Below are 57,671 nucleotides of genomic sequence, written 5' to 3' on the forward strand. Positions count from 1 at the left end.
AAGCCGGTCAGGCGCGAGAAGGCCGGGTTCGCGGCCACCAGGTGCAGAGTGTGGTCGGCGACGAAGATGGCGTCGAGGCTGGATTCGAAGACGCTGGCAGCCAGCTTCAGTCGCGCCTCGTCGGCCAGCCGCTGGGTGATGTCGCGGAACGAGAAGACCCGCCCGATCGGCCTTCCCCGCGCGTACTGCGGCAGGGTCACCCGCTCCAGGACCCGCCCGCTGCGCAGCAGCAGCATGTCCTCGGCTTCCAGCAGTGGAGAGCGGCGGATGTGGGAAAAGCGCTCCGAGTAGCCCTCCGGATCGACCACATGCTGACTGAGCCAAGCCAGCACCGCGGCATCGTCGCGCCGTGTCAGCAGCACATCGGGCAGGTCCCACAGCTCGGCGAAGCGGTGGTTGTAACCGCGGATCCCGCCCTCCATGTCGAGCACGAGAATGCCGTCTGCGGTGCTCTCAAGGGTTGCCCGCAGCTCGGCGATGATGGTTTCCAGCTCCTGCTCGACCTGACGCTGCGCGGAGCGGTCGATCATTGCCACCACGAGCATGGGCTCGCTGCCGTCGACGCAAAGCCGGCTGACCCGACGGTCGACCTGGACGACGCTGAGGTCGGGCCGGGTGACCAGGGTTTCGGAGTAGATGGAGTCGCCACGCCCGGCGGCGACGTCCTCCCAGAAAAACAGGTCCTGCGAGGTGGCAGCAAAGTTCACCACCGGCTGGCCGATAAGTCGCTCGCGGGGCAGTCCGAGCAGGGTCTCCGCGGCGCGATTCACCGCGAGGATCCGCTGCTCCTCCGCATCGACCAGCCAGACGGCCTCCAGCACGCTCTCGATCAGCGCCTGGAGGGAGCCAAGGCTCATGCCGCCGCGGAGCCTTCCTGTGGCTCGCGCGAGCGCTCGAAGAAGTAGCACATGCGCTTGCGCGGTGAGAGGTAGTCGAACACGGCGCGTGGCAGCTGCAGCGGCTTGAGCGCGCGCTGCACGCCCAGCGTCGGGCTGTCTTCGAGGTCGAGGATCAGGGCCTCCTCGGTCGGCACCTCGGGATCGTAGACCACGACCCGCGGCTTCAGGGGGCGCATCGGATTGACCGCCACCGACAGCGCGAAGCGCTCGTCGTTGAGCTGCACCACCGAGCCGGGCGGATACACGCCCATCATGCGGATGAACACCGCCATGGTGGTCGCGTCGTAGCGCCCGCGTTGACGGGCGAACATGATCGCCAACGCGTCGTGCGGGGTGAGGGCCTGGGCGGGATTGGCGGGATTGCAGAGATTGTCGTACTGGTTGACCAGCGAGACCACGCGGGCCCCGAGGCCGATGGACTCGCCGAACAGACCGGCGGGATAACCACTTCCGTCGGCGTGTTCGTGATGCTGCAGGATGATTTCTTCAGCGATCGGCGGCAGGCCGAGCGGCCGCACCAGGCGTACGCCGTGCTCGACGTGCTGCTGGAACAGGCGCCGCTCCGCCGGGCCGCCGGCCGTGCCCTCGTCCGCCCAGCGCAGCCGGTCGGGCAGCTCCAGCTTCCCGATATCGTGCAGCAAGGCCCCGAGACCGATCTGCCGCAGGGATTCGGTGTCGTAACCGCAGGCGCGGCCCAGCAGCACGGAGAGGACGGTCACGTTCAGCGCGTGCAGCGCGGACTCCTCGCCGGCCTTCTCCGACAGCAGACGGATGGCGACCTCGCGTTCGCCGGTCATCTCCTCGACCATCGAGGCGATGAGGGTGGAGGCCTCGCCGACCGCCTGCTCGGGCTGAGCGCGCAGCATCTGTACGAGGCCGCGGTAGCTGCGCGAGGCATCACCGAACTGGCGCTCGCAGCGCTCAAGGTTGGCCTGCTGGGCCAGAAGCAGCTCGCGCTTGCCACGACGCCCGTTGCTCACGTCGCCGCTCTCGCCGACGCTCTTCGCAGCTGCGGATTGCGCGGTGGGCTGATCGGCCTGGCCGGCGTCATCGCCCGCCGCGGGCTCGGCCAGCGCCTCGGGCAGCGGTTGCACATCGCTGCGTTCAGGCGAATAGCGCACGCGCTGCAGCCCCAGGTCGCGCAGCGCCTGGATCTGCTCCAGACTGCGCAGCTTGAAGCTGTTGAAGGGAAAAGGATGCTCGGTCCACCCGAGGTCCAGATGGATGAACACTCCGATCCGCAGCCGGTCGATCTCGACCAGGCTTGTCTGGCTATCCTTCATCCTGACCCCGTCGCAGACACGTCTGCACGATCCACTCGATCCTGAGCGCCCGTCTAGGGTAGTCGAAACGCCGAGCGAAGTGCATGGCCACAGCTCGCGCTGGCAGGGACGCTGGGCAGGCGCGATTCTTTGCTTGCCGAGGGCAGCGGCTTGGGGGCAGGCTTGGACACGGGAGAGTCAGGGGATGGACAGGATGGCCCGCGCGACGACAAGCCTCGACGAGTGGGTGCACCAGCTGACCAGCCGGCAGCTGCCGGCGTTTGCCCGCACCGCACAGCGCATCGCCGGCAAGGCGCAGGATGCCGACAGCTCGGCCGGTGAACTGGCGGCGCTGATCCTGCAGGATGTGTCGATGACCACCCGCCTGCTGCGGATGGCCAACAGCATCCTCTTCAATCCTTCGGGTGGACGGATCAGCACCATCAGCCGCGCGATCATCGTGCTCGGCTTCGATGCGGTGCGCGATCTGTGCCTGTCGATCGCGATCATCGACGGGCTTCTCAAGGGGCCCAACCGCGAACTGGTTGCCCGCGGCATGGGCACCGCCCTCCACGCCGCGCTACAGGCACGCAACCTGGCCCGGATCGCCCGGCTGCCCGAGGCCGAGGAGGTCTTCGTCGCGACCCTGCTCTCGCACCTCGGCGAGCTGGCCCTGATGTGCTTTGCGGGCGAGGCCCAGCCCGACCTGCCGGCGAGGCTTGCGGCGATCCGTCGGCTGCCGGCCGCGAAACGCGAAGCCGCCGAAACCGAACTGCTGGGGTTTCAGCTGCGCGAGCTGACCGCCTCGCTCAACCGGGAGTGGCGACTCAGCGGCCTGCTGTCGCGCACGCTCGACCGTCGGAGCCCACCCGACGCCCGGGTGCGGGCGGTGCAATACGGCGACGCCCTGGCCGAATGCCTGGCGCGCGGCGACCAGGGCGCCGCGCTGGACGCCCTGATCGTGGAGGCCTGCGACACCCTGCGGCTGGCCGCCGAGCCCTTGCGCGAAAGCGTGCTCTCGACCTGGCGCGATGCCTCCGAGGCCGGCCACGCGCTCGGCGCGGACCTGGCCCGGGAACAGCGGCCTGCCCCCGTCTCCGAGCCGCCGCGCTGGAACACGGGCGATGCCGGCCTGCAGATGGCCGTACTGCGCGAGATCTCCCAGCTGCTTATCGAGCAGCAGCCCAGCGTCGGCGCGCTGATGGAGCTGGTGCTGGAGGGGCTGTTCCGCGGCGTTGGCCTCGACCGCGTGGTCTTCGCCCTGCTCAGCCCCGACCGCCGGTTGTTGCGGCAGAAGACCGCACTCAGCATCGATCCGGTCGGCCTGGAAACCGGATTCGAGTTCGCCGCGCGACCGGCCGAGGCCAATCCGCTGGCCTGGTGCCTGGGCCATGACCAGCCGCTCTGGCTGGGCGGCCCCGGCGCCGGTCAGGTCCCCGGCGACCGGAAGCTCGAGGCGCTTTGCGGCGGGCAGTGCCTGATCCTGCCGCTCGCGGTCGGCGCGACGCCCATCGGCTGCCTCTACGCCGACCGCGCGGCCAGCGGCCGCGAGCTGAGCGATGAGCTCTACACGCAGTTCCGCCTGTTCGGCCACCAGGCGCGGCTCGGGCTGGCCTTCATCAAGTCACGCTGAAGCGTTCCATCAGCGCACCGCCACCGTGGCCCGGACATGCTTGAGATTCACGACGAGTGTGAAGCTCATCAGCACCAGCAGCGACCAGGAGCCCCACTTCGCCACGTGCACCTTCGACCACGCTCCCATCTGGTGCGGGTAGGTCCACAGACCGAACAGGGTGCCGGCGTTCTCGGCGATCCAGATGAAGAAGGCGATCAGCAGCATGGCCAGGGGCAGCGGCATGCGCCGTTCATGATGCAGCGGGCGAAAGCGCACCGTGGTCCGGGCATAGAGCCCGAGCGCCAGCGCCGCCAGGATGGCCCGGTGGTCGCCGATGAAATGCTGGGTGAAGAAGTTGAGGTACAGCGCGCCCGCCATCAGACCGGCCATCCAGTATGGCGGGTGCCGTTCGACGCGCAGGTCGAACAGGCGCCAGGCCTGGATGATGTAGCTGCCGACGGCCGCATACATGAAGCCCGAGAACAGCGGCACGCCGAAGAGCTTGCTCCAGGCCGGGTCGGCGTACTGCCACGACCCGATCGCCGGAGAGGTCTTGAACACCTCGAGGGCGAAGCCGAGCAGATGGAACAGGCAGATCGCGCGCAGCTCGTCGCGGCTCTCGAGGCCCAGTGCCAGCATGCCGGCCTGGATCGCCAGCGCCCAGACCAGCAGGAGATCGTAGCGGGGAATGCCGGCCAGGCCCTCGCGCGGCATCAGCAGCACGGCGAGGAAGAACAGCCCGGCGAACAGGCAGGCCCGGGCCTCCTTCAGGCCAAAGACCAGGAGCTCCTGCATCGATGCGGGCAGGGGCTCCAGCCAGGACTGCAAGCGCGGATCGAGGTCGAGGGAATGGGCGCGAACGGTCATGCCATCCAGTCCAACCGGAGAACATGGCGGTCTGCGGGCAGATTGCGGCGTGGATCTGGCTCGGGCAGCGGCTCGGATCAGGGCGCGTACGCGCGGTTGATGCACTGCTGGTAGCGACTCTGGACCCGGTTGGCGAACCAGGCGGTGGTGAGCCGCCGGCTGATCTTCGGGCCCTCGAGAACGATCTGCGGCAGCACCGCGCGCGGCAGCGGCTTGCCGGCCCGGGCGTCGGCGGCGGCAAACACGGCGCGCCAGGTTTCGCTCTGCTCGAACTCGAAGCGGTTCTCCAGGGCGAGGTCGCGACGGACGCGCCATTCCGGCAGGCCAAGCTGGGGGGCGAGCGAGATCGCCACCTGCTCGGTCCGAGCGGTGCGCGAGTCGAACAGTCCCTGGTCGGGCAGTCGCAGGTCGCCGTCCGGCGCCAGCGCCTGCCCCGAAAGCAGTGAGAGGGCCTTCTGGAAGGCTGCGTTGCGGCTGGCATACCAGCCGGCATTGAAGTCGGCGTAGCGATAGATGTGGCGGTCGTAGCTGTTCGGGTACTGCAGCAGGTGGGCGATACCGAAATACACGCCGCCGCGCCGGGTAAAGACCTCGTCGCGAATCGAAAGCCCGGCGCCATAGGGGTAGCCATGCTCGGCAGCGTGCCGCGCGGCGAACTCGATCGAGACCTGCATCGAGCCGCCGGTGCGCACCGGGTTGGCCGAAGCGAACAGCGCCTGGCCCAGTGGCACGCGGCCGATCAGCTCCTCGAACAGGTCGCTCATGTCCTTCTCGGTGCGCAACGCAGCAACGCGCTGCTCGAAGCGCTGGCCATTTCCCGAGGGCAGCTCGAGCACCGCAGCCACCGCGACCGGCGGAATCTTCAGCCGCGCCGCGCGGCGCTCGATCTCCTGTCTTGCGATGCGCGGCAGGCCGGGCACCTCGGGGTTCGCGCGGTAGCCTGTCTCCTGCTCGATCACCGCCAGCGCAGCGCAGAGATTGTCGGTGCTAGGCAGCAGGGCGAGGTGGCGGAAGGCAGCTTCGATGTCGGTGGCCCAGCCTTCGCGGTCGACACCCTTGGCCGGCAGCAGTCCGATCAGCTGCTCGCGGACCTCCGCGGGCGTGCGCTCGGGCCAGCGTCGCTCGGGCGGCGTGCTGCAGGCGGCAAGGCCAAGCAGGACGGCGCAGGCGACGAGGAATCGACAGGGACGGCGCATGCGAAGGGTCCGATGCCCGCGCCGTCAGGGATCGGCGACGTAGCGCAGGGCGTCAAAGCCGCTGGAGAACAGGGTCGGCAGCACCGGCATCTCGCGCAGGGACTCGCAGTATTCGACCCCGGGCGGAACGAAGCTGCAGCCGACCAGGTCGACACGGCGGATCGGCGTATCGATCAAGCCCAGAGGGACCAGGGTGTAGCCGGAACCGCGCACCGCGCAGGCATCGCGCAGATGCACCTCGACCCGGCGGGTATCGCCCACGTCGTGCAGGCTCCACGGCAGGTTGCCATCGGCGCAGTCGGTCTCCTCGATCAGCAGCTGGGCGACCTCTCCGGGCCGCAGGGGCGACGGGAAGATAGTGACCTCCAGCTGGGCAGCCACAGCCGGTGCCGCGACCAGAAGGGTCGCCGCACCGCCCACAGCCAGCCATGTCAGAAGCGATCTGTGCGCCATCCAGCCCGGGATTCCTTCAGCCAGTCCGCAGCGGATTCTAGCGGCCCCGGGTTGACCTGCGCTGACTCGCAGCCGACCGTTGCGGAAGAGCGGCGGTGGAGCCGCGGCTGCGCGATGTCCGGGCCAGCCCGCTCACGGCACCGGCATACGCGCGCGCAGCTTGGCAAGCAGAAGATCGGCATCGACCGGTTTGGCGAGGTAATCGTCACAGCCGGCTTCGATGAACTTGCGGGCCGCGCCATCGATCGCATGCGCGGTCAGTGCGATCACATGGTGACCGGCCAGCGCCGGATCGGCGCGGATCGCCCGGATCGTCTCGCGGCCATCCATGACCGGCATCTCCATGTCGAGCAGGATCACGTCGTAGCGCGTGACGGCGAGGCGGTCCAGGGCTTCGCGGCCGTTCCCGGCGATATCACAGCGAATCAGATGGCGGGCGAGCAGCTTCTCCATGTATTGCTGGTTCATCGGATTGTCCTCCACCACCAGCACCTCCAGCTTGGCGGCGCCGACCGGTTGCCCGGCGCTGGCCACGACACCGCCCAGATAGCGTCGCGAGATCAGGTCGGAGACGGCGCAGAGTCGGAGTACTTCGCGGTGCAGGGCCGCCCGGTCTGGCGCTTCGGTCGAGGCCAGGGTGTCGATCGCCACTGCCGGCTCGTAGATCTGGTCCATCCGAAGCGTGCCGGCCCAGCCCTTCAGGCTATGGGCAGCCCGATGCAGGGCTGCTGCGTCTTCGCCACGCGCGGCAAGATCGACGATCTCGTCCACGGCAACCAGCAGGCGGGAAATGCCGTTGCCGACCAGCTGGGCCAGCTCGGGCATCGGCTGCGCATCGCGCCACTGCCTGATCAAGGCCTCGCCGCGGGCATCGCGACGAGCGCGCTGGCGCAGCGGTCGGGCCATGCGTTCCCGGTCCAGCCATGCCTCACCATCATCGCGGATCACTGGATACGCGGCGCAGGCGGAGGTGACGTCCTCCGGCGTCGCCATCAGCAAGGGCCCCGGATCACTGTCGGTCCATGGCTGTGCCAGCGCCGCACCGAGGGCCGAACCGGAGACGCCCGGGGCAAACATGAGCACGTCGGGCAGAAGGGCGGGCGCGCCATCCGGCAACGCCTCGACTCCGACCAGGTCGACGGCAAATCCGCCGAGCGCATCACCCAGGACGGACAGCCATTCGCCACCGGCATGGATGACCATGGCGCGCAGGGGCCGCTCGCCCGCGCACAGGCCGAGCAGTACGCGGGCAGCCTGCAAAGGACCCGACGCCGCATCGAGCGGAAGGAAGGGCAGCGTGTGCGTGCGCTCGCCGTCGACGCTGTGCAGCAGCAGGCGTGGCAGCTGCACCAGCCAGGCCGCGGCGCCGACAAGACGCGCCTCGACCTCTGCACAGTCCCTGCCTTCGATGAGCAGCAGGTCGACTGCGGCCGCCTCGAGGTCGGCCGCGAAGGCCGGTCGCAGGTCGAAGGCCTCGGCGTGGAAGCCCGCCTCGCGAAGGCTGGCGACACGGGCAGCGCGCAGCCCGATGTCGCCACCGAGCACGGCCAGGCGGCCGCGAGGCGCACGCACCCGCGCCGCGCGCAATTCGGATATCGCGGCCGCGTCCGGTATCCCGACCGGCACCCTGAGTTCGAAGGTTGAGCCCTCGCCGAGCTGCGACTGGGCGCTGATTCGCCCGCCCATGAGATCGGCCAGGTTGCGGCAGATCGCCAGCCCCAGGCCGGTGCCCCCGTAGCGCCGCGTGGTCGAGCGGTCGGCCTGCTCGAAGGGTGCGAAGAGGCGCTTTTGCTGCTCCTCACTGATGCCGATCCCGGAGTCGCGCACCTCGACGACCAGTTCGCCTTCCTCGTAGCGGGCCCTGAGCGTGACCTGCCCCTGCTCGGTGAACTTGAGTGCGTTGGAGACGAGATTGGTGATGACCTGGAACAGCCGCTGGTCATCGGCGACCAGGTGTTCGGGCACTCCCTTCTCGACCACGACCGACAACTCGAGGTGTTTCTCCTGCGCCTTCAGGGCGAACAGTTCGGCAGCGCGCTGGAACAGTTCGGCAGGCGCGAAGGGCGCCGGCGAAAGCTGCAGCTTGCCGGCCTCGATCTTGGAGAAATCGAGGATGTCATTGATCAGGTTGAGCAGGGTCATGCTCGCGCTGCGCACGATGCGCAGCATGTCGCGACGACCGGGGTCGGTCTCGTCGTCGAACAGCAGGTCGGTGAAGCCAAGGATGGCATTCATCGGCGTGCGGATCTCGTGCGACATAGCGGCCAGGAAATCGCTCTTGAAGCGGCTGGCCTCTTCGGCCTGGCTGCGTGCGGCCTCCAGCTCGCGGTTCTTCTGCTCGAGGTCCGCCAGCAGGACGGCGCGCGCTTCGGCGAGTTGCTGGGCGGCCTTGTGCCTGGCCAGCTCGAACACCTGCTGATGTCGCTCGCGCTCGCTGCGCCGCACCTCATCCTCGAACTGGCGGCGGCGCAATTGGGCCGAGAGCCGGCTACGCAGGAGATCGAGGTCGGCCGCCTTGACGATGTAGTCGTCCGCCCCGGCGTTGAGGCCGGCGATGACCGAGTCGTGCTCCTGTGTGCCGGTCAGGATCAGTACCGGCGTGTCACGCGTGCCGACGTCCTCGCGGATTCGGCGGCAGACTTCAAGTCCGGACATGCCGGGCATATTGAGATCGAGAAGAATCGCATCGACCTGCTCGGTCTCGAGATAGCGCAGCGCCGCCTCGCCGGACTCGGCGGTCGCAACGTCATAGCCATCGGTGCGAAGTTCATCCGCCAGCGTGTTGAGGAAGGTCGGGCTGTCATCGACCGCCAGGACGCGCTTGGCGTGGACCGGCGCTGCAGACTGCGCAGCGCCGCGGGCACTGCTTCGCAACAGGGCACTGAGGCGCGCCAGCAGCAGGTCGAAGTTGTCTCCCTTGCTGAGGTAGGCATCGGCGCCAAGGCTGAGCCCCTCCACCTCGCCGACGGCGCCGACGGTACCGGTCAGCAGCAGCAGCGCCGTGGTGCGCAGGTCAGGGTGGACGCGCATGCGCTGGACCAACGAGGCTCCGTCCATGCCGGGCAGCACGCCGTCGATGACGATGGCGTCCGGTCGCTGGCGCAGGGCGACCCGCAGCCCCTCTTCCCCACTCGGGGCGGTGAGCACGCGGTAGCCTGCCGCTTCCAGTGCCTCCTGGGTGGCGTGGCGGAAGGTGTCGCTGTCCTCGACCAGCAGGATGGTGTGCCGCGGCGCCTCGCCGGCGCCCTCGGCCTGGCGCAGGAAGCTGGCCACGCTGCGGCAGACCGCGCCGGGATCATAGGGCTTGCCGAGATACTCGTCAGCGCCGGTGCGCAGGCCGCGCAGCCGCTCGCCGACCTCGTTCTCGGTCGACAGCAGCATGACCTTGAGCCCGGCGTGGCGCGGCGATTCGCGCAACGCCTCGAGGAACTCGATGCCGTCGCCGTCGGGCAGGTGGATGTCGAGGATCAGCAGGCGATGGCGACCCGACTCCAGCAAGCGGCGCGCCTCGGCCAGGGTCGCCGCCGACTCGACTTCGATGCCCACTTCGCCGAGCACCTCCTCCAGATCCATGCGCACGGTCAGGCTGTCGTCGACGATCAGCACCTGGGCGTTGGCAGGCAGGGCGTTCAATGCTCGGCTCCCTGCACGCCGCCGGCGGCATGGGGACGCTCCAGGCCCGCGGCGGCGGCGGCGATCAACGGCGCCAGCGCATCCTGCCCCAGCACCCGTTCGGCCGCCCCCAGTTCGATGGCCGCGCGCGGCATGCCGAAAACCGCCGAGCTGGCCTCGTCCTGGGCCACCGTACGTGCCCCGGCCTGGCGCAGCGACAGCAGCCCGCGGGCGCCGTCGACGCCCATCCCGGTGAGCAGTATGGCCAGCGTGCTTCGTGGGCATTCCTCGGCCAGCGACTCGAACAGCACGTCGATCGACGGCCGGCAGGAGTGGCGCTCCGGCCGGTCGTCGAGCAGCAGACGACCGCCGCGCAAGGTCAGGTGCCGTCCGGCCGGGGCGATCAGCAGGACGGTGTCCGTGGGCAGCAGGTCGCCGTGGCTGACCAGGCGCACCGGAAACGGCGCGAGGGTCGCCAGCCAGTCTCGGAAAGCCTCCTCGAAGGCGCGGTCGAGGTGGATCACCAAGAGCAGGGGCAGGCCCAGCCGCGCCGGCAAACGAGGCAGCATCTCGGCCAGCACGGCCGGTCCGCCCGTGGAGGCACCGATGGCGATCAGCCGCAGGCCCGCGCCGGGCTCGACGGGGCCCGCCGGGGGCAGCGCCTCGATCCGATCGGCGGGCCGCGGCGCCTGGGACGGGCGGATGAAGCGCGCCGAGCGGCGGATCACGCGGACTCCGGCCACCAGGCGCAACGCGCGCCGGTAGCGCTCGACCCAGTCATCATCCGCATCGGTACCCTTGGGCTTGTCCAGCACGTCGACCGCGCCCGCGCTCAGCGCATCGAGGGTGCGGAACACTTCGCCGCGATTGCGCGATGCGGAGACGATCAGGATCGGCGTCGGGCAGCGGTGCATGATCTCGGCGGTGACCTCGAGCCCGCTGATGCCCGGCAACACGATGTCCAGCGAGATGACATCCGGGCGCAGCCGTTCGCACAGGGCGATGCCGGACTCGCCGTCCGAGGCCTCCCCGACCACTTCGAAGCCCTTCGCCTCCAGCGATTCGACAAAGTGCCCGCGCAGGGTGCGCGAGTCCTCGATCACCAGCACACGCAGGGCGCGGTCCTCATTCATTGGGCACCCCCTCGCGCACCAGTCGGCGCACCACATCGAGGAAGTAGCCCTGGTCGAACTCGCCCTTGACGATGTAGTCGGAGGCGCCGCTGGCAAGTCCGCGCTGGCGGTCTTCAGGGCGTGAGAGCGAGGTGACCAGAATCGCCGGGATCCGACGCAGAACCGGGTCCTCGCGGGTCCGTGCGACGAACTCGAACCCGCTCATGCCAGGCATCTCGACGTCGCAGACGAACAGCTGGTAAGGATTCTGCCTGACCAGTTCCAATGCTCGCTCCGCGGATTCCGCGAGATCCACCTCATAGCCTTCGGACTCGAGAATCGACTGCTCCATCATCCGCGTGGTCAGCGAGTCATCGATCACCAGCACGCGGTACCGGAGCCGCTGCGTGGGCGGCCTGGCGCGCTCGGGGCCGGCGGCAATGATCGCCTCGATCAGGGCGTGCACGTCGAGGATCGGCAGCGGGTCGCCGTTGAGGTCGGGCGAGGCGCCGATCGCAAGTCCAGCCGAACCGGCGTAGGCCGGCAGCGGCCTGACCACCGCCTCGCGGCTGGCGACCAGCTGATCGACCTCGAGCACGGCTTCCTGCTCGCCGCTCGCCAGCAGCAGGACCGAGCAGTTCCGGCTCTCAGCGCCCTGCTCATCAGGCCGGGCATCGGGGTCCCAGCTGGCCAGCCGCCGGGCGGCCAGAGGCCGGCCATCGATCACCACCCGGGTGCCTTCGTCATGCTCCTCCAGCGCGCTGCGCGGCAGTCGGATCGCCCGCCGGACCTGGTGCATCGGCAGGCAGACCCGCAGGGCACCGGCGCCCACCACCAACACTTCCATCGCCACAAGGGACGGCGGCACCTCGATCAGGAATTCGGTGCCCTCGCCGGCCGCGGTGCGCACGCGCAGGTCGCCGCTGGCCTTGCGCACCGCCTCGCGGAGCAGGTCGAGCCCTACCCCGCGGCCGGAGATCGCAGTGAGCTCACGGGCGGTACTCAGCCCACCTTCCAGCAGCAGCGAGACCAGGGTCGCCTCGCTTGCCGAAGGCGCCGTGGCCGCATCCAGTCGCCCGCGCTCGACGGCGAGCCGGCGCACGGCTTCGAGGTCGATGCCGGCCCCGTCGTCACGGATGCGTATCAGGATGCGGTCGCCCACCGGGCTGACCTGCACATCCACTCGCCCGCGCTCCGGCTTGCCGCGCTCACGACGTAAGGCCGGCGGCTCGATGCCGTGGCTGATTGCGTTCCGCACGATCTGTATCAGGCCATCTCGCAGCGGCTGCAGGATGTGCGCATCGAGACGGTACTCGCCGCCGCTGGCGACCAGTTCGGCCTGCCGGCCAAGTTGGCCGCAGGCGTCGTCGAGGGTTTCCTGCAGACTGTCGAAGAGCAGGCTCGCCGGCAGAAGGCGCAGCCCCGTGGCCTGCTGGCGCAGCTGATGAAGGCCGCCACGGGCCTGGTCGAGGTGCTGACCGAACTCGGCGACCAGCCGACGCAGTTCGGCGCCCAGGGTCTGGGCCCGCTCGGCGCGCTGGTCGGCCGGTGACTGCTCCAACTCGGCGGCCAGCCGGCCCAGCGTGCCCAGGGCCAATTCCAGATGACCCATCGGCAACCCGGCGTCGACCACGCCCTCCAGCAGCCCGTCGAGATCCTCCATGGCTACCCGCACGGACTGCAGGCTGCGATCACCCGAGGGGGCAGGCGCAGGGACGGCGGCGGGAGCGGCGGGGGCATGTTCGCCAGCCGTGACGGCCGGTGCCTGAGGCCCGGCAGGCGCTGGGGGTGCGGGTTGCAACAGGCGCTCCAGGTCAGCCTCGAGCCCGCGCAGGGCCTCGCCGGCCTCGCCGAGTACCGGGGCCGGTACCTCAGCGCCCTCGCGGTAGTCGGCGAAGCGGGTTTCCAGGCGGTGCGCCGCCTCGGCCATGTCCAGCGCCTTGACCACCCTCGCTGCGCCCTTGAGGGTGTGCGCGGTGCGCAGCAGTCGGGCCACCTCGGCGGCGCGCTCGGCGCTGTCCGGAAGCGCCCGCAGGGAGGACTGCAGCGCGTCGAGCAGCTCGCGCGCCTCGATCCTGAAATAGCGGTAGGGATCCTTGTTCGCCACCGCCGGGGCTCTCAGGCGGCGCTGCGCGTCATGCGCACAAGATCCAGAGCCAGCTTGTTGAGGTAGTCGACGCTCTCCAGGGTCTGACGGGTCCCAGCGTCGGCTTCCTTGGCGGCCTGGGCAAGGTCGGCGAGGGTCAGGTTGACCTGCTCGACCGCAGTGACCTGCTGCCGGGTGCCGAGCTCGATCTGCCGCGAGGTTTCGCTGGCGCTGTCGACCATCCGGCGGATCTCGGACAGCGCACTGGTCACCTCGGAGAAGCTGCGCATGCCGGCGTCGACCGCCTTGGACCCGTCTTCGGTGACCATCACCGTGGTATTCGCAGCCGAGCGGATCTCGTCCACCAGGGTGCGGATCTCGCGGCCGCTGGCGCTGACCCGATCTGCCAGCTTGCGGATCTCCTCGGCCACCACGGCGAACCGGCGCCCGGCCTCTCCGGCCCCGGCGGACTCGATGGTGGCGTTGATCGAGAGAATGTTCGTCTGCTCGGCCAGCTCGTTGATCAGCTCCTGGATGGCGCCGATCTGGTGCGACTTCTTCCCCAGCTCGACCATGTGCGAGACGATCAGGTTGACCTGTCGCTGCACCGAATCGAAGGCGGTGTTCGCGCTGCTCACCGTCGCATCGCCCGCTCGCGCCGCCTTGGCGGTTTCGTCGGCAATGCGCGAGACACGCTGGGTGCTCTCGGCCATCTGCCTTGCCGTCGCCACCAGCTCCTTCAGGGTGGTGCTGACCTCGTTCATCGCCGTGGTCTGCTCGCGGCTGCTGGTGGCCTGCTCGTTGGCCGCCGCCTGCAGCTCGGCGGCGGAGGTCTGGATCTGGGCGATCGCGCTGCCCACCCGACCGGCGACGTAGCGGGTCAGCAGCCAGCTGATGAGGATCGAGGCGCCGACGGCTGCCAGAAGCAGCAGGATGAAGCGCAGGCGCGCACTGTCGACCTCGTTGCTGGTCAACTCCTGCTCGTTGCGCGAGCGCTGCTCAAGGAAGTCGCGATAGCCAAGGAAAGCCTCCTGCCAGGCCTCCGCCAACGGACCGATATCGCGGTCGAAGCGCTCGATCACCGCTGCGGGCGCCAGCTCCTGACCGGCGAGTTCGTCCTGCATCGCATCCAGAGCCTGCCAGAGCTGGCCATGCAGCTCGCGTGCGCGCGCAACGAACGCGCGGCCGCGATCAGTGTCCACCGCTCGCTCGAGTTCGCCATGCGTACGTTCGAAAGCGGCTCTCGACTCGCCCGCCAGCGCATCCATGCGCGCGCGACCGGTCAGCAGATAGGCCCGCACGGCGGTCGCTGCGTCGCCGAACTCGCGGTTCAGGGTCTCGGCCCGCAGCTGATTGCGCATCACCACGTTGATGATGTGGTCCTTTCGTTCGGAGGTCTCGACCAGGGTCACCGTGGCGAGCACGCCGAGCACCACGAGCAGCACGGTAACGGCGATGAAGCCCGCGGCGATGCGCCGTCCTACGGTCCAGTTCTCGAACATGCGGGCCTCCTCAGGGTTTCCGGGCATCGGGGCGAATCGCCCCACGAATCGATTCAATGTCGAGCACCGGCAGGCTGGTGGTGCCAACCACGCACAGCGAGCGGACATGGCGGAGCTGCTCGTTGGGAGCCTCGCGCAGCTGCGAGGGGCGAACCTGGATGATCGCCTCCAGCTGCTCGAACTGCAGCGCGAAGTCGAGCTCGGCGCCGACGCCAACGGTCCAGCCCGGCTCGCGGCCTACGGCCAGCCCGAGCAGCCGGGCGAGCGAGAACACCGGCACCGTGCGCCCGCGCATCGTGGCCAGGCCGCGCAGTTCGGCCGCGGCGCCCGGGAGCGGAACGATGCGTGGCGACTTGCGCACCAGCGCCAGTCCGGAAAGATCCATCACGTAGACGCGCGCCTCGGCCCCTACCGCGATCCGCAGCAGGCTGCCGGCGCCTTCGGAGGCACTCTCGCGCTCGATGGCAAAGGCGCTGTCGAAGGCCTGCCTGAGCTGCTCGGCCGACTGTACGGCGTGAGCGCCACTCATCGAGAATCCCCGCAGGCGCGTATCTGCGACTCACAATAGCGAAGGAGCGCATCGCGTCCAAATCCCCCCGACAGCAAGCGCAGGCGATGTTCCCGCTCGTTCGGCAGGCGCTTGATCGCCGCCTCGAACTCGGTCCGTGCCGCACGCGGCTGGCCCTGGCGCAGGGAGAGCCGGCCGAGCAGCACATGCGGCGGCGCGAAGTGCGGATCCAGATAGGAAGCGCGCCGCGCATGCTCCACCGCCCGCGAGGGCTCGCCGCGCTGCTCGCAGAGCATGGCCGCCAGCTGGTGCAGTTCGGCCTCGAGGAAATGCCGCGCGAGCAGCGCGTGGCAGTGGGCATGTGCGCCTTCGAGGTCTCCGTTGACGAACATCAGCTCGGCTCGCAGTACCTGGCTCGGCAGATCATCGTCCGGCGCCGCGTCAAGCAGGCCCAGGGCTTCGCGGAAGCGCTCCTCGCGCAGCAGCCGGCCGACCTGGACCGGATCGATCGGAGCCGGGCGCCCCGGGACATCAGTGCGCGGCGCCGAGAGCCCGGGCGCCTGGGGCGACGCCACCAACGACGAGGCGGGCAGAGTCTCCAGCCGCGGACGTGCCATCCCCTCATCCAGTTCCCGATGGATCCCGTCGATCAGGGCCAGCCAGTCCTCACCGGAGCGCTGACCCGCAGCGCCGGCGTGCTTGCGGTAGAAGACCGTTTCGTCCTCGCACTCCAGCTCGATTTCCGGGCAGCGCGTGTGCAGGGCCTCGGAGTGGCCAAGAAAGAGGAAGCCGCCGTCCTCGACCAGTCCCGCCAGACGGCCGACCACCGACTCGACCACATCGGGACGGAAGTAGATCAGCACGTTGCGGCAGAACACGGCATCGTATCCGGCGCGCTGCCAGAGCGGATGCGCGCGGTCGAGCAGGTTGCATTCGGCAAAGCGCACCTGGCCGCGGATCCTCTGGTCGATGCGGAACCGCCGGCCGTGTTCGCTGAAATAGCGCCGGCGGACCTCGGGCGGCGTATCGCGCAGCGACCAGGGCGAGTACTCGCCCGCCTCGGCCCGGGCCAGCGCCTCGCGGCTGACGTCGACCGCATCGATGGCTATCCGGCCCGCCAGGCCCAGCTGGTCGGCCAGCATGGCGATGCTGTAGGGCTCCTCGCCGCTTGAACAGCCGGCCGAGAGTATCCGCCAGCGCCGGTCCGGGGGGCCTGCGAGCCAGGCCCGGCGCAGCACGTCGAGGTGGTCGCGGCCGCGGAAGAAGTAGGTTTCACCGATGATCAGGGCATCGGCCAGGGCCCGCAGCTCCTGCGTCCCCCCAGGCCCCCGCAGGATCGCCAGGTAGTCCGACTGGGCGCCCAGGCCCAGGCTGCGCATGCGCGCCTCGATCGCCGAGCCAAGGCGCTCACGGTCTCCGGCATCCCCATGGAAACCCAGTTGGGCGGCGACCTCGTCGACCAGCTGGCGGAGTCCGTGCTGCACGCAGCTCAGCTCGCCGCCTCAAGCTTCGCCCAGGCCGTCTCGGGCAGCAGCCGGGCGGCCTCGACCAGGGACAGCAGCTGGCCATCGACCTCGCCGAAACGGGACAGCGCAGACTCGGCATCGCGATCGCGGAGCAGGCAGGGCATGGCTTCCCACTCGGCACCCTCGATCTCGCGGACGCCGTCCACCGCCTCGACCGCCAGGGCGAGGCGCCGCGCGCCCTGCACCAGATGCAGCCAGCGGCCGACCTCGCCCCGGGCCAGGCCCAGCCAGCTCGACAGGTCGACCACTGGCACCGGGTGGCCGCGCAGGACGGTCAAGCCGGCGACGTAGTCCGGCAATTCGGGGATCGGCTGCAGTGGCAAGGGGCGCAGCACTTCGCGCACCTGCCCCAGCGGCAGGGCGCAGCGCCGACCGCCCGCGCTGACCTGGAGCAGCTGCTGGATGCCACGCCCCGCATTCCTCGCCTCGCTGTGGCCGCTGGCCATGCCTTCTTCCGTCCGGGCTGTCTGCCCTGCCTTGCAGACTATAGCCGGAGAGCAACGGCCAACCCGATCCGGAAAACCCCGCACCGTGGGCGAACAAGGCTCAGGCGAGGCGGTCCGCGACCTCCTCGGCAATGGCCAGCGAGGAGGTCAGCCCCGGCGACTCGATGCCGAACAGCTGGACCAGCCCGGCAAGGCCATGCTCGGCCTCGCCCTGGAGGACGAAATCCGGGGTCGGTGACTCGGGCCCGACCAGCTTGGGGCGCACGCCGACGAAATCGGGCAGCAGGTCCTCGTCGCGCAGGCCCGGCCACCATTCGCGGATCGCCGCGGCGAACTCGGCGCGACGGCTGTCGTCGAAGTCGTAGGCCTCGCGCTCGATGAAGCGTACGTCGGGACCGAAGCGGGGCAGGCCGGCCGCATCGAAGCCGAGATGCACGCCAAGGCCGCTGCGCCCGGGCAGCGGATAGACCAGCCGGTCGAAGGGCACCTTGTTGCCGCGCATGCGGTAGTAGTGGCCGGCGGCGAAGTGCAGAGGTGGAACCAGGTGTTGCGGGAACCCATGGGTGCGCCGGGCGAGGGCCTGGGCGCCGAGCCCCCCGGCATTGACCAGCTGGCGGCATCGGATCGGCGACTCGCCCCCGGCGCTGACCGCGAAGGCAGCCTCCTCGCAGTCGATACGCTCGACCTCGCAGCGGGTCAACAGCTGCCCCCCGTGACGCTGCAGTTCGGCGCTCAGCGCCATGACGTACTCGGCCACGTCGACGAAGCCGGACTGCGGCACGTCGAGCGCAGCGACGCCGCCCAGCGCGGGCTCGCGCCGGCGCAGCAACTCGCCGTCCACCCAGTGCACCTCGCCGACGCCGTTCTCGGCGGCGCGCGCCTGGTAGTGGCGCAGGGTGTCCAGCTGGTCTTCGGTCGCCGCCACCACCCATTTTCCGCAGCGCCGATGGGGAACCCCGCGGGCGGCACAGAAGGCGTAAAGCAGTTCGCGCCCGCGCACGCAGACGCGGGCCTTGAGCGAGCCCGGCGGATAGTAGAGCCCGGCGTGGATCACCCCGGAATTGCGGCTGGAGACACCCTCGCCGGCGCGCGCCTCCCGCTCGACCACCAGCACCTCGCGGCCCCTCTTCGCCAGTTCGACGCCGCAGGCCAGGCCGACCACCCCGGCGCCGACCACGATGACCTCGATGTCCACCGTCGTCATGCGCCGTGACCGTTCAAACGCCTAGTTCAGCTTGCCGGGGGCGCCGCAGCACTTCTTGAACTTCAGACCGCTGCCACACGGACAGGGGTCGTTGCGGCCGGGCAGATCGGGCCGGCGGGCGGGCGTCGGCCGCTGCCGCTCCAGGCGCTTCCAGTTGAGGTCGGCCAGCATGAAGGGGATCTCGCCGGCCATCTCGAGGCGCTCGGCGAGGGTCGGCAGCTCGATGTCCTCGGCGCCGGCCTCCTCGATCTGCTCCTGGCTGAACAGGGCCATCTGGCTGATGTCCGCGAGATCGTCGGCGACCTCCTCGTCCTCGTCGGCCCAGTGATCCCACAGCTCGCCGCGCAGGCTGACGCCCATCATGAAGCCATTGGCCCAGGCCACGCCGAGCGGCAGGTCGGCGTGCTCGGCAAGCACCTCCTCGGAAGACAGGTCGATATCGTCCGGGAAGGCCATCAGCGGTGAGGCGGACTCCAGCATCGACTGCGCGGTAGCGTCGTCGGTGTCCTCCTCGGGCAGCGGCGCGGTGGCGCGGCGCACGATGTCGTTCCACAGCGCCATCACCAGCCCGAGCGCCTCCTCGGCCTCCTGCGGGGTCTCCCAGATCTGCTCGTCGTTCCAGATGCAGGGCAGGTACTCCGAGGGCGGGACGAGGTCGGGCGTCACCACCAGGGCCGAGAGGAAGCCGTCGAGCATTTCCAGCGACATGCCGCCCTTGGGGACCACGCGCTCTTCCAGCAGCTCGGACAGGCGGTCGACGCTGTCGTCGTCAAGGCGCGGGATGCCTGCCATCACGCTGCTCCGTCCTGCTGGCGCAGGGCGCGCAGGAAATACGGCATCGCCGCGGCCATGGCCACCCGCTGCTCGGCGCTCGGCGCCTCGCCCTTGTCGTCATCCTCGAGCTGGATCATGCGGATCAGCAGGTCAACGCCGGCGTTGATCTCCGGCACCTTCTCCTCCAGCGCGCGCCAGCGCGGCAGGTCGAGCTGCACCGCGTAGAGGAAGCCGCCGGCCCAGCCTGCGCCGAGCGGATAGCCGCTCTTGGCCAGCGCCTCGGCGTACTCGCCCGGATCCTCGGGCAGCCCGGCGGGCACGCTGAAGAAGGGCATGAAACCGCTGTCCTCACCGTCGGGGTCGATCTCGATGCGTGCCTCGATGTGGTTCCACAGCCGCCCGGCGAGGGCGAGCGTCTGCGCCCTCGCCTCCTCGGGCCAGTGGCCGTGACCGAGGACCAGCGGCAGGAATCGCTCGGGATCCACCGTGGCGGGCCCGGCGATCAGCGCGCTGAACAGGCCGTCGAGCATCTCCAGTGACATGCCGTCGCCGCTGACGGCGAAGGTGTCGAGCAGTTGCTTGAGCCGCTGGACATCCGCTTCGCCCAGCGGTTCTCGCTGTTCAGCGGGGTTGAAGGCTTCGGTCATCGCGCGGCTCCCTGCGGGCTTTTGCCGCAAGCCTCGGCGTCGCGGCGGCCGCCGTCAATAGGCGAACTCGCGGAACACCGGGTCAACCGAGCCGCCCCAGGCCCCGTGGAACAGCTCGAGCTTGCGCTCGGCCGGGGTCTGCCCGGCGTCGAGAATCTCCAGCAGCGGCTCGAGGTGGATGCGCTCGTCGGCACCGTGGCGGTTGAGCCGGGCGCGGCGCTGCAGGCCGTGCGCCGAGATCGCCAGCGCCTCGCGGGCGAGATCCTGCACGCGGCCGCCGCGAAAGCGCAGGCCCAGGGCCTCGCGGGGCACGCCATCGCGCAGGGCGTGGCGCTCGGCCAGCGAGAAGTCGCGGACCAGGTCCCAGGCGGCATCCAGCGCCGCATCGTCGTAGAGCAGGCCGACCCAGAACGCCGGCAGGGCGCAGACCCGGTTCCAGGGCCCCCCGTCGGCGCCGCGCATCTCGAGGAACTTCTTCAGCCGCACCTCGGGGAAGGCCGTCGTGCTGTGATCGGCCCAGTCGGCCATGGTCGGCCGCTCGCCCGGCAGGGCCGGGAGCCGGCCGTCGAGGAAGTCACGGAAGCTCTGCCCGCTGGCGTCGATGTAGCGGCCGTCGCGGTAGACGAAATACATCGGCACGTCGAGCAGGTAGTCGACGTAGCGCTCGAAGCCGAAACCCTCCTCGAAGACGAAATCGAGCAGGCCGGTGCGGTCGGGATCGGTGTCGGTCCAGATCTGCGAGCGGTAGCTGAGGAAGCCGTTCGGCCGCCCCTCGGTGAACGGCGAGTCGGCGAACAGCGCGGTGGCCACGGCCTGCAGGGCCAGCGAGACGCGGAACTTCTTCACCATGTCGGCTTCGCTGGCGAAGTCGAGGTTGACCTGCACGGTGCTGGTGCGGGTCATCATGTCGAGGCCGAGCTTGCCGCGCTTGGGCATGTAGGCGCGCATGATCCCGTAGCGCCCCTTGGGCATCCAGGGCATCTCCTCGCGCGCCCACTTCGGCTGGAAGCCCATGCCGAGAAAGCCCAGACCCAGCGGCTCGGCCACCGCCTTGACCTCCTTCAGATGACTGGCAGCCTCGCAGCAGGTGTCATGCAGCGACTCCAGCGGGGCCCCGGACAGCTCCAGCTGGCCGGCCGGCTCGAGGGTGACCGAGGCGCCGTCCTTGGACAGGGCGATCAGCCGGCCGTTCTCCTCGTGGCGCTGCCAGCCGAAGCCGGCCAGTCCCTCCAGCATCGCGCCGATGCCGCGCTCGCCCTCGTAGGGCGGCGGCCGCAGGTCGTCGGTGCGGAATCCGAACTTCTCGTGCTCGGTGCCGATGCGCCAGGCCTCGCGCGGCTTGCAACCCTTTGAGAGAAACTCGACGAGGGGCGCGCGGCCGCGGATCTCGGTGCTATCGGCGGTGCTGGGTCCTGACATGGGCGTCCTGGGCTGCGGGTCGGCGTGGCCACGCAGCGGGATCGGCTGGCGTGAGCGGCCAAGGTGGGGCCTGGGCAGCGGGCGCGCAAGGTCCGATCGGACGAAAACCCTGCCCGCCGCGCCGGATCAATCGGCGGCGGCGCGCAGTCCGAGCTGGCCCTCCAGCCAGGCGCGCGCCTCGGGGATGCCCAGAGAGCGCAGCGACGAGAACAGCTGGACGCCCACAGGCACTTCCTCCAGGGCATTGCGCACCGCCTGCAGGGCCTTGGCCTGCTGCCCACGCGGCAGCTTGTCGGCCTTGGTCAGCAGGATGTGCACGGCCAGGCCCCTGGCCATGCCGTAGTCGAGCATCAGGCGGTCGAATTCGCGCAGCGGATGGCGGATGTCCATGACCAGCAGCAGGCCGCGCAAGGAGGCCCTTTCGCGCAGATAGCCATCGATCAGCCCCCGCCAGTGTTCGCGCAGGGCGGCAGGCACCTCGGCGTAGCCATAGCCCGGCAGGTCGACCAGATAGCGCGCCGGTGCGACCTCGAAGTAGACCAGCTGCTGGGTGCGGCCCGGGGTCTTGCTGGTCCGCGCCAGCTTGTGCGTTTCGCATATCGCGTTGATCGCGCTGGACTTTCCGGCGTTCGATCGGCCGGCGATGGCGATCTCGACGCCCTCGTCGGGCGGCAGCTGGGTGGGCAGGTGGACCGCCTTGAGATAGCGCGCAGGGGCAAGCAGATTGGGCTGGGGCATCGCAAGGCATCCTTTCCGCCGCGTGATCCGCGGCCATTTCATTGACCCATCTGGGGGGCGCTGGAATAATTCGCAGGCTATAGCCCGCCGCTCGCGGGCCATCCCCACGATTTTCGGAGCCAGTTTATGAGCTTTCGGCGCACCCTGGGCCTCGCCGGCGTCCTTTTGTCCACGGCAGTGCTTGCCCAGAGCGAGACCGCCCCGGCAACGGTCATCGCCGCGGAAGAGACCGCGCCCGCCGAGGTCGCCGAACTGACCGAGGCCCACGGCGAGGCCAGCGCAGGCGATGCCGCGGCAGGCGAGGCCAAGGCGGCGGTCTGCGCGGCCTGCCACAGCACCGACGGCAACTCGACCGACCCGCAGTACCCGAAGCTGGCCGGCCAGCACGAGCGCTACATCGCCCGCCATCTCGCCCTGTACAAGAGCGGCGAGCGCAACAACGCGATCATGCTCGGCTTCGCCGCCACCCTCAGTCCGCAGGACATGCGCGACCTCGGCGCCTACTTCTCGACCAAGCAGGTGCTGCCCGGCATGGCCGACGACAGCGTGATTGCCGATGGCCCGAACGCCGGCAAGAAGTTCTATGAAATCGGTGAGCGCCTGTACCGCGGCGGCGACATCGAGCGCGGCGTGCCGGCCTGCATCGGCTGCCACGGCCCTGCCGGCCGCGGCAACCCGGGCCCGGCCTACCCCTCGCTGGGCGGCCAGCACGCGCCCTACACCGCCGCCCAGCTGAACGCTTTCCGCGACGGCACCGTCTACGGCCGCGGCGAGAACGCGAACGAGGTGATGGCGGGCGTAGCCAAGTACCTGACGGACGAGGAAATCGGCGCCCTGGCCAGCTATATCGAAGGCCTTCACGCCAATCCGGGAACTGCTGGCGGAAAGTAAGGTCCTAGCAGCTCATGCCGGACAGCGATCGGGCGCCGCAGGGCGCCCGATTCGTTTCCGCCCGGCCCCGACCGATTGAACCCACGTCTCGTTTCAACGACTTCCACAGGAGATGCCGATGCTCACCCGCCTGTTCGCCCTGGCCCTGTTCGCCGCCTCGCCGCTGGCGCTCGCCCAGTCGCCCGCCGCCGATGGCCTGCAGGAAGGTCGCGAGTACACCGTGCTTGAGCCGGCCCAGCCCACCGCCGACAAGTCCAAGGTCGAGGTGCTGGAGGTGTTCGGCTACTGGTGCATCCACTGCGCCCATCTGGATCCGGTGCTGGAGAAGTGGAAGAAGGGCATTCCGTCGGACGTCGACTTCCGCTACGTGCCGGCGATCTGGCAGGGCGGCATCGACGAGTTCTTCGCCCGCGCCTTCTATACAGCCGAGACCATGGGCGTGCTGGACACCACCCACTCGGCGATGTTCACCGCCGCCGCGGTGGACCGCAAGCTGCAGAGCACCGACGACATCCTCGACTTCTACGCCGACCAGGGTGTGAACCGCGAGCAGTTCGAGGCGACCATGAACTCGTTCACCGTCAACGCCAAGGTCAACCGGGTCAAGCAGAGCCTGCCGCGCTACGCCATCGAGGGCACCCCGACCCTGATCATCAACGGCAAGTACAAGGTGATGGCCCGCCAGGGCATGACCATGGAAGACGTGATGAGCGTGGTCGACAAGCTGATCGCCCGCGAGCGGGCGGCGATGAAGCAGGGCTGATCCCCCTCGATCGCTGAACAAGGCAGGGCGCTCCGTATCGGGGCGCCCTTCTTTTTTGCGCTGCCGCCTTGCAGCGCCGGCGGCGGACCCCAAGAATGACCGCATGATGGACGCCTCCGCCCCTGCCCCGCTGCGCCTGCTCAGCGCCAACATCCAGGCCGGCGCGCGCACCGATGCCTTTCGCGACTACGTCACCCGCCTGCACAGCCAGGTGCTGCCGCACGCCAGCAAACGCGGCAACCTTGAGAATTTCGCCGGGCACCTTGGCGATTTCGACCTGGTCGGGCTGCAGGAGAGCGACCCCGGCTCGCTGCGTTCTGGTTTCCTCAACCAGACCCATTACCTCGCAGAGCGTGCCGGCTTCCCCTACTGGAGCCATCAGCCGAACCGCCGGGTCGGACGCTTTGCCACCAGCGCCAACGCCCTGCTCTGCCGGCACCCGCCGGACGAGGTGCGCGACTACGCCCTGCCCGGCCGGATCGCCGGCCGCGGCGTGCTCTGGGCCCGCTTCGGCAAGGACCACGACGCCCTGGTGGTGCTGATCGCCCACCTCTCGCTCGGGGCGAAATCGCGCCTGGCCCAGCTGGCCTTCATCGCCGAGCTGGTCCAGGAAGCCCCACATGCGGTGCTGATGGGCGACCTCAACTGCGAAGCGGACTCCGGCGAGCTGCGCCATTTCTACCGACAGTCCGGGTTCGAGCCCCCCGCCGATCGCTTGCCGACCTTCCCCAGCTGGAAGCCGAAGCGGGCCATCGACCATATCCTGACCACTCCCAATCTGCAGGTCCTCCGGCGCTGGGCCCTGCCCAACCTCGCCTCCGACCACCTGCCGATGGCCGCCGAGATCGCCCTTCCCCGAGGCGCGGCGAAGGAGCCCTCCTAGCACTGCGTTCCGCCGGATATCAAAAGCGCTCCCGTCGCCACCCGGTGATGGATTGAGGTGGGCGCGAAGCAGGCATTCATAGTGTGCGACTTGCCGCACCCCACGTACCGTGCGAACGCCCGGTGCGCTGCGCCAAGGCACGCCCGATGGGGCTCCGCTGACGCCCAACGAAGCCCGACTGCAGGAGCGCACATGGGTGCGACCGCAGCGCTGCGTTTTCACCACAGACCGCGTCCAGAGCGGATCTCCGCGGTCGCGCCCGAGGACGCTCCCACAATGGGTCCGGCGCGAGTGGGCGCTCCCCGCGGCTCTTGGCCGCCCTAGAGCTCGACCGCGCTGCGGAACATCTCGCGCTGGATCCTCGACTCGGCGATGCCGCCGCCGATCCGCTGGCGGATGGTGATGTCCGACGCGCTCCAGCCGACGAGCTCGGCTACCCGCGTCGATCCGGTGCGGGTGGTGATCCGCAGCCTCGCCCCGACCTTGCCCTGCAGCTGGTTCCAGTCGAGGCGCCGGGAGCGCTGCTCTCCGACCACCACGATCTTCGCCTCCGGCTGCGGGATATTGCTCAGTCGGGAGCGACTGGACGGGTTCGCCGCGGGCCTCGGGACAGGTTCAGCGGGCGGTTGGGGGACGACTTCCGCCGCCGCCGTCGGCGGGTCGGGATCGGGGGCGTTCGGCGCTTCGGCCGCGGCTTCTGCTTCGGCAGGTGCCGCGGGCGTCGCCGCCCGTCCCGGTTCGAGAAGCACCAGGGCCTTCTCGGGGTCGATCCAGATGGTGTCCTGCAGCGGCAGCCGGGCAACAAGCTTGGGACTATCGCCGCCCAGGCCCTCAGTGAAGGCGTTGGCGGGAACGAACTCGCTGCGCTGGGCCTCGCGGATCAGCGAGGCCTGGCTGAGGGCGAGCAGGGAGGCCGGTCGCGGTCGGTCGAACCAGCCATCGAGGGGCGCCGGCTGCGGATATCGAACCGAGAGCTCAAGCATGCCGCCGTCGCGAACGTAGCGTCGATAGCTGGCCCAGGCCTCCTCGGAGGCAGCAAGACCCATCGATTGGACGGCGTCCTGCACCGCCCGCACATGCCGGTCCACCAGGGCAATCAGCTCGCCACGCTCGGCGCAGCGACGGTGGCGTATGCGGCTGAAGCCGAGGTCTTCGAACAGCCAGTGCTCGGCACGGGTGCGCATCGGATACTGGTCGATGACCAGCACCGACAGCGGCATGGCCAGGCTCTGCTCCAGCCGGCGCTCGATCCGCGCCGAGCCCTGCTGTCGATAGCTGACCAAGGTCTCCAGATTCTGGCCCTCGACCCGGAAGGTGAACCCGAGCCGGTTGTCCAGCTCCAGCTCGGCCTCGGCCAGACCCTCGGCGTCAAAGCGAACCTCGGCGGGACAGGCGAGCGTCTCGAAGGGGGCCCCGCTGAGTCCGGCCGGCGCAAGCTCGCCCAGCGCGGGATCCAGTCCCGGGCGTACCTCGACCTGTTCGAAGACCACCTCGAGGCGGTCGAGCGGCGCCTCCAGACGAGCCTGCCGCACCGAGTTGCGCAGCAACCACCACCAGCTCTGTCCGGAGATCTCGACCCGCTCGGCCCGCAACCAGGCCCCACTGCCCTGCGTGTCGCCGAAGCGCAGGTCGCTCAGGCGCAGGCTGGCATCCCACCCCGGCGGAGCCAGCGAATAATGCAGGGGGCCCTCGCCCAGGGTCAGGCGCAGGGCGCGCTCGGCCAGAAAGCTGCCCTGGTGGAACAGGGCGGCGCCCACCGCGACCAGGGGCAGCACGGGAACCAGCCATGCCAGCCGCCAGGGCCATCGGGGCGCCACCTCCGGAATCTGGAAGGTCGAATTCGCCAATGGTTTGCGCGAAGGGCAATCGGGAAGCGACAGGTTAACGGTATTCGCGCGCAGGTCGAGAGTGGGAATTTCCTACGCGGGGCCCGGGCGGGGTCTGGGCATCATGCAAGCGGCACGATTCCGCTGCCCGGCCGGCGGCAGCCTGCTATCATCCGCGGCCGTTTTCAGCAAAGCCCTTCCGCCATGATCGAGCTCAATCCGGTCCGCCAGCGCATCACCGAACTCAAGGATCGGCTGGATGCGCTCAGGGGGTATCTTTGACTACGACCTGAAGGTCGAACGGCTGGAGGAAGTCAGCCGCGAACTCGAGAATCCGGACATCTGGAATACGCCGGACGTAGCCCAGGCGCTGGGCCGCGAACGTGCCGCCCTGGACAAGGTGGTCAACGGCATCCGTGACCTGCTCGAGGGCCTTGGCGGCGCCGACGAGCTGCTCGACCTGGCCGAGGCCGAGGATGACGAGGACACCGCCAAGGCGGTGGTCGAGGATGTCGAGCGCTTCGCGAAGGGCGTCGAGACGCTCGAGTTCCAGCGCATGTTCTCCGGCAAGATGGACTCGCACCCGGCCTTCGTCGACATCCAGGCCGGCGCCGGCGGCACCGAGGCCCAGGACTGGGCCGAGATTCTGCTGCGCATGTACCTGCGCTGGTGCGAATCGCGCGGCTGGAAGGCCGAGCTGATGGAGGTCAGCGCCGGCGAAGTGGCGGGCATCAAGTCGGCGACCTTCCGCGTCGAGGGCGACCACGCCTACGGCTGGCTGAAGACCGAAACCGGCGTCCACCGACTGGTCCGCAAGTCGCCCTTCGACTCCGACAACCGCCGCCACACCAGCTTCACCTCGGTGTTCGTGGCTCCGGAAGTCGATGACGACATCGATATCGAGATCAACCCCGCCGACCTCAAGACCGACGTCTACCGCTCCTCGGGCGCCGGCGGCCAGCACGTCAACAAGACCGAGTCGGCGGTGCGCATCACCCACATGCCCAGCGGCATCGTGGTCGCCTGCCAGACCGAGCGCAGCCAGCACGCCAATCGCGACCGGGCGATGAAGATGCTCGCCGCCAAGCTCTACGAGATGGAGCTGCAGAAACGCAACTCCGAGAAGGATGCCGTCGAGGCGACCAAGTCCGACATCGGCTGGGGCAGCCAGATCCGCAACTACGTGCTCGACCAGTCGCGGATCAAGGACCTGCGCACCGGCATCGAGCGCAGCGACACGCAGAAGGTGCTCGACGGCGACCTGGACGAGTTCGTCGAGGCCAGCCTGAAGGCGGGTCTGGAGGCGGGATCGAAACGCAGCGACGCCGCCTAGGGCGGGTCGCGACCGTCCGCTGATTTCCCTGCAGCCGGCCGCCTCGGCCGGCGTCGAACCGCAGGCGGGACAGGGCTGCGAATCAACACACTGTTTGACCGGCGGGCCAGGACCCGCCTTACGGGGTCCCAACCATGAGCACCGAACACGACGACAACGCCCTGATTACCGAGCGCCGCGGCAAGCTCGCCGCGCTGCGCCAGCAGGGTGTCGCCTTCCCCAACGATTTCCGCCGCGGGCAGTTCGCCGGCGACCTGCAGGCCGAGTTTGCCGACGCCGAACGCTGGACCGTCGAGGCGCTGGAGGAGATCGACCGCCCGGTGACCCTCGCCGGCCGGATGATGGCCAAGCGGATCATGGGCAAGGCCAGCTTCGCGCAGATCCAGGACGAGTCCGGGCGCATCCAGCTGTTCCTGCAGGCGGCCACCCTGGGCGAGAGCTATGACGCCTTCAAGCACTGGGACGTAGGCGACATCATCGCCGTCGAGGGCAAGCTGACCCGCACCCGCACCGGCGAGCTGTCGGTCAAGGCGCACGCCCTGCGCCTGCTGACCAAGTCGCTGCGTCCGCTGCCCGACAAGTGGCATGGTCTGGCCGATGTCGAACAGCGCTACCGCCAGCGCTACGTCGACCTGATCGTCACGCCCGAGGCGCGCGAGGTCTTCGTCAAGCGCTCGCGGATCGTCCGGGCGATGCGTCGGTGGCTGGACGACCGGCGTTTCCTCGAAGTCGAGACGCCGATGATGCACTACATCCCCGGCGGCGCGACCGCGCGTCCGTTCACCACCCATCACAACGCGCTGGACCTAGACCTCTACCTGCGCGTCGCGCCGGAGCTGTACCTCAAGCGCCTGGTCGTCGGCGGCCTGGAGCGCGTCTACGAGATCAATCGCAACTTCCGCAACGAGGGCGTGTCGACCCGGCACAACCCCGAGTTCACCATGCTCGAGCTGTACGAGGCCTACGCCACCTACAACGAGGTGATGGACCTGACCGAGTCGCTGATCCGCGACGTCGCGCAGGAAGTGCTGGGCACGACGCAGGTGCACTGGGACGGTGCCGACATCGACCTCGGCCCGGATTTCCGCCGCTGGCGCATGGACGAGGCGGTCTGCCACCACAACCCGGAGATCGATATCGCGATCTTCCAGCGCCAGGATCGCGCGGCCATCGCCGCCCATGCCGAGCGCCTCGGCATCCGCTTCAAGCCCGCGGACGGCTGGGGCAAGCTGCTGCTGGCCATCTTCGAGGAGACCGCCGAAGGCAAGCTGGTGCAGCCGACCTTCATCACCCACTATCCGGTCGAGGTCAGTCCGCTGGCCCGCGAGTCGGACAGCGAGCCCGGCATCACCGACCGCTTCGAGCTTTTCATCCACGCCAAGGAGATCGCCAACGGCTTCTCCGAGCTCAACGACCCGGAGGACCAGGCCGCGCGCTTCCGCGCCCAGGTCGAGGCCAAGGAGGGCGGCGACGACGAGGCCATGCACTTCGACGCCGACTACATCCGCGCCCTCGAGTATGGCCTTGCGCCGACCGGCGGCCTGGGTATCGGCATCGACCGCTTGGTGATGCTGCTGACCGACTGCAGCTCCATCCGCGACGTGCTGCTCTTCCCCTACATGCGCCCCGAGGCCAGCTGAGCCAGCCGGCGGGACGCCGGCGCGACGGCGCGCTAGACTGGCCCGGTCAGGCGACAGGGGGGCCGGCTCATGAGTGCGGACGTACCCGATCATCCCGGCGTGCGGCGATCACGGCGGCGGCTGCAGGCCGAGGTCTACATCGAGGCCGAAGGCCGGCGGCTTCCAGTGGAGCTGCTGGACGTGTCCCTGAGCGGCGCGCGCATCCGGCCTCCGGCCGACTGGCCTCCCCCTCGCGGGGCCTTTCGCCTCGAGCTGCATATCGCCAACGAGGATCCGGTCAGCCTGCCGGCCAGCGTGGTCCGCGAGCGCGCCGAGGACATCGCCCTGCGCTTCGCCGACCTCGGCCCCCGCCTCGCCTCGCAGCTTGAGTTCCTGCTCGAGCGCGACGGCCGCCTGCTGCAGGAGATCGAGGCCACCGAGTAACCGGGAGCGAGGCTCGCGCCGCGCGCGGACACCCGCGGTCGTGGTCAAGGGCCAAGGTCTGGACAGGGCGCAAAGAAGACCTTCCACAACACCCGAATGTAGGAGCCAGCTTGCTGGCGATCGTCCCTTCCGGAGCGCCTATCGCCAGCAAGCTGGCTCCTACGTGCAACGGCGTTGCCAGGCCCGGTCTGTGCCGCCAAGTAGGCCTTGCCGCAGTCAAATTGTGGGAGTGTCCTTGGGCGCGACCGCGGAGACCCGCTCTGGCCGCGGTGTGTGGTGAATCCGATACGCCGCGGTCGCGCCCAAGGACGCTCCCACAGTCGGGCTTCGTTGCGCGTCGGGGAAGCCCCATAGGGTGTGCCTTGGCGCACCGATACGGGCCTTTGGAAGGTATTCCCGGTGCGGCCAGCCGCACCCTATGAATGTCTGCTTCGCGCCCGCACTTGCCGGTCGAAACTTCGGCAACCGGGGCGCTCGGCCTAGAACGAGAACTCGGCGCGCACGTAATAGAACCGCCCGGGGAGGTCGTAGGTCGAGGCCTCGTAGCCGTTCAGCGAGCAGCTGAGGCAGGCCGGGGGATCGCGGTCGAACAGATTGTTGGCGCCGATCGCGACGCGGGCGCCGTCGAACCAGGGTGCGTACCAGCCCAGCTGCAGGTCATGCAGGGTGGTGCTGCCGAGGCGGTTTACGCCGCGAAGCGGATCGGGACAGGCCGGTGTGTCGATGGCCCGGCCGCAGGACTCTTCCATCGCATCGATGTAGCGGGCGGTCCACAGCAACTCGACGTCGCCGCGGCGCCAGTCGGCCTGCAGCACCGAAGTCCATTCCGGGATGGCGCTGTCATTGACCACCAGCCCCTCGCGGCGCGGCTGGCGCAGGCCATTGCCGTCGAACTCGCGGTAGTGGAAGACATAGCTGTTGGCCCAGCGCAGCCGGCCCTGGCCGAAGCGGGTCTCCGGCCACAGCCAGTCGATGTGCAGGTCGAGGCCCGAGGTCTCGACTCGTCCGAAGTTCTGCAGCCGGTTGCCGAAGAAGCTGATCGTCCCCGCGGGCGCGCGCATGATGCTGTCGCAGAAGGGCGAGCCCGGGCCGCCCTCGACGCAGAGGTCGAGCTGGGTCTGCGGGTCGAGCGCCTGGATGGCGTCGTCAATGCGGTGGCGGTAGCCGGTGAGCTCGATGTCCAGCGCCTGCGACCACGCGCGCCCCTGGGCGAAGCGCGGGCTGTAGACCAGACCGAGCGAGCTGCTTTCGGAATGCTCGGGGTCGAGGCCGGGGTTGCCGCCGGTCAGTACGCCGATCTGCTGGTCGAGCTGGATCGCCCCGGCCGGCACGCCGAAGGCCGCGCAATCACTCATCGCCGGTGCGCCGCCCGGCTGCGCGAGGCAGGGATCGACCAGGAAGGCGTCGAAGCGCGAGGCGGCGCCGAACAGCTCGCCGATCGACGGCGCCCGGAAGCCCTCGGCAAAGGTGCCGCGGAACAGCAGGTTGTCGCCGAACTGCCAGCGGAAACCCGCGCGCCCGGTGCTGCGGCCATCGGCCAGGGTGTAGTCGGAGTATCGCAACGCCGCGCTGAGGTCGAGCTGCGAGGCGGCGCTGGCGAACACGGGAAGATTGGCCTCGACATAGGCCTCGTTCACCGCGTAATCGCCGCGGGTCGGCAGCGACGGCACGCCGTTGTAGTCGCCGGCGACGGTGATCGGGTCGGGCTCGTAATAGCCATCCAGCTCGCGCCGCTCGACGCCGGTGGCGAGGGCCAGCGGGCCGGCCCAGAGCTCCAGCAGGTCGCCGCTGAGGTTGGCGCTGAACAGCTGCAGGTCGTTGGCGCTGCGGTCGCGGACCAGCGGCTGGATATAGGCCAGCATCTCCGGCGTGATCGAGCCCTCGCCGCCGAACAGGTCCAGCGGCACGCAGGCGGGGTCGGCCGCGCAGTCGGCGCTCGGGCCCAGCGCGCGGTTGATCCGGCGCAGGTTGTAACTGCCGGTATTGAGCTGCTCGGCGCGGTTGCGGCTGCCGGCGAGATTGACGTCCCAGTACCAGGGCGACAGGGCGCCCTCGAAGCTGCCCTCCAGCCCGAACGCGAGGTAGGCGGTGTCGACCTCCTGGCGGAACTCGCGAGGCCCGCCTTCGACCGGGCGCCGGGCGAGCAGCAGCAGGCTGGGGTTGTCACCGCGGCTGTCCAGATCGAAGCCGAACGGATTGAACGGATGCGAGGCGGGGATGACGATCTGGTCGGCCAGCGGATTGCCGGTGCCGGCGGTCGCGCCGAGGAAGATCGGTTCCGGGGCGGCGCGCTGCGCCGAGCGGCGCCGATTGAGCAGGGTGCGCAGGTAGGCGCTGGTGCGCTCGCCGATCTCCAGCCGGCCCTGCAGGAACACGCTGTCGCGCTCGGAGGGCGTGAGGGCCAGGTTCTCGACGGCGAAGTTGTAGCGCAGGGCGTCGCTGAAGGGGACGATGCCCGGGACCAGCCCGGGCCCGACCTGGGCGGATCCGGTGCCGCGGGTCAGGTCGCGGAGGGCGCCGGTCGACGGATCACGAAGCAGGAAGCGTCCGTCCGGCGTGGCCGTCGAGCCGAAGGCGACCCCGGTGCCCGGCACCGGCACCGCGCTCAGTTCGCGGTCGCGCGAGAACACCGCGTTCTGGTCGACGTGGGACACCGAGCCGAACACCGAGAGCGGCCCCTGCATCCAGCCGTAGCTCGCCTCGGCGACGGCCAGCTCACCGTCGCCCTGCTCGTAGCTTCCGGCGTGCAGGGCCATCCGGCCGCCGCCGATGTCGCGGCGGGTGATGATGTTGATGACTCCGGCCACGGCGTCCGAGCCGTAGATCGACGAGGCGCCATCCTCGAGGACATCGATGCGCTCGATGATCGCCAGCGGAAGCGTGTTGAGGTCGCTGCAGGAGGACACCCCCGAGGCCGAGGCCTCGGCCACCCAGCGCACGCCGTCGACCAGCACCAGCACGCGCTTGCAGCCGAGGTGGCGCAGGTCGACCGTGGTCGCGCCGGCGCCGACGCCGCCGCTGTCGGCCGGGAACCCGAAGTTGCCGCTGCGATTGAAGCGGGTATTCAGGGCCGAGCCGGAAGAGGTCAGCTGCTGCAGCACGTCGCCGACGCTGCTCAGGCCGCTGCGCTCGATGTCGCGGCGGGTCAGGGTGTGCAGGGGCGCCTGACCCTCGATCATTGCCTTGCGGATCCGCGAGCCGGTGACCTCGACACGGTCCATGGCGGGCTGCTGCGCGGCCGCGCTGTCGGCGAGCAGCACGGCAAAAGCGATGGCGAGGGGAGCTACCAGGGGAAAACCGCGCATGACCTGCCCGCAGGGCCCGGAAGGGGCCGCATCCAAAGCGGCTAATGTCCCATCACGTGGCGGTGACGATCAACCGCCGAGCGACAACTGCAGGGCAACGGCCAGCAGCAGGAGGGCAAAGACCCGCTTCAGGGCGGTGCCACCAAGGCGGTGCGCCAGCCGGGCGCCAAGCGGGGCGAACAGCACCGAGGCCAGGGCAATGCCCAGCGCCGCAGGCAGGTAGACGTAGCCGGCCGCCCCCTCGGGCATGGCCAGGTCCGGCGGGGCGGCCAGGGCGTAGCTGAGCGCCGCCGACAGCGCGATGGCGACGCCACAGGCCGCCGAGCTGCCCACCGCCCGGACCGGCGCCGCGCCGAGCATCACCAGCAGGGGCACGGTCATGCTGCCGCCGCCTATCCCGACCAGGGCCGACACCGCGCCGATCACGAGGCCCGCGCCCAGCAGCCAGGGCGAGCGCGGCTGTTCGCTGTGGCCGATCGCCGGGGGCTGGCCGAACAGCAACTGGGCGGCAGCAAGCAGGCAGAAGCCGGCCACGCCCCAGCGCAGGGCCTCGCCCGGGATGCTGCTGGCCAGCACCCCACCCACGGCACCCCCGAGCAGCAGGCCGGGCACCAGCCGCGCCACGCTGGCCCACATCACGCTGCCACGGCGGGCGTGCGAGCGCGCCGAGGACAGGCCGGTGACAACGATGCTCGCCAGCGAGGTCGCCAGCGCGGCGTGCATCACCGACTCCGCGGGAACGCCCTGCTGGGGCAGCAGCCAGACCAGGGCCGCGACCAGCACGAGGCCGCCACCGACGCCGAGCAGACCCGCCAGCAGCCCGGCCACGGCCCCCAATGCAAGGTAAACCGGCAGCGCGCTCACGGCCTTCTTCCCGGCGCGCCGCGATGCAGTCGATACACTATGCGGATGAACATCCGTGTCGTCCTTCTGTTGTGCCTCATCCTGCCGCAGTGCGCCGCGGCGGCCTCCCTTGCCGACCGCCGCAGCGAGTTCCGCCGCGCGCTCGATGGCGTCGAGCGTGGCCAGTCCCTGGTCGGCGACGACCGCCGCGCCCTGCTCGACCATCCTCTTTTCAGCTACATCGAGTATGCCGAACTGCGCCGCGGCCTGAAGCAGGCCACGCCCGCCGCGGTGGAAGACTTCGCACGCCGCCATCCCGGTCATCCGCAGCTGGCCCGGCTGCAGGACAGCTGGCTGCAGGAGCTGGCCCGGCGCGGGGAGTGGAGGGCGGTGGCCGCGCGTGCGGGCAGCGCCGAAAGCACCGACAGCCGCTGCCATGTCGTCCACGCGCGGCTGAAGACCGCACCCGACGCTGCCGCCTGGACCGAAGCCGAGGCCCTGTGGCGCACCGGCCGCTCGGCCCCTTCGGCCTGCGACCCGGTGTTCGCCGCGCTGTCCGCGTCCGGGCGGCTGACCCCCGCCCTGCGCTGGGCACGCATCGAGCTGGCAGCAGCAGAAGGCAATGCCGGCCTGATGCGCTTCCTCGCCCGTTCGCTGCCGGCCGAGGAACAGGCGCTGGCCACCGGCTACGCCGACTTTATCGACAGCGGCGCCGGCAACCCGGCCAGCTGGCCGCAGGACCAGCGCAGTGCCGAGGTGCTGGGCACCGGGATCGCCCGGCTGGCCCGTCGCGACAGCGACCGTGCAGAGCGCCTACTCGAGGCCCACAAGGCCCTGCTCGGCCGCTCGCCCGAGGCCCTGCAGCGCGCCTGGCATGGCGTCGCCCTGTGGACCGCGGCCAGCTACCAACCGGCCGCCGCGGCCCGCTTCGCCAAGGTGCCGGATGCCGCCTACGACACCCAGCTTCACGAGTGGCGGGTGCGCGAGGCCCTGTCCCGCGAGGACTGGCGTTCGGCGCGCAAGGCGATCGCCGCCATGCCCGAGGCGCTCCGTGAGGGCCCGCGCTGGCGCTACGCCGCGGCGCGCCTGGACCAGATCGACGGACGCCAGGCCGAGGCCGAGGCCGGCTTCGCCCTGCTCGCCCAGGAGGCGCACTACCACGGCTTCCTCGCCGCCGACCGCCTCGGCAGCCCCTACCCGCTGTGTCCGCTGGACCTGCCGCGTGATGCCGCCCTGCGCGGCCGGGTCGGCACCCTGCCCGGCATCCAGAACGCGCTCGAGCTGCACGCGCTGGGCCGCTACGGCTGGGCGCTCGGGGAATGGAAGGCGGCAATCGCCGGCCTGCCCGACCTTGAGCGTCGGGTCGCGGTGGAACTCGCAGTCGACAGCGGCTGGACTGATCGCGCGGTCTTCGACCTGTCCAAGGGAGACGATCTGCGGTACTACCGGCTGCGCTTTCCGCTGGCTTACCAGAAGCATCTGACCCGCGAAGCGGGCCAGCGCGACCTCGACCCGGCCTGGGTGGCGGCCCTGATCCGCGCCGAGAGCGCCTGGAACCCGGCGGCCCGGTCGCACGCCAACGCCCGCGGGCTCATGCAGCTGCTGCCCGGCACCGGCCAGGACATCGCCCGCAAGCTCGGCATCAGCTGGAGCGGCGCCAGCGACCTCTACCAGCCGCGCAGCAACATCACCCTTGGCACCGAGTACCTGGCCGACATGCTGGCGCGCAAGGCCGAGCAGCCCTTCCTGGCCACCGCGGCGTACAATGCCGGCCCCGCGCCGATCGCCCGCTGGCGCAGCCAGCGACCGCCGCGCGAGGTCGATCTGTGGATCGAGACCATTCCCTACTGGGAAACCCGTGACTACGTGGTGCGGGTGATGGCCTTCAGCGTGATTTACGACTGGCGGCTCGGGCAGGACGCCTATCCGCTTTCCGAGCGGCTTCGCGCCCAGCCCGACCGTCGCGTGGCACGCTCGCCGTTCGCCTGCCCCGCCCCCGCTTCGGTAGCCAGGACCTCTCCATGAACAAACCGCTTGTCGTGATGCTCGGCGGCTCGGGCTTCGTCGGCCGTCATCTCGCCCCCCGCCTGGTCGCCGCCGGCTACCGGGTGCGCGTGCCGAGCCGCAACCGCAACATGGCCCGCGACGTTGGCTGCGTGCCGGGCGTCGAGCTGGTCAACTGCAATGTCCACGACCCGGCCGAGCTGCGCCGCGTGCTGGAGGGCGCCAGCGTCGCCATCAACCTGGTCGGCATCCTCAATGAGTCCGGCCATGGCGGTGCCGGCTTCAACCGCGCCCACGTCGAACTGACCCGCAACCTGATCGGCGCCTGCAAGGAGGCCGGGGTCGGCCGCCTGCTGCAGATGAGCGCACTGAACGCCGGCCGCGGCACCAGCCACTACCTACGCACCCGCGGCGAAGCGGAGCAGCTGGTGAGGCAGAGCGGGCTTGCCTACACGATCTTCCAGCCCTCGGTGATCTTCGGCCGCGGCGATGGCCTGTTCGGCCGCTTCGCCCTGCTGCTGCGCTTCGCCCCCGTGCTGCCGCTGGCCCGAGCCTCGGCGCGCTTCGCGCCGGTCTACGTCGGCGACGTGGCCGATGCCTTCCTCGCTGCCATGTCCCGAAAGGACACGGTCGGCCAGGTCATCGAGCTCTACGGCGACGAGGTGCTCACGCTCAAGCAGATCGTCGAGTACACGGCGCGATGCATGGGGCTGAAGCGGCTGATCGTGCCGCTGCCCGACGCACTGGCCCGGATCCAGGCCCTGGTCTTCGACTTCGTGCCCGGCAAGCCTTTCTCCTCCGACAACTATCGCTCGCTCAAGCTCGACTCGGTGGGCGGCGTGGACGGCCTGCATCGCCTGGGCATCGCCAAGACGCCGATCGACGCGGTGGTGCCGAAGCTGCTCGGCGAGGCCGGGCGGCAAACCCTGCTCGACCGCAATCGCCGGGTGCGGTGAAACCGCCCCTGACCGGTGAGGTCTACCTGGTCGGCGGCGCGGTGCGCGACCGTCTGCTCGGGCGACCCGCCGGCGACCGCGACTGGGTGGTGGTCGGCAGCACGCCCCAGGCCATGCTCGACGCCGGCTTCCGCCCTGTCGGCGCCGACTTCCCGGTCTTCCTGCACCCGGAATCCGGCGAGGAGTTCGCCCTCGCCCGCTGCGAGCGCAAGCAGGGCCGCGGCTATCGCGGTTTCGAGGTGTTCAGCGATCCCTCGGTGACGCTGGAGCAGGACCTACTGCGCCGGGACTTCACGATCAATGCGATTGCCGAGGACGCCTCGGGGCGCCTGATCGATCCCCATGGCGGCGTCGCCGACATCGAGGCGCGGCTGATCCGCCACGTCTCGCCGGCCTTCGTCGAAGATCCGGTGCGCCTGCTGCGCGCGGCGCGCTTCCTCGCCCGCTTCGCGCCGCTCGGATTCCGCCTTGCCGACGAGACCGCCGCCCTGCTGCGGCAGATGGTCGCGGACGGGGAGGTTGACCATCTGGTCCCCGAGCGGGTCTGGCAGGAACTGCAGCGCGGCCTTGCCGAGCCGCGGCCCTCGGCCATGCTCGACTGCCTGCGCGAATCGGGCGCCCTGCGCGTGATCCTGCCCGAGGTCGACGCCCTGTTCGGGGTGGAACAGCGTGCCGAGTACCACCCGGAGATCGACGCCGGCGTGCACACCGGCATGGTCCTCGACCAGTGCGCGCGGCTGGCCCCGGGCGACGCCCTGATCGGCTTCTGCGGCCTGACCCACGACCTCGGCAAGGCGCTGACTCCGCCCGAGGTCCGCCCGAAACATCCGGGCCATGAGCACAGCGGGCTCGCCCCGCTGCGCCGGCTCTGCGAGCGGCTCAAGGTGCCGCGCGACTACGCCGAGCAAGCCGCGGTCTGCTGCCGCGAGCACCTCAACGTGCACCGCCTCGATGAGCTGCGCGACGAGACCGTGCTGAAGCTGATCGAGCGCTGCGACGGTTTCCGCCGGCCCGAACGCATTACCCGCCTGGGCATGCTCTGCGAGGCCGACAAGCGCGGCCGCAAGGGCCTCGCGAACTCGCCCTACCCGCAGCGCACCGAGCTGGACCGGCTGCACGCCGCCGCACGCTCGGTGCAGGCCCGTGACCTCGACCTGCAGGGTCTGAGCGGCCCGCAGATCGCCGAGCGCCTGCAGCGCGCCCGCGTGGCCGCGATCCGCGCCGCCCGCGGCGGCTAGCAGCCTCGGGGCCGACACCGGCCCCTGCACGACACCCCGACGCGGCAGGGGCTAGGCTTGCGCTTCGCTCCGACGAGGCCATGCCATGCCGCGACCCGCGCTGATCATCCTTGCCGCGCTCTGCGCCACGTCCGCCGCGCCGGCATCCGCCGCGACCTCCGTCGAGGTCAGCCTGGTGCAGGCGCAGTCCCTGCCCCGGCGCGCCGAGCTCAGCGGCCAGCTCAGCGCCGCCCGCCACGCCGAGCTGTCACCGCGCCTGTCCGGCGTGGTGGAGCGCATCGTCGTGGACGCCGGCGCCCGGGTCGAAGCGGGTGATCGCCTGCTCAAGCTCGATGACCGTCTGGCCAGGCTCAGCCTGTCCAGCGCCGAGGCCGCCGCCCGCGCCGCGACGGTTCGCCTGGCCGATGCCCAGCGCATGGAGGAGGAAGGTGCGCCGCTGGCCGCCAAGGGTCTGCTTCCCGCCTCCCAGCTCGACTCGCTGCGCGCCGCGCGCGAGGTGGCCCAGGCCGAGGCGCACGAGCGCGGCGCCGAGGCTGCCCTGCTTCGCGAGCAGCTGAACCGGCACTGGCTGACCGCGCCCTTCGATGGCGTCGTAGTGGAGCGTCAGGTGGACATGGGCGAGTGGGTGCAAGCCAGCGATGCCGTGCTGACCCTGGTCAGCGATGCCGAATTGCGTTTCGATGCGCGCGCGCCGCAGGAGTGGTACGGCCGGATCGACCCCGGGGCGCCGATCCGGCTGCACATTGACGGCCGCGAGGCCGCTGTCGAGAACGCCACGGTGGCGGCCGAGGTTCCGGCCAGCGACACGGCCAGCCGCAGCTTCCTGCTCCGGCTCGCGGTCCCTGCCCAGACCCCGGCCCTGCTGCCCGGCGCGTCGGGTCGCGTCGAACTGGGGCTGCGCGGCGACCGTCGCGCGATCGCCGTGCCCCGCGAGGCCCTGGTCAGCTATCCGGACGGTGGCCGTGCGGTCTGGGTCGCCGTCGATGAAGGCAGCGGCCCGGTCGCGCGCTCGCTGCGTGTGCAGCTCGACCCCGCCATCAGCGATCCGGCCATGGTGCTCGACGGGCTCGAGGGCGGCGAGCGGGTGATCATCCGCGGCCAGACCCGGCTGCGCGACGGCGAGCCGCTGACGATCGCGGCGGAGCGCTGAGATGTTCTTCGAGCGCGTCCTGCGCCACGGCATCCTGGTCTGGGTGGCGGCGCTGGTGATCGGCGTACTCAGCCTGCTCGCCGCCCTGCGCATTCCGGTGCAGATGATCCCCGACCTCGAGGTGCGCACCATCTCGGTTGAAACGCGCTGGCCCGGCGCCACGCCGCAGGACGTCGAGAAGGAGATCCTGATCGAGCAGGAGGAGTACCTGCGCAGCGTGCCCGGCCTGCGCCGCATGCTGTCCCAGGCCAGCACCGGCAGTGCCTCGATCGACCTCGAGTTCCCTTTCGGAGTGAACATCGACGAGGCCCTGATCCGGGTCAGCAATGCCCTGAGCCAGGTCAGCGGCTATCCGGAGAACGTCGACGAGCCGCGGGTGCTGGCCAGCGCGTTTTCGTCGAACGCCTTCATGTACTTCGCCGTGCTGCCGCAGCCCGGCAACCCGCGCAATATCGACATCGACCTGCTGCGCGACTACATCGACGACACCGTGCGCACGCGGATGGAGCGTGTCCCCGGCGTCTCCCAGGTCGGCATCGGCGGCGGCGCAGAGCGCCAGCTGCAGGTATGGGTGGCGCCCGCCACGCTCGCCGAGCGCCAGCTGACCCTGAGCCAGATCCGCGAGGCGATTCGCCAGCGCAATCGCGACATCTCGGCCGGCGATATCGACAGCGGCGACTCGCGCTACCTGATGCGCACGGTCGGCCGCTTCGACAGCGTCGAATCGCTGCGCGAGCTGATCGTCGCCGAGCGCGACGGCGCCTTCGTCCGCCTCGGTGACATCGCCGAGGTGCGGCTCGACCACTCCGAGATCCGAGGGCGCTCGTTCTCCCGCGGCGAGCCCAGCCTCAGCCTGCAGGTGCGCCGCGAGACCGGCTCCAACGTCATCGCGATCAAGGACGCCATGCTGCCGGTGGTCGAGGACATCAACCGCGACCTGCTTAATCCGATCGGCATGCAGATGGTGCTGAACTCCGACGATGCGCGCTACGTCGAGGACTCGGTGCGCAACGTCTGGACCAACCTCGGCATCGGCGCCCTGCTTGCTGCCGCGGTTCTGTTCGGATTCCTGCGCTCGGCGCGGATGACCGCGGTCGGCGTCATCGGCATTCCGCTCTGCGCCCTTGCCGCCTTCCTCGGCCTGCAGCTGTTCGGCCGCACCATCAATGTCATCTCGCTGGCCGGCATCGCCTTCGCGCTCGGCATGACCCTCGACAACAGCATCGTCGTCCTCGAGAACATCGAGCACAAGCGCCGCCAGGGCCTCGACCGGTTCCGGGCCGCGCTGCAGGGCGTGCAGGAGGTCTGGGCCGCCCTGCTCGCCTCGACCCTGACCACAGTGTTGGTGTTCGCGCCCGTGCTGTTCATCGCCGAGGAGGCCGGCCAGCTCTACTCGGACGTGGCCATCGCCATCGCCGCGGCCATCCTCGCTTCGCTGGCCGTGGCCACCACCCTGGTGCCGCTGGCCAGCCTGGCCGTGCCTTCGCGCACCCTGCCTGAACATATCGATCCCGCAGCGGGCCTGGGTGTCGTGCCGATCCGGCTGCGTCAGGTGCTGGATCATCCGGCGCAGCGCAACGCACTCATCCTCGGCGTGCTGCTCGGCACGCTCGGCCTCGCCTGGTGGCTGACCCCACCGGCCGAGTACCTGCCCGAGGGCGAGGAGGCCAAGACCTTCTCCAGCATGATCGCCCCGCCCGGCACCAACCTCGCCCGCATGCAGCGCATCGGCGACGAGGTGCAAGCGCAGCTGGTGCCGCATCTCGATGCCGAACCGGATGACTTCGAAGCCGGCCGCACGCCGATCCCGCCGCTGCGCAGCATGGTGATGAGCGTCTCGCCGGGCTCGCTGCGGGTCATCGCCGAGACCAGCAATCCTTCGCACATCGATGCGCTGATGGACGCCATCGACGGGATCTACCGCGGTTATCCCGGCATGCGCGCCTTCTCCTCGCGCGGCTCGATCATCTCCAGCAATGACGGCGGCACGCGCAGTGTGAACCTCGATATCGCCGGCCGCGAACTGGGCGAGCTGTACCGGGTGGCCGAGACCGCCTACCGGCGCGCCGAGGCCGCCTTCGACGAGCCGCGGATCAACTCCTCGCCCGGATCGCTCTCGCTCGGCCAGCCGCTGATCGCGCTGAAGCCGCGCTGGGAGCGCGCCGCCGAACTGGGCCTGACTCCCACCGAGCTGGGTTTCGCGGTCGCCGCACTCAGCGACGGGGCGTTCGTCGACGAGTACTTTCTCGGCGATGACAAGATCGACCTGTATCTGTACTCATCGGCCGTGGCCGAGGGCGGCCTGTCGGCGATCCCACAGCTGCCGATCTACGCGCCCGGCCGCGGCGTCCTGCCGCTGGAGGCGGTAGTCGAGATCGAGGAGCGGCTGGACACCGAGACCCTGCGCCGCGTCAACGGCCGGCGCACGGTGACCCTCAACATCATCCCTCCGCGCTCGGTGGCGCTGGAGACCGCGGTGGAGACCGTTCGCATCGAGGTGCTGGAGGCCATGCGCGATGCCGGCGAGATTCCGCCCGGGGTGGAGATCGATATCTCGGGCGCCAGTGACCAGCTCGATGCCACCCAGGCTTCGCTCAGCAGCAACTTCCTGATCGCCATCCTGCTCTGTTACCTGCTGCTGGTGGCGATCTTCAACCACTTCGGCTACCCGTGGCTGATCCTGACCAGCGTGCCGCTGGGCGTGGCCGGCGGCATCATCGGCCTGGCGATCCTCAACCTGTTCGTCCGCCAGCCCTTCGACATGATCACCATGCTCGGCTTCCTGATCCTCGTCGGCACCGTTGTCAACAACCCGATCCTGATCGTTGACCATGCGCTGCGGGCCTGGCGCGGCGGTGCCCGGGACGCGGCCAGGGTGGTGGCGGACGCGGTGGCGGCGCGGATCCGGCCGATGCTGATGTCGACCATCACCACCCTCGCCGGCCTCGCCCCGCTGGTTTTCATCCCCGGCGCCGGCACCGAGCTGTATCGCGGCGTCGGCGCCGTCGTCCTGTTCGGCCTGCTGTTCTCGCTACTCATCTCGCTGAGCTTCCTGCCCGCCCTGCTGCACTGGGTGCTGGTGACCTGGGTCGGTCGCAAGCCACCGCCCGACGCGCACCCCGCCTCCGCGCCCTGAATCCATCGGCGGCCCGGGCGATCACGGCCTGACACAGGGCGCGGCTGGCCGCGCCGTGAGCACATCGCGGGACACGCTGTCGCTGCTGCAGTCGAAGAACAGGCGCAGAGCTTGCATTCGCCACGGTGCATCAGATGGGCCGACTCTCTGTGGGAGTGCCCTTGGGCGCGACCGCGGGATTCCGCTCTGGCCGCGTTCTGCGGTGAATCTGGAGCGCCGCGGTCGCGCCAAGGACGCTCCCACAGTCGGGCTTCGTTGGGCGTCAGCGAAGCCCCATAGGGTGTGCCTTGGCGCACCGATACGGGCGTTCGGACGGTACGCCCGGTGCGGCCAGCCGCACCCTATGCACGTCTCTTTTGCGCCCGATCATCGCCTTCACCGCCGCGCGCCCGGCTGATCCAACACCGGCACGGGTGCCGGCGGATAGCAGATAGCAGAAAGGCCCGCCCCATCCCTGGAGCGGGCCTTCCCCCCGTGGTCGCGGGATCAGCGGTCCTTGAAGGCGCTGGCGCGCAGGGTGATGGTGAACAACTGGCCGTTCGGATTGTCGAAACGCACCGTGGTCGGGGCGGTTGCCTCGCCCGCGGTCCAGCTCTCGCCGCCGATCTTGTTGACCAGCGAGAAGCGGGCCGGGGTGCCGCGGCCATCGCCACCGTTCTCGGCGTTCTTCACCTTGATCGAGGCGTCGCCGTTGATCGAGACGATCTCGAACGCTGCCGGATTGAGGTAGGTCGTGGTCGAGGTATTGGTCAGCGACAGGTCGAGGATGAACTCGCTGCCCGAGGACTGCGCGCTCACCACCCGGGCGCTGACCGAACCCTGGCCAAGGGTCACCGCGTCGCGGTAGTCGACGCGCAGGCCGGACAGGTTGCTCGGCGGTGCGGTGTAAGTGCAGATGGCGCCCGGGAAGTCGGAGACGATGCGGTACTCGTGCTGGCCTTCGGCGGCCCCGGTGATCGGATGGCTGGTCGCGGACGGGGCCAGGCTGGCGATGCGCTGCCAGGCGCCGCCGTCGATGCGACGCTCGATGTGGAAGGCGGTCTCGGCACCGGTGCCGTTCCAGCTCAGCTGGAAGTTGCCGTCGAAGTCGATCCGCTCGCCGTTGAGCGCGACGTACTCGCCCTGAACTGCTGCCAGCTCGGCGGGCGCGGCGCCTGCCCCCTGCGAGGTCGTCTCGACATCCAGGGTGAAGCTGGAATCGACTCCAAGGTAGTTCTCGATGCGGAACACGTAGGTGCCGCCGCCGGAGATGGCTGCATCGATGCTTTCCACGCTACCGATGTTCCCGGAGGAGCCGATCTGGTTGCCGTTCGGATCGAGCAGGACCATGTCGAGGTCCGGGTAGGCGGCATTGGTCACCGAGTCGGCCTCGAGGCGACCGACCAGGCGGGTGCCGCCCGGGCCGACCTCGACCGGGATGTCGAGGAAGGTCTTGTCGGTACCCAGCACATCGGCCGCCTGCGAGGCGCCCGGGCCGATCACGCCATTGAACTGCTGGCTCTCGACCGTGACGCCGCCGGTTCCCGCGGCCGGGATCGAGGGCACACCGCGATAGTAGATCGGCATGCTGAGCGTCTCGCTGCCGTCGCTGCGCTCTGCGATTACGTACCACTGGAACTCGGCCAGGTCCTGGCCGGAGAAGGCGGCGCTGTCCAGCTGCAGGCTGAGGTTGAAGCTCGCCTCGCCGCCGGCCGGCACGTTGACCGTCGCCGGGGACACCTGGGCCTGCACGCCCGGCACCTCGAGGCCGCGGTTGTTGCGCACCGACAGCCGGTAGCTGCCGCCCTGGCCGCGGACGTCGCGGATCACCGCGGTCACGCCCTCATTGCTGACGCACTGGTTGGCCAGCGAGGGCACGTTGCCGAAGCTGTGGCTGCCGAGCAGGCGCGGCTGGTTGATGCCGTCTCCCTTGACGCCCATCAGGGCCTTGATCTTGGCCGCATCGAAGGCGTCGACCAGCCCGCCACCCTGCGAGTGGATGTCCTGGTTATGGGTGCCGTGGCTGTCCGGAATGCCACTGGCGTTGCGCATCGGCGTGGCGGCATTGATCAGTGCAGTGCGCACTTCAGCCGGACCGAATGAGGGATTCGCCTGGATGATCTGTGCGGCAATGCCGGCGACGTGGGGCGAGGCCATCGAGGTGCCGGAGACCGCGCCGTACATCGGGCCGTCCGAGGTGGCCGACAGCGCGCCGAGCACGCTGGCCGGCGGCAGGGCGGCGAGGATGTCCACGCCCGGCGCCGAGACATCCGGCTTGACCTGACCGAAGCCGGCCACCGGACCGCGCGAGCTGAAGCCCGCGACGTCGGCGCGGAAGTTGGCATTGCCTGATTCGAGACGGATGTTGAACGCGGACTGCGCGCCCTGGCCGGGGTTGGGGCCGAGCAGGGAAAGCAGGTAGTCGGCATCGGCCTGCTTGATGGTCGCGCCGGGAATCGACGAGGTCACCGCCGTGGCGTTTTCGGTCGCGGCGATCAGCAGCACGGCCGAGGCACCGGCCAGCACCGCATTGTTCATGGTCTCGGCGAACGCCCCGGAAGCACCGCCCGTGCGCACCAGGGCGATCTTGCCGGCGACGTTGGACGGCCAGTTGGCGACGGTGGTGCCGTTCTGCACGTAGACGAAGGGCTTGCTGATGCCAGAACCCGGGCTCGGCGTACCAGCCATCGGGAAGACGCGGATGTCCTGGCGGCCGCCGGGCGTCAGCACATCGGTGTTCCAGCCTACATCTGCGCCCGGGTCGGTCGTGGCCGCCACCGAGATGACGTGGACACCGGTGGAGGGCGAGCCGACGATGCCCGGGACGCTACCGGAGTTGCCTGCAGCGGCCACCACGACGCTACCCGCCAATGCGGCATTGCTGGCGGCGACCGCCGTTGCGTTGGTGGGGGTCCCGTTCGGCGAGCCCAGGCTCATGTTGATGACGTGGGCCTTGGGCTTGGCGAAGCCGGTCAGGGTGCGGTTGGAGACCGAGTCCTCGAGCGCCAGCATGATCGTCGCGCCAAGGCAGCCGGCGACGCCGGAAGCCGAGCCGACGGTGCTGCAGACCGAGTAGTTGTGCAGCTTGCTCTGCGGCGCGACGCCGTGGATGGCCTGGTCGTCGGCATTGCCGAAGATGTTGTCGGCGCCCCAGGCGTAACCAAGGTAACCGGCGGCGGTGGAGGCGACATGGGTGCCGTGGCCGAAGCCGTCCTCGAAGACCGGGTCACCCATCGGAATCTGATAGGTCACCTTGCGATTGACCGGCACCGCGGCGCTGTCGGCGAGCACGCCGAGGCGCGGCGGGGTCGGGTCGCCGCCGAACATCTCGTGCTGCCACTCGATGCCGGAATCGATCACCGAGATATTGATGCCCTGCCCCTCGAAGCCCTCGCGCACGTCGTCGAAGGGACCGGTCTCGGCGATGCCGCCGTAGAGCTCGGTGGAGCGTACGAAGCCGACGCTCTGCACCAGCTGGGTATAGTGCACCTGGTCGCGATGCACGGCCTTGACACCCGGCACCTCGCGCAGGCGATGCACCTCGTTGACCGGCACGTTCACCGCCATGCCGTTGAACACCATGGTGTAGCGGAACTCCAGGTCGGCTGCCGGCTGGCCGGCGTAGTCATTGACCTGGAGGCGCTTGACCTCCGCGTTCACCCCGCTGGCGCGGACCCGGTCCAGCACCTCATCCTGTTTCGCCGAAAGCTGCTGGCGATAGCTTTCGATCGCGGCGTCGGTCAGCTGGTTGTGGCTGCGGGCGATCTCGACCGCGGCGGGATCACCCTCGAACTCCAGGATGACCGTGGTGGTGGTGCTGGCCAGAGCCAGACCCGGAGCGGCCAGGGCTGCGGCGATGACCGCGGACAGCGTCTTCTTCGAAGTGCGAGCGTTCACGTGTTCCTCCTCCACGATGGGTGTGCCTGCGGCGGACGCCGCACGGGCAGTCGGTGGGTTCACCTTAGGAGCGCCTGAATCGGCGCCATACGGGGGACTTCCCTCATCCCGGCGGGGAAAGATCCCCCTCGAATCCGGATCGCCGGGCGACCGCCGGCGTCCCCGCGGCGCGCCCCTCGCGCCGCGGGGTGTGGGTCATGCTTGCCCGCTCAGGGCAGGCGCAGGATCTGCCCGGTCAGCGGATTGACCTGGTACTCCACCTCGACGCCTTCGATCGGCAGCTGGCTTCCGGGACCGGTGCCGGCATCGGCCTGGTCGCTGACGATCTGGTCGAGGAACACCTCGTAGACGGTCGGCCCGTTGGCAAAGCCGATCACCCGCAGCCGGTAGGTTTCGCCCGGGGTCACCGCGGCGGTGAGGTTCTCGTCCGGCCCGAGGTTGCCCGAACTGGCCAGCTGGTTGCCTTCGGCGTCGAGCAGGGCGAAGTCGAGGTCGGGGTAGGCGCCGCCGGCTTCCGGCGAGGCGGTCAGCGTCGCCACCACGCCGACGGCGCTGTCGCGGGCGACGAATTCGATGTCGACATGATCGACGCCATCGACCAGGTTCAGCCCGGCGCTGCCAAGGGGCACCAATCCGGTGAAACGCTCGGTGTAGTGGAAGATGCGCGCGGCCTCGTTGGGCCCTGCGCTATCGACCGGATCCTGCTGGCCGCGCGCCGGGGAGACATCGAAGCGCGTGCTGGCGCGCACCCGGGCCTTGAAGGTGAACAGCCTGCCCTCCGGGTTGGAGAAAACGAGCCGCCGCGGCGCAGACAGCTCACCGGGGTCCAGCGACTGGTCGTAGGTGAACACCGCGGTGTCGCCCGGGCGCCCGGCGCCGCCGTTGTCGGCGTTGGCGACGCTGACCGAGGGCTCGCTGATCCGGCGGATCTCGAAGCGCAGCGGGGCGAACAGGGCGTCGCTGCCGTCGTTCCTCAGCTGCTGGTCGAAGCTGAAGCTCGCCCCGGTAAACGACAGGTTGCTGGCTCGGGTCGAGACCCGATCGCTGACGTTGCGCGTCTTCAGGCCCACCTTGGCATTGCCGCTGAGCTTGGAGAATCCGACCTGGCCATCACTGCCGCGGCCGATCGCGCGCACCGCATACTCGTACTCGAGGCTGTCCAGCCCCTGCCCCGGGCCACGGCCCAGGCCCTGGCCGCGATCCGCGTAGCGGGTGCCGTCGAGCACGTATTCGACGTGGGTGTAGCCGTTGGTCCGCGCGTCGCCCTCGTAGTACTCGCGACCGGGCACGCCCTCGAAGAGTCGCCGCGGATCACCGCTGCGACGCTTGAGCACCTGGTAGCCGAGCACGCCCTCGACCGGCTGCCACTCGACCGCCACGGTCTCGGCATCGACCACCCGGGCGGTGATCTTCTGCGGCACGGCCGGTGCACTGCGCTGCGCGGTGAACTCGCTGACCGCGGTCGAGACGGTCTGCCGTCCGCCCAGAGGCGCCGCAGAGTGCAGGCCGAGCTCGCGCGCGGCGAAGGCGCGCTCGATCAGCGCGGCATGCCGGCCTCGCGAGCCCGGGTTGGTCGGATCCGACGGATACAGCAGGGAGTCGGCGACCAGCATCGCGTCGCGCGAGCGGACCATGGTGTCCGGGCTGGAGGTGCCGAGCACGTACATGGCGCCGAGGAACAGGCGCTCCCAGACGTCCTTGCCCCGCGGAGCCAGCTGGGTGGGCTGGCCGCTGACCGGATCGGGCCGGCGGAACTGCGGTTCCGGGTACATGCGCAGCATGAACTCGCGGATATCCCACATCGCGCCCGCGTAGATCTCGCCGTCGCGGTGCTCCTCGAACTGGTTGTCACGGGTGCCGAGCTGGCTGTAGCGGATCTGGCTCTGCGCGCTGCGGATGAACTGGTAGGACTCGGGATCACCACCGGCTTCGGCCACCGCCGCGAGCAGGCCGCAGGCGTTGACCGGATACGTGCCAAGGTCCGGCGTCTCGCCGATGGTGTAGGCCCACAGGTCGGCCTGTCCCTCGTTCAGCGCCGGGCCTTCAGGGAAACCCTCGAAACCGGCGATCGGGGTGATCGTGGCATGCGTGCCCTCGTGCATGGGCACCGAGAAGTCGATGGCGAGGTTGTTGAGCAGGAAGCCATGGCCATAGGCGGTCGGGTTGACCACCACTTCCTGCCCACCGATCTCGGTAGCCACCGGGATGGCGAAGGCGTTGTCGAGGCCGAGCAGCTTGTCGAGGAACTGCGGGTCGGAGATGTCCTCCGGCGGCGCCAGCACGTTGGGGATGTGCACCGTGCCGGTCAGCGGGGTCGACTCGTTCGGATAGCTGTCGGGGAAGGCGCCACTGCCGAAACCGCCGGTGCTGATCGCATCACCAGCCTTGTGCAGGTAGTCGAGGTATTCCAGCAGGCCGGTGATGTAGATGAACTGGCTGATGCCGTCCTGCTGCTGCGCCGGCTCCTTGAGGTGGTCGCGTTCGTCGGTGCGACCCTTGACCGGGGCCTCGTCCGCGTCGAAGAAATAGGTGCCGAGCGCGGCCTGGGCGAAGGGGATGCGGGTCGGCAGGGCGCTCTGGATGAAGGCGTGCTGGCCGGTCAGCACCCCTTCGACACCCGATGCGCGATTGCTCTGGTCGAACTTGCGCAGCAGGATCCGTGCCTGCCCCAGCGGCCGGCCGGTTTCGCCGCCGTTCGCGTCGAGCACGGCGCAGTCGCTGCGCAGTGCCGGCGTGATCGCCGGAAAGGTGGGAAAGTAGTCGGCGTACTGCTCGACCGGGGACTCCTGGTAGCGCACCTGGTCGAGCCGCTCCAGCACCCGCCCGCTGCGGGCGTCGATGGCGTACTTGAACAGGCCGAAGGGATTGCGCGAGTACTGGTAGAAGCTCCAGACCAGGCGCGGCTGGGTGCCGTTCATCACCACACGCAGTTCCGGCTGCGGCTGCAGCAGCGGGCCGAGCTGGGACTCGATCGCGGCAAAGCCGGGCTCAAGGACGGCCAGCGCCTCGCTCGGCAAGGTGCGCGCGGCGGAGCGCAGGTCAAGCGAGGCGGCGGAGACCGCGGCGGCCGCGCCGAGACCTGGCTGGGTATCCAACGAGACCTGCGGGAACACCGGACCAAACACCGCGCGAATGCGGTTCTCGCCGTCCAGAACCATGCCGAGGCCGGCGCCCTCGATACGAATGCCATCGACGACCTGGTCGAAGCGAAGCAGCTGGCCGCCCAATGCGGGCCGGCTGAGACGGGCGTTCGGGCGCAGCTGATCGACGCGCAGGCCACCGAACAGGTCGCCGTGGGCACGCACGAAATCGAGCGCCGCCTCCTCGGCCGTGCCTGGGTGCGGATCGCTGACGATGTGGATCAGGCTGTCGAGGGACCCCGACGCCGGATCGAAGCGCATCTCGGCCTCCGGCCAGCGCGCCTTCAGCGCCTCGGCCGCCTGCATCTGGGCTGCGGTTGGCGCCACCGGCGGAACCGCGTCGGTCAGCGCCTGCAGGTGGAAACTTCCCAGGCGCGGCGCCTGGTGCGCATGGCGCTCAAGCGCGGCAGCCGGGGGCAATGCCCCGAGGGCCGCCAGGGTGGCGGTGGCCAGTGCTGTCAGCAACGGACGCTTCATCACGGAACTCCCCAAGGTCGAGTACCCCGAGGATGGCCCCTGGCGCCTTGCGGCTGGACCCGGCATTTCGACTACCCGGCAGCGGGGAAAACCCCCACGCAGCGCGCAGCCGACCCGGGTGCGCGCTGCGCCGCTAAGGCCGTTACAACCGGTTGGACAGGTCGCCCAGCGCGAACAGGCTTTCCACGTCGATGCCGCGCTGCAGGCCGATGACCTTGAAGCGCTCGCCCATCTCGCCGGGCAGCACCAGCTTGCGCGCCTCCTCGTTGCGCCGACGCTGCGCACGCTCGTCCGCGGCCGGCGCGGCCAGCTCCTGCTCCAGCCCATTGCCCAGCAGGAAGCTGGCCTGGGTACAGTAGCCGGCCAGCTCGAAGCCCGCCGCTACCCCGGCCTCGGCCACCGCGGTGAAGTCAACGAAGGCGCTGAGATCGGTCAGCCCGGGCAGGTGGAACGGTTCGTTATGGGCGCGATGACGATAGTGGCAGACCAGGGTGCCGTCGCGGCGTTCGCCCAGGTAGTACTCACGGCGCGGGTAGCCATAGTCGACGAACAGGGCCAGCCCGTCGCGCATCGGGCCCACCACGGCGCGCAGCCACCAGGGCAGCTGGACCAGGGCTTCGGAGCGGTAGCCGCGTGGTAGCGGGGCATCGAGCCGCGATTCGATATTGCGTACGGCTTCGATCAGCATGTTGTCCGCGGGCCGGGTGACGATCCGGAAGGCGCCCTGCTCATCGAGCGCCACGCCCTCTTCCTCGGGGCCGTCCTCGCCGATCACGAAGCGCGTGGTCGGCAGCGCGTCCAGCACCTCGTTGGCGAACAGCACGCCGGACCAGGCCTCCGCCGGCGGGCCGTCCAGCCACTCAAGCCGTTGGAACAGGGCCGGGCTCAGCCGGGCCTTGAGGCGCTCACGCTGGCGCTGCCTGAGGTCGGCGCTGGGTTCGAGAATGCGATAGCGGCGAGGCAGCGAGCCGGTGGCCTCCCAGTGCTGGAGCAGGACCTCGGCCAGCGAACCGCTGCCGCCGCCCAGCTCCACCCATTCCGGCGTATCGAGCCCGGCGAAGGCCCGGGATGCGGCGTTGCCGATACAGCGGCCGAACAGCGGCCCCAGCTCGGGCGAGGTGATGAAATCGCCGGCCTCGCCGAACTTGGTCGCGCCAGCGCTGTAGTAGCCCAGCCCCGGCGCGTAGAGGGCCAGCTCCATGAAGCGCGAGAACGGGATGTAGCCGCCCTCCTCGCGGATATGGCCGGCGATCCCCGCGCGCAGCCGCTCGCTGTGCGCCAGGGCCTCGTCGGAAGGCGGCGGCAGGTCGAGCGGAATCACCGGGAGGTGCCCTGACGGGGGGGCTGCGATAGGTGCTTCATCTCCGGTCTCCGATGCGCGGCGTCAACGCCTTCCCTGCTAACTTGCCGCACAGCTTAGCAACTGGATCACCCATGGCCGCTGATCGACCCGTCGCCCTCATCACCGGTGCCGCCCGCCGGGTCGGCGCCCGCATTGCCCGCCTGCTGCACGCCCGCGGCTTCGACCTCGCCCTGCACCACCGCAACTCGAGCGAGGACATGGCCGCCCTGGTCGCCGATCTCGAGGCCGGTCGCGCGGACAGCTGCCTGGTGCTGCAGGCCGAACTGGGCGAGTTCGATCGCCTTCCCGAGCTGGTTGCCCACACGCTGGGCCGCTTCGGCCGCCTGGACGCCCTGGTCAACAACGCCTCGGCGTTCTACCCCACGCCGGTGGGCGGAATCACCCCGCAGCACTGGGACGAACTGTTCGCTTCCAACGCCCGCGCCCCGCTGTTTCTCTCCCAGGCCGCCGCGCCGCACCTGCAGTCGACCGGGGGCGCCATCGTCAACCTGGTCGACATCTACGCCGAACGCCCGCTGGCCCGGCACCCGGTCTACTGCATGGCCAAGGCGGCCCTGCTGGCGATGACCCGCTCCCTGGCCATCGAACTTGGCCCGGAAGTCCGGGTCAATGCCGTCGCCCCCGGCGCGGTGATGTGGCCGGAGTCGGGCAAGGCCTACACCGACCAGCAGAAGCTGATCGACGCCACCGCGCTCAAGCGCGTCGGCAGCCCCGACGACGTCGCCGAGGCCGTCCGCTGGCTGATCCAGGACGGCCGCTACTGCACCGGCGAGGTCATCCGCGTCGACGGTGGACGCAGCCTGCAGATCTAGGCCCGTTCATCCAGATCTTCCCTGACAGCCACGAGAGCGGGGATTCCTTGCCCTTGGCGCTGGCTTCGAATCCGGCCGCGTCGGTGAAGCGCGCCGAATCGCTCCGGCGCATCCGCTATTGCTCGCCGCCAGACAAAGCCGCGATGGATCGCCCCACCGACGCAGCGGCCCGCCAGCCCCCTGCGCCACCGGACAAGAGCGAGGTCAAGAAGCGGGCCCCCTGAACCGGCATCTTCTCCGGGGTGGTGGCAACGCCCCGGGCGAAGCAGGGGATAGCAATCAGCAGCTGGGTAACCGGCCGGAACCGCCCAGGAGCGCGCGTTCGCAGAGGCAAGATCTGGGCGCAAAGCAGACGTACCGCAGAACCCGAATGTAGGAGCCAGCTTGCTGGCGATAGGCACCCCGGACCGGACGATCGCCAGCAAGCTGGCTCCTACACACGCAACGGCGTTGCCAGGTCCGGTTGGCGCCGCAAATCAGGCCCTGCCGTAGTCAAACTGTGGGAGTGCCCTTGGGCGCGACCGCGGAGTTCCGCCCTGGCCACGGTCTGTGCTGAATCTGGAGCGCTGGGGTCGCGCCCAAGGGCGTTCCCACAGTCGGGCTTCGTTGCGCGTCGGCGAAGCCCCATAGGGTGTGCCTTCGCGCACCGATACGGGCGTTCGGACGGTACGCCCGGTGCGGTCAGCCGCACCCGATGGATGTCTGCTTTGCGCCCAGAGCACCCATCACCGAATCCACGTTCCGGGTCGGCAATTGCCTTCCCGATTCGCCCTTCGCCGACGTCGCATCGATCCGCTACACCGTGACAACGCCCACCATTGGCCCATTTTCGCCTGGCCGTTCTTCAGCCTGCACGCGCATCTCTTTGTGGAGCCTCGAACTCCCAGCCGGCTGCAAGACATCTCGCAGTCCGCGCCGCATCGACTGACAATGGCGCCTGTTTCCCCGACCCGGCTTCCTCGATGAATCGCATGCACCTTCTGGATACCGCGCCGATTCCCGGCGGTGGTGAACTACGCCTGTTCCAGTGCGGTGACATCTTCACGATCAAGATCGCCGGCGGGGGCGATCTGATGAACAGCCAGGTACGCGAATCGGAGAAGGCGCTGGCGCGGTTGCCTTGCGAGCGCATCGCGCGGCGTCGTTCCGCGCGCGTGTTGGTGGGTGGCCTTGGAATGGGGTTCACGCTCGCCGAAGCCTTGTCGGTGTTGCAGCAGGACGCCGAGGTCGTGGTCGCCGAACTGGTGCCTGCGGTTGTGGAGTGGAACCGCCATGTGCTCGGCGGGAAGGCCGGCCATCCGCTGCGCGATCCGCGCACGAGGGTCGTCGTCGACGACGTCGCGCAGGTGCTGAAAGCAAACCGGCGAGGCTTCGATGCGATCCTGCTCGACGTCGACAACGGTCCGGAGGGACTGACCCTGGCTGCGAACGACAAGCTGTATTCGGAGCGCGGTCTGATCAGTGCCATCGAGGCCTTGAAGCCCGGCGGCATACTCGCCGTGTGGTCGGCCGCACCGGCACCGTTCTTCACCCGCAGGCTGCAGCAGTCCGGTCTGCGCGTTGAGGAACACATCGTTCGTGCGCGCCCGAATGGCAAGGGCGAGCGGCACATGATCTGGCTGGCGACAAGCTAGTGTCCTGTCCCGGAAATACATCGCAGAACTCGCTCGGTCTGCGCTGCCGATGCTGCGTTGTTCGGCCGCTGCGCAGCAGCGCGGGCTTTGCCCGCTACGCCTTCGCTGCGCTCGGTCGGCGTCGCCATAGCGCTGCTATGCCTCCTTCTCGCGCCTTGCCTCGACGACGCATCCGCGTCGCGACTTCAACTACGTTCATTCGACGGCCTGTCCAGACCAGGGCGTTGGGGGCTGGCAAGCGCAGGGCAGAGATGGCTGGACCCGGCTCAGAAGAAGGGGGTCTGGCGGGTGGGCGTCTGCGCCGCTCCGGCTCGCTCGGCTGCGCGTCGCTTGGCTGATTTCCGCCTGGACACCACGAACCAGCTTGCCCCGGCAAGAATGAGCGCTGTGATCGCTCTCTAACTCGGCGGCTCGTTCATTGCGTTTCTCCGCAGAGTTCGATGAAGGCCGGGACGACGAGCGGAAGTCTAGCCACACCTATGGCGTCGCCGTCGAGGGATTGCACGACCCGAAGCTGTCGCTGGCGCGGGCCGGGCGAAGACGGAAAGGCACCTGGATGGACATGCATCCGGGAACTGGAAAGTTCAGTCTGAAAGCCTTTCTCCCAACCCTTGACCGGCTTTGCGCTCAAAGTCGCATCATCCGGCCAGGACAAAAGACGGCAATGCGTCGGGGCCCAACCCCGGCCGCCGTCAGCGGCAAATCTGCCCATCGAAGCGCCTTCGGCGACCGCTGCCTCGGAACCAGCGCCTGGGTCCGGGGCAGCGCACCTCGCCCCCCCGCTGCCGCCCGCTTCACATCCCGGAGTGTTCCCTTGCAGAGGTTCGAATGCGGGAAGAGCGATGAAACTGCTTGCCAGTGCGGTGCTGATACTCGTGGTCGCCTTGGGCCTGTCGGGCTGCTACAACCTCGGCGACCGCCGCCAGCCGATTCCGGAGTGGCGGGTTCCCGGCAAGGCCGGCGAGGGTCCGCGAGTGCTGGTGGTGGTCCTGCCGGGTCGCGCAGACAACACGGATGTCATGCGCGAGTACGGCGTCGCGCAGGCCATCCAGGCGGGCTGGCCGGAGGCCGACGTGGTGCTGACGGGGGCGACGCTCGCCTACTACCTCGACGGCAGGTTGGCGCAGCGGGTGCACGGGCAGTTCATCGAGCCGGCTCGGAATCGGGGCTACGAGACGGTGGTCCTGATGGGCGCCTCGATGGGTGGCATGGGCACCCTGCTCGTGGACGAGGCCTTTCCCGAGGCGATCGACCATCTGGTGCTGATGGCGCCCTACCTTGGTCGCAAGCGCGTGATCCGCGAAGTCGACGAGGCAGGCGGCGTGCTCGCCTGGTCACCCGGTCCCAAGCCGGACACGGTGGACCGCGGCAACTTTGATCGCGAACTGCTGTGGCGACGGATCAACCTGATCGCTGCCGACCCGGCGCTCAAGTCACGGGTCTGGCTGGCCTACGGCCGCGAGGATCGACTGGCCCGCGTGATGCCGCTGCTGGAGCCTGCGCTCGATGCCGACCAGGTTCTGGTCCGTCAGGGCGGACACAAGTGGGTGGTGTGGAATGAAGCTGCGACGGAGATTTTCGCCCGGCTCAAGGATCGCTCGGCAGCCCGGTGAGTCGCTGTGGATAGAGCCGCGTCGCTGATCTGTCTGCACCCTGCGAACCGGCGTCCTTTCCGCGGGTCGTCCACTGCGCCCTCCTACAGGCCGTTTCACCCATCTGCTGCAGGCCCCGCATCATGGCGCGCGGCACCGCCAGCGCTGTCCGGATCCGGCACGCGGCCTTGATGGACTGATTGATCCGATCGGGTTGTTGGACCCGACGTGTCTGTCGGCCCGGTGCAAACGGGTATGCGACACTGTGGCCGGCCTTTCGCGGATTCCTCGGGTGAGCGGCGATGGCAACGCGTTACCGCGCTTTCCTCAGCTACAGCCATGCTGACGAGAAACCCTGCGCGCGGCTGCATCGGCGGCTGGAGCGCTTTCGCATTCCACGGGCGCTGCGCGGGAAGAACGGCGCGACGAGCCTGGCGCCGGTGTTCCGCGACCGCGACGAACTGGGCGCGGCGGCGAGTCTGTCCACGGTCATCGAAGAGGCGCTGGACCGCTCCGACGCACTGGTGGTGATCTGCTCGCCGCGGGCCTGTCGCTCGCCCTGGGTGGGCGAGGAGATCCGCCACTTCCGTCGCCGGCATCCCTCGCGCCCGGTGTACGCCTTCGTCGTCGCCGGCGACCCGGGCCAGGATCCTCGACGGCATCCGGATACTGCAGCGATTCCCCTGGCCTTGCTGCTGGCCGATTTGGAACGGCCGGAGGGCCCGCTGGTCGAGCCCCTGGCCGCGGACGCCCGGGACGAGGGCGACGGCTTCGATGCGGCGACGCTGAAGCTGATCGCCGGCCTGCTCGGCGTCGGCTTCGATGAACTGCGGCATCGCGAGCAGACCCGCCGGCAACGACGGCTGGCCCTGCTCACTGCCGCCTCGCTGGCTCTGACGGCAAGCTTCGCCTTCCTCGCCTGGCAGGCCACGGTGGCCCGCGACCAGGCGCGCGAAGCGCAGGCGCTGGCCGAGCTGCAGCTGGAATCCGAGCGCCAGACGCGTGGGTTTCTGATCTCGGTCTTCCAGCTCGCCGACCCGGGTGAATCGAAGGGGAGCGCGGTCACCGTGCGCGAGATCCTCGATGGCGCGGTCGGCCGCATCGACCACACCGAGTTTTCGCGGCCGGCGGTCAAGTCGAGCTATCTGGCCACTCTAGGCCGGGTCTACTCGAGCCTTGGCCTCAACAAACGCGCCGAAGCCATGCTCGGCGCCTCGCTGGAAGCCCTCGGCGACCGGCTCGAGGAGATCGACGCGTGGACCCAGTTCGTCGATGTGCAGATCGAGCTGGCCACGCTGCGCTTCGACATGGGCGACTACGCCGCCGCGCTGGAAGCGCTGGACCGGCTGCAGCAACACGCGGCCCGCCAGCAGCGTCCGCTGCTGGCGGAACAGCTTGCACGCGCCGCGAACGTGCGTGGCGACGTACTGAGTTTTCTCGAGCGCGATGACGAGGCCGCGAAGGCCTATCGCAGCGCGCTCGAAGCCCTGTCCGGCCTTGACGGCGACTCGGCCCTGCTGGCCGGGCTGCGCGGGCACAGCCGCTATGGCCTCGCCCAGCTGGCCATGTTCGCCGGCGACCATGCCGCCGCGGAAACCGGCTTTACCGAGGCCCAGAGCCTGTTCGAGGCGACCCTCGGCGAGCGCCATCCCCGCACCATCGCCACCCTGATCACCCGCGGCTCGAATGCCTACCAGTGGGGCGACCGGCCGCGGGCGCGCGCGCTGTACATGCAGGCACTGGAAGCTGCCGAAACGGTCTTCGACGACGACTCGCCGCAACTCGGCACCCTGCGCAATAACCTCGGCCGCCTGCAGCTGGAGCTGGGGCAGCTCAGCGCCGCCGAGTCGCTGCTGCAGCTGGCCCTGCGCAGCGACCGCCGCCACCGCAAGGACGACTTCGACGACCTCGCCTACCCGCTGACCAACCTCGCCATCATCCGCCTGGCGGACGGCGATCTCGAGGGCGCGCGGCCGCTGTTGCAGGAGGCGCTCGAAGTGACCGCGGCGGGCACACACCCGATGCGCGGCGCTGCGCTCAACCACCTTGCCGATCTTGAGTGCATGGCCGGCCGGAGCGAGCGCGGCCTGGTCCTTGCCGCACGGGCCGAGCAGCATGCGGCAGAGCAGTACGGCGAGGACAACTGGCGGGTGGCCCAGGCGCAGCTGACAGCCGCCTACTGCGGGGCCGCGTCGGGAGCGGGGGTCGAGCCGATCCAGGCTTTATCCGCGCTGCAGCGCCTGCGCACGTCGAGTGGAGGGGAGAGCCCGTTCCTCCTGCGCGCCGAACAGCAGTGGGTGCAGATTTCCGGCTCCGGCGCGGGCGGCGCGGGCACCGGCAACGCGGCGCCCGCGCATTGAGCCGCTCCGAAGATACCGCCGCCGAGGCCCAGGAGGCGGCACGTGCGGCCTTGGCGGCTGGCCAGTTTCCCCGCGCGCTCGAGCGGCTGCGGCCGCACCTTTCCGCCGATTCTCCAGCGGCCCTGCGCTACCTCGCCGCCCTCGCCCACGCCCGGATGGG

The 57,671-nt window shown here is 69.7% G+C and carries 40 protein-coding genes (2 of these 40 running past the window's edge); 17 read left to right on the top strand and 23 right to left on the bottom strand.

Annotated elements, in window-relative coordinates:
* Nucleotides 1-857: the start of a sensor domain-containing protein gene (locus M0G41_RS06680; protein ID WP_248206763.1), read on the bottom strand. Its footprint begins 1,546 nt before the window's first position; 857 of the gene's 2,403 nt are visible here — the first part of the coding sequence; the start codon lies at nt 855-857; its stop codon lies beyond the left edge, outside the window.
* Nucleotides 854-2,182 (bottom strand): cyclic di-GMP phosphodiesterase, encoded by a 1,329-nt coding sequence (locus M0G41_RS06685; protein WP_248206766.1) that lies wholly within the window; start codon nt 2,180-2,182, stop codon nt 854-856. The genes M0G41_RS06680 and M0G41_RS06685 overlap by 4 nt, the downstream gene beginning before the upstream one ends.
* Before the next feature lie 184 nt (nt 2,183-2,366).
* Here M0G41_RS06685 and M0G41_RS06690 point away from each other — a divergent pair, with 184 nt between their 5' ends.
* Entirely contained in the window at nt 2,367-3,794 is a 1,428-nt protein-coding gene (locus tag M0G41_RS06690; RefSeq protein ID WP_248206768.1) for an HDOD domain-containing protein, read from the top strand.
* Nucleotides 3,795-3,803: 9 nt separating this feature from the next.
* Here the strand turns inward: M0G41_RS06690 and M0G41_RS06695 are convergent, their stop codons facing one another.
* The 15 genes from M0G41_RS06695 to yihA form a co-directional block, all read right to left on the bottom strand.
* Entirely contained in the window at nt 3,804-4,643 is an 840-nt protein-coding gene (locus tag M0G41_RS06695; protein WP_248206771.1) for a DUF817 domain-containing protein, read from the bottom strand.
* Nucleotides 4,644-4,720: 77 nt separating this feature from the next.
* Nucleotides 4,721-5,839, bottom strand: coding sequence for a DUF1615 domain-containing protein (locus M0G41_RS06700; RefSeq protein ID WP_248206774.1), 1,119 nt, complete (start codon nt 5,837-5,839; stop codon nt 4,721-4,723).
* Nucleotides 5,840-5,863: 24 nt separating this feature from the next.
* Nucleotides 5,864-6,292 (bottom strand): hypothetical protein, encoded by a 429-nt coding sequence (locus tag M0G41_RS06705; RefSeq protein WP_248206776.1) that lies wholly within the window; start codon nt 6,290-6,292, stop codon nt 5,864-5,866.
* 132 nt (nt 6,293-6,424) lie between these two features.
* Nucleotides 6,425-9,925 (bottom strand): response regulator, encoded by a 3,501-nt coding sequence (locus M0G41_RS06710; protein ID WP_248206777.1) that lies wholly within the window; start codon nt 9,923-9,925, stop codon nt 6,425-6,427.
* The gene (locus M0G41_RS06715; RefSeq protein ID WP_248206779.1) at nt 9,922-11,037 is read right to left on the bottom strand and encodes a chemotaxis protein CheB; all 1,116 of its coding nucleotides are present in this window, start codon (nt 11,035-11,037) and stop codon (nt 9,922-9,924) included. The genes M0G41_RS06710 and M0G41_RS06715 overlap by 4 nt, the downstream gene beginning before the upstream one ends.
* On the bottom strand, nt 11,030-13,123 hold the full coding sequence (locus M0G41_RS06720) for a hybrid sensor histidine kinase/response regulator (RefSeq protein WP_248206781.1): 2,094 nt from the start codon (nt 13,121-13,123) through the stop codon (nt 11,030-11,032). The genes M0G41_RS06715 and M0G41_RS06720 overlap by 8 nt, the downstream gene beginning before the upstream one ends.
* Before the next feature lie 11 nt (nt 13,124-13,134).
* Complete coding sequence (locus M0G41_RS06725) at nt 13,135-14,604, bottom strand: methyl-accepting chemotaxis protein (RefSeq protein ID WP_248206783.1); 1,470 nt, start codon at nt 14,602-14,604, stop codon at nt 13,135-13,137.
* A 10-nt stretch (nt 14,605-14,614) separates the two neighbouring features.
* Nucleotides 14,615-15,133 carry a chemotaxis protein CheW gene (locus M0G41_RS06730; RefSeq protein ID WP_248206784.1) on the bottom strand — a complete coding sequence of 173 codons (519 nt, stop codon included), beginning with the start codon at nt 15,131-15,133 and terminating at the stop codon, nt 14,615-14,617.
* Entirely contained in the window at nt 15,130-16,596 is a 1,467-nt protein-coding gene (locus M0G41_RS06735; RefSeq protein ID WP_248206788.1) for a CheR family methyltransferase, read from the bottom strand. Before M0G41_RS06735 ends, M0G41_RS06730 begins: the two co-directional genes overlap by 4 nt.
* Nucleotides 16,597-16,601: 5 nt before the next feature.
* Complete coding sequence (locus M0G41_RS06740) at nt 16,602-17,084, bottom strand: chemotaxis protein CheW (protein WP_248206789.1); 483 nt, start codon at nt 17,082-17,084, stop codon at nt 16,602-16,604.
* A 100-nt stretch (nt 17,085-17,184) separates the two neighbouring features.
* Entirely contained in the window at nt 17,185-18,288 is a 1,104-nt protein-coding gene (locus M0G41_RS06745) for an NAD(P)/FAD-dependent oxidoreductase (RefSeq protein ID WP_248206792.1), read from the bottom strand.
* Between the two features lie 21 nt (nt 18,289-18,309).
* Entirely contained in the window at nt 18,310-19,080 is a 771-nt protein-coding gene (locus M0G41_RS06750; protein WP_248206793.1) for a UPF0149 family protein, read from the bottom strand.
* Nucleotides 19,080-19,709, bottom strand: coding sequence for a YecA/YgfB family protein (locus M0G41_RS06755; RefSeq protein WP_248206794.1), 630 nt, complete (start codon nt 19,707-19,709; stop codon nt 19,080-19,082). Before M0G41_RS06755 ends, M0G41_RS06750 begins: the two co-directional genes overlap by 1 nt.
* A gap of 54 nt (nt 19,710-19,763) precedes the next feature.
* Entirely contained in the window at nt 19,764-21,128 is a 1,365-nt protein-coding gene (locus M0G41_RS06760) for a glutamate--cysteine ligase (protein WP_248206796.1), read from the bottom strand.
* 126 nt (nt 21,129-21,254) lie between these two features.
* On the bottom strand, nt 21,255-21,866 hold the full coding sequence (yihA, locus tag M0G41_RS06765) for a ribosome biogenesis GTP-binding protein YihA/YsxC (protein ID WP_248206798.1): 612 nt from the start codon (nt 21,864-21,866) through the stop codon (nt 21,255-21,257).
* Nucleotides 21,867-21,992: 126 nt separating this feature from the next.
* Here yihA and M0G41_RS06770 point away from each other — a divergent pair, with 126 nt between their 5' ends.
* The 3 genes from M0G41_RS06770 (at nt 21,993) to M0G41_RS06780 (ending at nt 24,403) form a co-directional block, all read left to right on the top strand.
* Nucleotides 21,993-22,757 carry a c-type cytochrome gene (locus M0G41_RS06770; RefSeq protein ID WP_248206799.1) on the top strand — a complete coding sequence of 255 codons (765 nt, stop codon included), beginning with the start codon at nt 21,993-21,995 and terminating at the stop codon, nt 22,755-22,757.
* Between the two features lie 118 nt (nt 22,758-22,875).
* On the top strand, nt 22,876-23,520 hold the full coding sequence (locus tag M0G41_RS06775; protein ID WP_248206802.1) for a thiol:disulfide interchange protein DsbA/DsbL: 645 nt from the start codon (nt 22,876-22,878) through the stop codon (nt 23,518-23,520).
* Between the two features lie 106 nt (nt 23,521-23,626).
* Complete coding sequence (locus M0G41_RS06780) at nt 23,627-24,403, top strand: endonuclease/exonuclease/phosphatase family protein (RefSeq protein ID WP_248206923.1); 777 nt, start codon at nt 23,627-23,629, stop codon at nt 24,401-24,403.
* Between the two features lie 320 nt (nt 24,404-24,723).
* On the opposite strand, the gene M0G41_RS06785 is transcribed toward M0G41_RS06780, so the two are convergent.
* Nucleotides 24,724-26,220: a hypothetical protein gene (locus M0G41_RS06785; RefSeq protein ID WP_248206805.1), complete on the bottom strand. Its 1,497-nt coding sequence runs from the start codon at nt 26,218-26,220 to the stop codon at nt 24,724-24,726.
* A gap of 213 nt (nt 26,221-26,433) precedes the next feature.
* Between M0G41_RS06785 and prfB the strand changes: the two genes are divergently transcribed.
* From prfB to M0G41_RS06800, 3 genes are all read left to right on the top strand, one after another.
* Nucleotides 26,434-27,562 (top strand): peptide chain release factor 2 gene (gene prfB, locus M0G41_RS06790; protein ID WP_248206806.1). Its coding sequence is split into 2 segments (ribosomal slippage): nt 26,434-26,508 and nt 26,510-27,562, totalling 1,128 coding nucleotides; the frame shifts between segments, so codons are not numbered across the junction.
* 134 nt (nt 27,563-27,696) lie between these two features.
* Entirely contained in the window at nt 27,697-29,202 is a 1,506-nt protein-coding gene (lysS, locus tag M0G41_RS06795; RefSeq protein WP_248206808.1) for a lysine--tRNA ligase, read from the top strand.
* A gap of 69 nt (nt 29,203-29,271) precedes the next feature.
* Nucleotides 29,272-29,625 carry a PilZ domain-containing protein gene (locus M0G41_RS06800; RefSeq protein ID WP_248206810.1) on the top strand — a complete coding sequence of 118 codons (354 nt, stop codon included), beginning with the start codon at nt 29,272-29,274 and terminating at the stop codon, nt 29,623-29,625.
* 479 nt (nt 29,626-30,104) lie between these two features.
* Here M0G41_RS06800 and M0G41_RS06805 read toward each other — a convergent pair whose 3' ends face one another.
* Both M0G41_RS06805 and M0G41_RS06810 read right to left on the bottom strand, forming a co-directional pair.
* On the bottom strand, nt 30,105-32,930 hold the full coding sequence (locus M0G41_RS06805) for a TonB-dependent receptor plug domain-containing protein (RefSeq protein ID WP_248206812.1): 2,826 nt from the start codon (nt 32,928-32,930) through the stop codon (nt 30,105-30,107).
* Between the two features lie 69 nt (nt 32,931-32,999).
* On the bottom strand, nt 33,000-33,794 hold the full coding sequence (locus M0G41_RS06810; RefSeq protein ID WP_248206814.1) for a sulfite exporter TauE/SafE family protein: 795 nt from the start codon (nt 33,792-33,794) through the stop codon (nt 33,000-33,002).
* Nucleotides 33,795-33,839: 45 nt separating this feature from the next.
* On the opposite strand from M0G41_RS06810, the gene M0G41_RS06815 reads away from it, so the two are divergent.
* The 5 genes from M0G41_RS06815 to M0G41_RS06835 all read left to right on the top strand — a co-directional run bounded on the left by M0G41_RS06815 (nt 33,840) and on the right by M0G41_RS06835 (nt 42,257).
* On the top strand, nt 33,840-35,798 hold the full coding sequence (locus M0G41_RS06815; RefSeq protein WP_248206816.1) for a transglycosylase SLT domain-containing protein: 1,959 nt from the start codon (nt 33,840-33,842) through the stop codon (nt 35,796-35,798).
* Nucleotides 35,795-36,733, top strand: coding sequence for a complex I NDUFA9 subunit family protein (locus M0G41_RS06820; protein ID WP_248206818.1), 939 nt, complete (start codon nt 35,795-35,797; stop codon nt 36,731-36,733). Before M0G41_RS06815 ends, M0G41_RS06820 begins: the two co-directional genes overlap by 4 nt.
* Nucleotides 36,730-37,971, top strand: coding sequence for a multifunctional CCA addition/repair protein (locus M0G41_RS06825; protein WP_425511234.1), 1,242 nt, complete (start codon nt 36,730-36,732; stop codon nt 37,969-37,971). The genes M0G41_RS06820 and M0G41_RS06825 overlap by 4 nt, the downstream gene beginning before the upstream one ends.
* A gap of 85 nt (nt 37,972-38,056) precedes the next feature.
* Nucleotides 38,057-39,121, top strand: coding sequence for an efflux RND transporter periplasmic adaptor subunit (locus tag M0G41_RS06830; RefSeq protein WP_248206821.1), 1,065 nt, complete (start codon nt 38,057-38,059; stop codon nt 39,119-39,121).
* 1 nt (nt 39,122) lies between these two features.
* Nucleotides 39,123-42,257: an efflux RND transporter permease subunit gene (locus tag M0G41_RS06835; RefSeq protein WP_248206825.1), complete on the top strand. Its 3,135-nt coding sequence runs from the start codon at nt 39,123-39,125 to the stop codon at nt 42,255-42,257.
* Between the two features lie 486 nt (nt 42,258-42,743).
* Here M0G41_RS06835 and M0G41_RS18605 read toward each other — a convergent pair whose 3' ends face one another.
* From M0G41_RS18605 to M0G41_RS06855, 3 genes are all read right to left on the bottom strand, one after another.
* Complete coding sequence (locus tag M0G41_RS18605) at nt 42,744-46,133, bottom strand: S8 family serine peptidase (RefSeq protein WP_343226469.1); 3,390 nt, start codon at nt 46,131-46,133, stop codon at nt 42,744-42,746.
* A gap of 209 nt (nt 46,134-46,342) precedes the next feature.
* A complete protein-coding gene (locus tag M0G41_RS06850; protein ID WP_248206827.1) occupies nt 46,343-49,750 on the bottom strand; it encodes a M36 family metallopeptidase in 3,408 nt (1,135 codons plus the stop codon).
* A gap of 142 nt (nt 49,751-49,892) precedes the next feature.
* Nucleotides 49,893-51,068 carry a class I SAM-dependent methyltransferase gene (locus M0G41_RS06855; protein WP_248206927.1) on the bottom strand — a complete coding sequence of 392 codons (1,176 nt, stop codon included), beginning with the start codon at nt 51,066-51,068 and terminating at the stop codon, nt 49,893-49,895.
* Between the two features lie 116 nt (nt 51,069-51,184).
* Here M0G41_RS06855 and M0G41_RS06860 point away from each other — a divergent pair, with 116 nt between their 5' ends.
* The 5 genes from M0G41_RS06860 to M0G41_RS06880 form a co-directional block, all read left to right on the top strand.
* Nucleotides 51,185-51,925, top strand: coding sequence for a pteridine reductase (locus M0G41_RS06860; protein WP_248206831.1), 741 nt, complete (start codon nt 51,185-51,187; stop codon nt 51,923-51,925).
* Nucleotides 51,926-52,887: 962 nt separating this feature from the next.
* The gene (locus M0G41_RS06865) at nt 52,888-53,559 is read left to right on the top strand and encodes a spermine/spermidine synthase domain-containing protein (RefSeq protein WP_248206834.1); all 672 of its coding nucleotides are present in this window, start codon (nt 52,888-52,890) and stop codon (nt 53,557-53,559) included.
* An 842-nt stretch (nt 53,560-54,401) separates the two neighbouring features.
* The gene (locus M0G41_RS06870; protein WP_248206837.1) at nt 54,402-55,172 is read left to right on the top strand and encodes an alpha/beta hydrolase; all 771 of its coding nucleotides are present in this window, start codon (nt 54,402-54,404) and stop codon (nt 55,170-55,172) included.
* 281 nt (nt 55,173-55,453) lie between these two features.
* The gene (locus M0G41_RS06875; RefSeq protein ID WP_248206840.1) at nt 55,454-57,511 is read left to right on the top strand and encodes a tetratricopeptide repeat protein; all 2,058 of its coding nucleotides are present in this window, start codon (nt 55,454-55,456) and stop codon (nt 57,509-57,511) included.
* Nucleotides 57,508-57,671, top strand: the start of a protein-coding gene (locus tag M0G41_RS06880; protein WP_248206842.1) for an adenylate/guanylate cyclase domain-containing protein. The gene runs 1,672 nt beyond the window's last position; 164 of the gene's 1,836 nt are visible here — the first part of the coding sequence; the start codon lies at nt 57,508-57,510; its stop codon lies beyond the right edge, outside the window. The genes M0G41_RS06875 and M0G41_RS06880 overlap by 4 nt, the downstream gene beginning before the upstream one ends.

The organism is Pseudomarimonas salicorniae, assembly GCF_023156535.1.
Lineage (GTDB): Bacteria > Pseudomonadota > Gammaproteobacteria > Xanthomonadales > Xanthomonadaceae > Pseudomarimonas > Pseudomarimonas salicorniae.

Coding starts and splice junctions, on each gene's coding strand:
- M0G41_RS06685 (WP_248206766.1), bottom strand. CDS start 2,182: ATGAAGGATAGCCAGACAAGCCTGGTCGAGATCGACCGGCTGCGGATC.
- M0G41_RS06690 (WP_248206768.1), top strand. CDS start 2,367: ATGGACAGGATGGCCCGCGCGACGACAAGCCTCGACGAGTGGGTGCAC.
- M0G41_RS06695 (WP_248206771.1), bottom strand. CDS start 4,643: ATGACCGTTCGCGCCCATTCCCTCGACCTCGATCCGCGCTTGCAGTCC.
- M0G41_RS06700 (WP_248206774.1), bottom strand. CDS start 5,839: ATGCGCCGTCCCTGTCGATTCCTCGTCGCCTGCGCCGTCCTGCTTGGC.
- M0G41_RS06705 (WP_248206776.1), bottom strand. CDS start 6,292: ATGGCGCACAGATCGCTTCTGACATGGCTGGCTGTGGGCGGTGCGGCG.
- M0G41_RS06715 (WP_248206779.1), bottom strand. CDS start 11,037: ATGAATGAGGACCGCGCCCTGCGTGTGCTGGTGATCGAGGACTCGCGC.
- M0G41_RS06725 (WP_248206783.1), bottom strand. CDS start 14,604: ATGTTCGAGAACTGGACCGTAGGACGGCGCATCGCCGCGGGCTTCATC.
- M0G41_RS06730 (WP_248206784.1), bottom strand. CDS start 15,133: ATGAGTGGCGCTCACGCCGTACAGTCGGCCGAGCAGCTCAGGCAGGCC.
- M0G41_RS06740 (WP_248206789.1), bottom strand. CDS start 17,084: ATGGCCAGCGGCCACAGCGAGGCGAGGAATGCGGGGCGTGGCATCCAG.
- M0G41_RS06745 (WP_248206792.1), bottom strand. CDS start 18,288: ATGACGACGGTGGACATCGAGGTCATCGTGGTCGGCGCCGGGGTGGTC.
- M0G41_RS06750 (WP_248206793.1), bottom strand. CDS start 19,080: ATGGCAGGCATCCCGCGCCTTGACGACGACAGCGTCGACCGCCTGTCC.
- M0G41_RS06755 (WP_248206794.1), bottom strand. CDS start 19,709: ATGACCGAAGCCTTCAACCCCGCTGAACAGCGAGAACCGCTGGGCGAA.
- M0G41_RS06760 (WP_248206796.1), bottom strand. CDS start 21,128: ATGTCAGGACCCAGCACCGCCGATAGCACCGAGATCCGCGGCCGCGCG.
- yihA (WP_248206798.1), bottom strand. CDS start 21,866: ATGCCCCAGCCCAATCTGCTTGCCCCTGCGCGCTATCTCAAGGCGGTC.
- M0G41_RS06770 (WP_248206799.1), top strand. CDS start 21,993: ATGAGCTTTCGGCGCACCCTGGGCCTCGCCGGCGTCCTTTTGTCCACG.
- M0G41_RS06775 (WP_248206802.1), top strand. CDS start 22,876: ATGCTCACCCGCCTGTTCGCCCTGGCCCTGTTCGCCGCCTCGCCGCTG.
- M0G41_RS06780 (WP_248206923.1), top strand. CDS start 23,627: ATGGACGCCTCCGCCCCTGCCCCGCTGCGCCTGCTCAGCGCCAACATC.
- lysS (WP_248206808.1), top strand. CDS start 27,697: ATGAGCACCGAACACGACGACAACGCCCTGATTACCGAGCGCCGCGGC.
- M0G41_RS06800 (WP_248206810.1), top strand. CDS start 29,272: ATGAGTGCGGACGTACCCGATCATCCCGGCGTGCGGCGATCACGGCGG.
- M0G41_RS06805 (WP_248206812.1), bottom strand. CDS start 32,930: ATGCGCGGTTTTCCCCTGGTAGCTCCCCTCGCCATCGCTTTTGCCGTG.
- M0G41_RS06815 (WP_248206816.1), top strand. CDS start 33,840: ATGAACATCCGTGTCGTCCTTCTGTTGTGCCTCATCCTGCCGCAGTGC.
- M0G41_RS06820 (WP_248206818.1), top strand. CDS start 35,795: ATGAACAAACCGCTTGTCGTGATGCTCGGCGGCTCGGGCTTCGTCGGC.
- M0G41_RS06830 (WP_248206821.1), top strand. CDS start 38,057: ATGCCGCGACCCGCGCTGATCATCCTTGCCGCGCTCTGCGCCACGTCC.
- M0G41_RS06835 (WP_248206825.1), top strand. CDS start 39,123: ATGTTCTTCGAGCGCGTCCTGCGCCACGGCATCCTGGTCTGGGTGGCG.
- M0G41_RS06850 (WP_248206827.1), bottom strand. CDS start 49,750: ATGAAGCGTCCGTTGCTGACAGCACTGGCCACCGCCACCCTGGCGGCC.
- M0G41_RS06860 (WP_248206831.1), top strand. CDS start 51,185: ATGGCCGCTGATCGACCCGTCGCCCTCATCACCGGTGCCGCCCGCCGG.
- M0G41_RS06865 (WP_248206834.1), top strand. CDS start 52,888: ATGAATCGCATGCACCTTCTGGATACCGCGCCGATTCCCGGCGGTGGT.
- M0G41_RS06870 (WP_248206837.1), top strand. CDS start 54,402: ATGAAACTGCTTGCCAGTGCGGTGCTGATACTCGTGGTCGCCTTGGGC.
- M0G41_RS06875 (WP_248206840.1), top strand. CDS start 55,454: ATGGCAACGCGTTACCGCGCTTTCCTCAGCTACAGCCATGCTGACGAG.